The 57671-nt window shown below is 46.4% G+C and carries 52 protein-coding genes, 1 tRNA gene and 1 other RNA gene (2 of these 54 cut by a window edge); 25 read left to right on the top strand and 29 right to left on the bottom strand.

All coding sequences use genetic code 11. From position 1 onward, the window contains the following. From nagA to F0265_RS09705, 5 genes are all read left to right on the top strand, one after another. Nucleotides 1-156 carry the 3' portion of an N-acetylglucosamine-6-phosphate deacetylase gene (gene nagA / locus F0265_RS09685; RefSeq protein WP_171748687.1) on the top strand. It extends 981 nt beyond the left edge of the window, so the window shows 156 of its 1137 coding nt (coding positions 982-1137); its start codon lies off the left edge, out of view; it ends in the stop codon at nucleotides 154-156. Between the two features lie 2 nt (nucleotides 157-158). After that, entirely contained in the window at nucleotides 159-1373 is a 1215-nt protein-coding gene (locus F0265_RS09690; protein WP_006959596.1) for an ROK family protein, read from the top strand. An 80-nt stretch (nucleotides 1374-1453) separates the two neighbouring features. Continuing rightward, on the top strand, nucleotides 1454-3040 hold the full coding sequence (locus tag F0265_RS09695) for a cation:proton antiporter family protein (protein WP_171748688.1): 1587 nt from the start codon (nucleotides 1454-1456) through the stop codon (nucleotides 3038-3040). Between the two features lie 228 nt (nucleotides 3041-3268). Then, on the top strand, nucleotides 3269-4933 hold the full coding sequence (gene asnB / locus F0265_RS09700; RefSeq protein ID WP_043007154.1) for an asparagine synthase B: 1665 nt from the start codon (nucleotides 3269-3271) through the stop codon (nucleotides 4931-4933). A gap of 352 nt (nucleotides 4934-5285) precedes the next feature. Further along, nucleotides 5286-6677, top strand: a complete 1392-nt coding sequence (locus F0265_RS09705) for a peptide MFS transporter (protein WP_171748689.1) — start codon at nucleotides 5286-5288, stop codon at nucleotides 6675-6677. Between the two features lie 84 nt (nucleotides 6678-6761). Here F0265_RS09705 and F0265_RS09710 read toward each other — a convergent pair whose 3' ends face one another. Next, complete coding sequence (locus F0265_RS09710) at nucleotides 6762-9413, bottom strand: beta-N-acetylhexosaminidase (RefSeq protein ID WP_171748690.1); 2652 nt, start codon at nucleotides 9411-9413, stop codon at nucleotides 6762-6764. Between the two features lie 402 nt (nucleotides 9414-9815). Here F0265_RS09710 and F0265_RS09715 point away from each other — a divergent pair, with 402 nt between their 5' ends. After that, the gene (locus F0265_RS09715; RefSeq protein WP_171748691.1) at nucleotides 9816-10685 is read left to right on the top strand and encodes a TraB/GumN family protein; all 870 of its coding nucleotides are present in this window, start codon (nucleotides 9816-9818) and stop codon (nucleotides 10683-10685) included. A gap of 289 nt (nucleotides 10686-10974) precedes the next feature. Here the strand turns inward: F0265_RS09715 and F0265_RS09720 are convergent. Beyond that, nucleotides 10975-11051 (bottom strand) — tRNA-Pro (locus F0265_RS09720). Nucleotides 11052-11313: 262 nt separating this feature from the next. On the opposite strand from F0265_RS09720, the gene F0265_RS09725 reads away from it, so the two are divergent. From F0265_RS09725 to rluF, 3 genes are all read left to right on the top strand, one after another. Then, the gene (locus tag F0265_RS09725) at nucleotides 11314-11454 is read left to right on the top strand and encodes a DUF3149 domain-containing protein (protein WP_006959603.1); all 141 of its coding nucleotides are present in this window, start codon (nucleotides 11314-11316) and stop codon (nucleotides 11452-11454) included. Nucleotides 11455-11610: 156 nt separating this feature from the next. Continuing rightward, complete coding sequence (smrA, locus tag F0265_RS09730; RefSeq protein WP_006959604.1) at nucleotides 11611-12192, top strand: DNA endonuclease SmrA; 582 nt, start codon at nucleotides 11611-11613, stop codon at nucleotides 12190-12192. Between the two features lie 128 nt (nucleotides 12193-12320). Further along, entirely contained in the window at nucleotides 12321-13355 is a 1035-nt protein-coding gene (gene rluF, locus F0265_RS09735; protein WP_171748692.1) for a 23S rRNA pseudouridine(2604) synthase RluF, read from the top strand. Between the two features lie 71 nt (nucleotides 13356-13426). Here rluF and upp read toward each other — a convergent pair whose 3' ends face one another. Further along, nucleotides 13427-14053: a uracil phosphoribosyltransferase gene (gene upp / locus F0265_RS09740; RefSeq protein WP_019275559.1), complete on the bottom strand. Its 627-nt coding sequence runs from the start codon at nucleotides 14051-14053 to the stop codon at nucleotides 13427-13429. Between the two features lie 178 nt (nucleotides 14054-14231). Here upp and purM point away from each other — a divergent pair, with 178 nt between their 5' ends. From purM to F0265_RS09765, 5 genes are all read left to right on the top strand, one after another. Next, a complete protein-coding gene (gene purM / locus F0265_RS09745; RefSeq protein WP_171748693.1) occupies nucleotides 14232-15272 on the top strand; it encodes a phosphoribosylformylglycinamidine cyclo-ligase in 1041 nt (346 codons plus the stop codon). A gap of 3 nt (nucleotides 15273-15275) precedes the next feature. Then, nucleotides 15276-15917: a phosphoribosylglycinamide formyltransferase gene (gene purN / locus F0265_RS09750; protein WP_045974601.1), complete on the top strand. Its 642-nt coding sequence runs from the start codon at nucleotides 15276-15278 to the stop codon at nucleotides 15915-15917. A gap of 116 nt (nucleotides 15918-16033) precedes the next feature. Then, nucleotides 16034-16684 (top strand): tellurite resistance TerB family protein, encoded by a 651-nt coding sequence (locus F0265_RS09755; protein ID WP_171748694.1) that lies wholly within the window; start codon nucleotides 16034-16036, stop codon nucleotides 16682-16684. Nucleotides 16685-16810: 126 nt separating this feature from the next. Then, nucleotides 16811-17017 (top strand): YaeP family protein, encoded by a 207-nt coding sequence (locus F0265_RS09760; RefSeq protein ID WP_082313554.1) that lies wholly within the window; start codon nucleotides 16811-16813, stop codon nucleotides 17015-17017. Then, nucleotides 17017-17208, top strand: a complete 192-nt coding sequence (locus F0265_RS09765; RefSeq protein WP_171748695.1) for a DUF4250 domain-containing protein — start codon at nucleotides 17017-17019, stop codon at nucleotides 17206-17208. Before F0265_RS09760 ends, F0265_RS09765 begins: the two co-directional genes overlap by 1 nt. Before the next feature lie 57 nt (nucleotides 17209-17265). On the opposite strand, the gene F0265_RS09770 is transcribed toward F0265_RS09765, so the two are convergent. Together F0265_RS09770 and purL are read right to left on the bottom strand one after the other, a co-directional pair. Continuing rightward, entirely contained in the window at nucleotides 17266-17616 is a 351-nt protein-coding gene (locus F0265_RS09770) for a DUF3622 domain-containing protein (protein WP_019275555.1), read from the bottom strand. 167 nt (nucleotides 17617-17783) lie between these two features. Next, nucleotides 17784-21695, bottom strand: coding sequence for a phosphoribosylformylglycinamidine synthase (gene purL, locus F0265_RS09775; protein WP_171748696.1), 3912 nt, complete (start codon nucleotides 21693-21695; stop codon nucleotides 17784-17786). A 314-nt stretch (nucleotides 21696-22009) separates the two neighbouring features. On the opposite strand from purL, the gene mltF reads away from it, so the two are divergent. Together mltF and F0265_RS24680 are read left to right on the top strand one after the other, a co-directional pair. After that, a complete protein-coding gene (gene mltF, locus F0265_RS09780; RefSeq protein WP_045986216.1) occupies nucleotides 22010-23536 on the top strand; it encodes a membrane-bound lytic murein transglycosylase MltF in 1527 nt (508 codons plus the stop codon). 212 nt (nucleotides 23537-23748) lie between these two features. After that, entirely contained in the window at nucleotides 23749-23883 is a 135-nt protein-coding gene (locus tag F0265_RS24680) for a hypothetical protein (RefSeq protein WP_006959616.1), read from the top strand. 42 nt (nucleotides 23884-23925) lie between these two features. Here the strand turns inward: F0265_RS24680 and tadA are convergent, their stop codons facing one another. The 6 genes from tadA to F0265_RS09810 all read right to left on the bottom strand — a co-directional run bounded on the left by tadA (nucleotide 23926) and on the right by F0265_RS09810 (nucleotide 29325). After that, complete coding sequence (gene tadA, locus F0265_RS09785; RefSeq protein ID WP_171748697.1) at nucleotides 23926-24435, bottom strand: tRNA adenosine(34) deaminase TadA; 510 nt, start codon at nucleotides 24433-24435, stop codon at nucleotides 23926-23928. A gap of 218 nt (nucleotides 24436-24653) precedes the next feature. Then, a complete protein-coding gene (locus F0265_RS09790; RefSeq protein ID WP_171748698.1) occupies nucleotides 24654-26213 on the bottom strand; it encodes an AbgT family transporter in 1560 nt (519 codons plus the stop codon). A gap of 276 nt (nucleotides 26214-26489) precedes the next feature. Beyond that, entirely contained in the window at nucleotides 26490-26921 is a 432-nt protein-coding gene (locus tag F0265_RS09795; protein ID WP_171748699.1) for a typIV pilin, read from the bottom strand. Continuing rightward, nucleotides 26911-28203, bottom strand: coding sequence for a hypothetical protein (locus F0265_RS09800; RefSeq protein ID WP_171748700.1), 1293 nt, complete (start codon nucleotides 28201-28203; stop codon nucleotides 26911-26913). Before F0265_RS09800 ends, F0265_RS09795 begins: the two co-directional genes overlap by 11 nt. Before the next feature lies 1 nt (nucleotide 28204). Next, entirely contained in the window at nucleotides 28205-28750 is a 546-nt protein-coding gene (locus tag F0265_RS09805; RefSeq protein ID WP_253809387.1) for a pilus assembly protein PilW, read from the bottom strand. Between the two features lie 83 nt (nucleotides 28751-28833). After that, entirely contained in the window at nucleotides 28834-29325 is a 492-nt protein-coding gene (locus tag F0265_RS09810; protein WP_171748702.1) for a GspH/FimT family pseudopilin, read from the bottom strand. Nucleotides 29326-29417: 92 nt separating this feature from the next. On the opposite strand from F0265_RS09810, the gene F0265_RS09815 reads away from it, so the two are divergent. Continuing rightward, a complete protein-coding gene (locus F0265_RS09815) occupies nucleotides 29418-29855 on the top strand; it encodes a type IV pilin protein (protein ID WP_171748703.1) in 438 nt (145 codons plus the stop codon). 40 nt (nucleotides 29856-29895) lie between these two features. Here F0265_RS09815 and dnaJ read toward each other — a convergent pair whose 3' ends face one another. From dnaJ to grpE, 4 genes are all read right to left on the bottom strand, one after another. Then, nucleotides 29896-31041 carry a molecular chaperone DnaJ gene (gene dnaJ / locus F0265_RS09820; protein ID WP_095664653.1) on the bottom strand — a complete coding sequence of 382 codons (1146 nt, stop codon included), beginning with the start codon at nucleotides 31039-31041 and terminating at the stop codon, nucleotides 29896-29898. A 179-nt stretch (nucleotides 31042-31220) separates the two neighbouring features. After that, a complete protein-coding gene (dnaK, locus tag F0265_RS09825; protein ID WP_171748704.1) occupies nucleotides 31221-33134 on the bottom strand; it encodes a molecular chaperone DnaK in 1914 nt (637 codons plus the stop codon). A 357-nt stretch (nucleotides 33135-33491) separates the two neighbouring features. Beyond that, nucleotides 33492-34769, bottom strand: a complete 1278-nt coding sequence (locus F0265_RS09830) for a dicarboxylate/amino acid:cation symporter (RefSeq protein ID WP_099609651.1) — start codon at nucleotides 34767-34769, stop codon at nucleotides 33492-33494. 287 nt (nucleotides 34770-35056) lie between these two features. Continuing rightward, nucleotides 35057-35662 carry a nucleotide exchange factor GrpE gene (gene grpE / locus F0265_RS09835; RefSeq protein ID WP_019274186.1) on the bottom strand — a complete coding sequence of 202 codons (606 nt, stop codon included), beginning with the start codon at nucleotides 35660-35662 and terminating at the stop codon, nucleotides 35057-35059. 144 nt (nucleotides 35663-35806) lie between these two features. Between grpE and nadK the strand changes: the two genes are divergently transcribed. From nadK to bamE, 3 genes are all read left to right on the top strand, one after another. After that, nucleotides 35807-36691 carry an NAD(+) kinase gene (nadK, locus tag F0265_RS09840; RefSeq protein ID WP_019274185.1) on the top strand — a complete coding sequence of 295 codons (885 nt, stop codon included), beginning with the start codon at nucleotides 35807-35809 and terminating at the stop codon, nucleotides 36689-36691. Nucleotides 36692-36898: 207 nt separating this feature from the next. Continuing rightward, a complete protein-coding gene (recN, locus tag F0265_RS09845) occupies nucleotides 36899-38563 on the top strand; it encodes a DNA repair protein RecN (RefSeq protein WP_171748705.1) in 1665 nt (554 codons plus the stop codon). A gap of 189 nt (nucleotides 38564-38752) precedes the next feature. Continuing rightward, the gene (bamE, locus tag F0265_RS09850; protein ID WP_006959629.1) at nucleotides 38753-39112 is read left to right on the top strand and encodes an outer membrane protein assembly factor BamE; all 360 of its coding nucleotides are present in this window, start codon (nucleotides 38753-38755) and stop codon (nucleotides 39110-39112) included. A gap of 154 nt (nucleotides 39113-39266) precedes the next feature. Here bamE and F0265_RS09855 read toward each other — a convergent pair whose 3' ends face one another. Next, nucleotides 39267-39620 carry an RnfH family protein gene (locus tag F0265_RS09855; RefSeq protein WP_006959630.1) on the bottom strand — a complete coding sequence of 118 codons (354 nt, stop codon included), beginning with the start codon at nucleotides 39618-39620 and terminating at the stop codon, nucleotides 39267-39269. Further along, nucleotides 39610-40053 carry an SRPBCC family protein gene (locus F0265_RS09860; RefSeq protein WP_006959631.1) on the bottom strand — a complete coding sequence of 148 codons (444 nt, stop codon included), beginning with the start codon at nucleotides 40051-40053 and terminating at the stop codon, nucleotides 39610-39612. The genes F0265_RS09855 and F0265_RS09860 overlap by 11 nt, the downstream gene beginning before the upstream one ends. Nucleotides 40054-40171: 118 nt before the next feature. On the opposite strand from F0265_RS09860, the gene smpB reads away from it, so the two are divergent. Further along, entirely contained in the window at nucleotides 40172-40657 is a 486-nt protein-coding gene (gene smpB, locus F0265_RS09865) for an SsrA-binding protein SmpB (RefSeq protein WP_006959632.1), read from the top strand. 67 nt (nucleotides 40658-40724) lie between these two features. After that, nucleotides 40725-41091, top strand: a transfer-messenger RNA (tmRNA) gene (gene ssrA / locus F0265_RS09870). A gap of 55 nt (nucleotides 41092-41146) precedes the next feature. On the opposite strand, the gene F0265_RS09875 is transcribed toward ssrA, so the two are convergent. Together F0265_RS09875 and F0265_RS24685 are read right to left on the bottom strand one after the other, a co-directional pair. Then, entirely contained in the window at nucleotides 41147-41956 is an 810-nt protein-coding gene (locus F0265_RS09875; RefSeq protein WP_171748706.1) for a M15 family metallopeptidase, read from the bottom strand. Nucleotides 41957-42189: 233 nt separating this feature from the next. Further along, nucleotides 42190-43500 carry a PAS domain-containing methyl-accepting chemotaxis protein gene (locus tag F0265_RS24685; RefSeq protein ID WP_171748707.1) on the bottom strand — a complete coding sequence of 437 codons (1311 nt, stop codon included), beginning with the start codon at nucleotides 43498-43500 and terminating at the stop codon, nucleotides 42190-42192. 222 nt (nucleotides 43501-43722) lie between these two features. On the opposite strand from F0265_RS24685, the gene F0265_RS09885 reads away from it, so the two are divergent. Further along, nucleotides 43723-45363, top strand: a complete 1641-nt coding sequence (locus F0265_RS09885; protein WP_171748777.1) for a mechanosensitive ion channel family protein — start codon at nucleotides 43723-43725, stop codon at nucleotides 45361-45363. A 66-nt stretch (nucleotides 45364-45429) separates the two neighbouring features. On the opposite strand, the gene F0265_RS09890 is transcribed toward F0265_RS09885, so the two are convergent. Next, on the bottom strand, nucleotides 45430-46911 hold the full coding sequence (locus F0265_RS09890; protein ID WP_171748708.1) for a BCCT family transporter: 1482 nt from the start codon (nucleotides 46909-46911) through the stop codon (nucleotides 45430-45432). 253 nt (nucleotides 46912-47164) lie between these two features. Between F0265_RS09890 and F0265_RS09895 the strand changes: the two genes are divergently transcribed. After that, entirely contained in the window at nucleotides 47165-47896 is a 732-nt protein-coding gene (locus F0265_RS09895; RefSeq protein WP_253809389.1) for a hypothetical protein, read from the top strand. Nucleotides 47897-47923: 27 nt separating this feature from the next. On the opposite strand, the gene F0265_RS09900 is transcribed toward F0265_RS09895, so the two are convergent. Both F0265_RS09900 and F0265_RS09905 read right to left on the bottom strand, forming a co-directional pair. Beyond that, nucleotides 47924-48271 (bottom strand): ATPase, encoded by a 348-nt coding sequence (locus F0265_RS09900; RefSeq protein WP_038156476.1) that lies wholly within the window; start codon nucleotides 48269-48271, stop codon nucleotides 47924-47926. A 9-nt stretch (nucleotides 48272-48280) separates the two neighbouring features. Further along, complete coding sequence (locus tag F0265_RS09905; RefSeq protein WP_171748709.1) at nucleotides 48281-50647, bottom strand: S8 family serine peptidase; 2367 nt, start codon at nucleotides 50645-50647, stop codon at nucleotides 48281-48283. A gap of 677 nt (nucleotides 50648-51324) precedes the next feature. Here F0265_RS09905 and F0265_RS09910 point away from each other — a divergent pair. After that, nucleotides 51325-52089 carry a 1-acylglycerol-3-phosphate O-acyltransferase gene (locus F0265_RS09910; protein ID WP_171748710.1) on the top strand — a complete coding sequence of 255 codons (765 nt, stop codon included), beginning with the start codon at nucleotides 51325-51327 and terminating at the stop codon, nucleotides 52087-52089. On the opposite strand, the gene F0265_RS09915 is transcribed toward F0265_RS09910, so the two are convergent. From F0265_RS09915 to phnK, 7 genes are all read right to left on the bottom strand, one after another. Then, nucleotides 52086-53057 carry a chemotaxis protein gene (locus tag F0265_RS09915; RefSeq protein WP_171748711.1) on the bottom strand — a complete coding sequence of 324 codons (972 nt, stop codon included), beginning with the start codon at nucleotides 53055-53057 and terminating at the stop codon, nucleotides 52086-52088. The genes F0265_RS09910 and F0265_RS09915 overlap by 4 nt on opposite strands. 497 nt (nucleotides 53058-53554) lie before the next feature. After that, nucleotides 53555-54193: a DapH/DapD/GlmU-related protein gene (locus F0265_RS09920; protein ID WP_171748712.1), complete on the bottom strand. Its 639-nt coding sequence runs from the start codon at nucleotides 54191-54193 to the stop codon at nucleotides 53555-53557. Further along, nucleotides 54190-54957: a phosphonate metabolism protein PhnP gene (phnP, locus tag F0265_RS09925; protein ID WP_171748713.1), complete on the bottom strand. Its 768-nt coding sequence runs from the start codon at nucleotides 54955-54957 to the stop codon at nucleotides 54190-54192. The genes F0265_RS09920 and phnP overlap by 4 nt, the downstream gene beginning before the upstream one ends. Further along, nucleotides 54954-55580: a ribose 1,5-bisphosphokinase gene (phnN, locus tag F0265_RS09930; protein ID WP_171748779.1), complete on the bottom strand. Its 627-nt coding sequence runs from the start codon at nucleotides 55578-55580 to the stop codon at nucleotides 54954-54956. Before phnN ends, phnP begins: the two co-directional genes overlap by 4 nt. A 21-nt stretch (nucleotides 55581-55601) precedes the next feature. Further along, complete coding sequence (gene phnM, locus F0265_RS09935; protein ID WP_171748714.1) at nucleotides 55602-56735, bottom strand: alpha-D-ribose 1-methylphosphonate 5-triphosphate diphosphatase; 1134 nt, start codon at nucleotides 56733-56735, stop codon at nucleotides 55602-55604. 15 nt (nucleotides 56736-56750) lie between these two features. Next, on the bottom strand, nucleotides 56751-57476 hold the full coding sequence (gene phnL, locus F0265_RS09940) for a phosphonate C-P lyase system protein PhnL (protein ID WP_171748715.1): 726 nt from the start codon (nucleotides 57474-57476) through the stop codon (nucleotides 56751-56753). 11 nt (nucleotides 57477-57487) lie between these two features. Continuing rightward, nucleotides 57488-57671: the end of a phosphonate C-P lyase system protein PhnK gene (phnK, locus tag F0265_RS09945; RefSeq protein WP_171748716.1), read on the bottom strand. Its footprint extends 644 nt past the window's final position; 184 of the gene's 828 nt are visible here — the last part of the coding sequence; the start codon falls outside the window, past its right edge; it ends in the stop codon at nucleotides 57488-57490.

Below are 57671 nucleotides of genomic sequence, written 5' to 3' on the forward strand. Positions count from 1 at the left end.
GCACTTCGTATGGCAACCTTATACCCCGCTAAAGCAATCGGGGTCGAAGAACAGCTAGGCCGAGTTAAACAAGGCATGGTTGCAAATTTGGCCATATTTGATCGTGACTTCAAGGTTCAGGCGACGGTTGTTAATGGACAATACGAGCAAAGTTAAGAATGAATGGCGGACAAATAGGTAACGTAGACTTAGTAAAACAGCTAAACAGCGCAGCAGTTTACCGGCTGATTGATCAGCAAGGGCCAATATCGCGAATCCAAGTTGCTGACGTCAGTCAGTTGGCACCTGCGAGCGTTACAAAAATTACCCGCCAACTACTCGAGCGCGGCCTTATCAAGGAGGTCGCTCAACAAGCCTCTACCGGCGGACGCCGAGCAATCTCACTAACCACAGAAGTCGAACCCTTTCATTCTGTCGCAGTGCGTCTAGGTCGCGATTATATTCAGTTCAGTTTGTATAACCTTGGTGGCAAAGAACTTGTATCCGAATATCAAGAGTTCTTCTACACCACTCAAGAAGACTTAGTCGACGGTCTGACTTCTCACCTAAAAAGTTTTATTCAATCTAACCAAACCGTGATCAATCAGTTGATTGCGATTGGTGTTGCCTTGCCTGGCCTAGTCAACCCTGAAACTGGGGTTGTCGAATATATGCCGAATATCAGCATCGATAACCTTGCGTTAGCAGAGCTGATCGAAAACACCTTCCATGTTCAATGTTTCGTCGGTAACGATGTGCGCGGAATGGCACTGGCTGAGCATTACTTTGGTGCCAGCAAAGATTGCCAAGACTCAATCCTGGTCAGTGTTCACCGCGGTACTGGCGCAGGTATCATCGTTAATGGTCAGGTTTTCCTTGGCTTCAATCGCAATGTCGGGGAAATTGGTCATATTCAAATAGACCCTCTTGGTGAGCAATGTCAGTGCGGAAACTTTGGATGCCTAGAAACAGTGGCCGCTAACCCGGCGATCGTTGATCGAGTGAATAAGTTGATCAAGCAGGGTTATGAATCAAGTTTGACCGAGCTCGAAACCATCACCATCCAAGACGTTTGTGACCATGCCAATATGGGTGATGAGTTATCTAAGCAAAGCTTAGTTCGTGTTGGCAATCAGCTCGGTAAGGCGATTGCTATCACGATCAACTTGTTCAATCCGCAGAAAATTGTTATCGCAGGGGACATCACTCGCTGCGAAGAGATTATCTTTCCAGCGATTCGTCGCAACGTGGAAAACCAATCACTGACCACCTTCCACAGCGGCCTGCCTATTGTGGCTTCAGAAATTGACAAGCAGCCGACCATTGGCGCGTTTGCAATGATAAAACGTGCGATGCTTAACGGCGTTTTGTTACAAAAATTGCTCGAAGATTGATCTAGTAAGCAATCAGTTGAGTTACAATAACGGGTTACAATATGTAGCCCGTTTTTTATTAGGACAAGAATAAGAATCATATGGAACTCATCTTAATCTCTGCCGCATTTCTGGCCGGATTCATAACGCTCAAATGCAACTTGCCGCCTTTGGTTGGCTTCTTGCTAGCTGGTTTTGGCTTGCATGCTGTCGGCTTCGAGAGTAACGACACTATAGTGACATTGGCTGATCTTGGCGTCACTTTGCTGTTGTTCACTATTGGATTAAAGCTCGATATCAAAACCCTGTTGTCTAAAGAAATTTGGGCAGGTGCAACGCTACATAACCTCTTATCTACCCTATTATTTAGCGCCGCCCTATTCTGTTTTAAGTTTCTCGGTGTCAGCTCCCTAGCCAGCATGTCAATTGAGCAATTATTGTTGCTTGGTTTCGCTCTCTCTTTCTCCAGTACTGTATTTGCCGTTAAGTCACTGCAAGAAAAAGGCGAAATGAACTCAACCTACGGTACGATGGCCATTGGCATTCTGGTCATGCAGGACATCTTCGCAGTAGTCTTCCTGACAGCATCAACTGGCAAGCTACCTGAGTGGTATGCCATTACTCTCTTTGCTCTGCCTTTATTGCGCCCTGCCTTTTATAAGATGCTCGACTGGGTTGGCCACGGTGAAATGTTGGTCCTATTCGGTATTTTCTTTGCACTTGTCGTAGGAGCTGGTTTATTCGAGCTTGTAGGCATGAAACCTGATTTGGGCGCTCTGATTCTGGGTATGCTTCTCGCTGGGCACCATAAGGCCTCTGAGCTGTCCAAATCGCTATTTAACTTGAAAGAACTGTTCCTAGTCTGTTTCTTCCTTAATATCGGACTCGCAGAACAGCCAACCATGTCAGGTTTTGCTTTAGCAATCTTGTTCCTGCTATTACTGCCTTTGAAAGGCATCCTGTACTTTGTGGTACTCAACGCGTTTAAATTCCGCGTCAGGACCTCACTTTTGACCACCTTGAGCCTATTTAACTTTAGTGAATTTGGCCTGATCGTAGGTGGACTGGCCTTTAAAATGGGCTGGATGGGAGGCGACATACTGGTCGCTTTAGCACTGGCAGTCTCGATTTCCTTTGTTCTGGCATCACCACTTAATCGTAAAGGTCACGAGTTATACCGCCGCTCTGGCCGTTGGTTAAAAGAGCATGCAGCAGAAAAGCTCCACACACGAGATCAGCTTATCAATCCGGGGAATGCGCAAGTGCTTATTCTCGGCATGGGACGCATTGGCACAGGTGCCTACGATGAGCTGCGTGCGCGCTACGGCAAAATTAGCTTAGGCATCGAGGTGAGAGACGATGCAGCACTCCAGCATCAAGCGGAGGGCCGTAACGTCATTGCAGGTGATGCGACCGACCCAGACTTTTGGGAGCGTATTCTCGATACCGCCAACGTAAAATTAGTGCTTCTCGCTATGCCTCATCACCAAGGGAACCAAATTGCACTAGAGCAGTTACAGAAAAAAGAGTTTAAAGGACAGATTGCTGCTATTGCTGCCTATCCTGACCAGCTCGAAAGCCTGAATGAGGGAGGCGTTGACGCTGCGTTCAACATCTACAGTGAAGCGGGCAGCGGTTTTGCTCGACATGTGTGTGAACAGCTTAAACCAACCTTCAATACCCCCTAATTTCTGTTTTATAAAGGCAGCGCTCACGCTGCCTTTTTCTTTACTGACACCTAAAATCGTTCAAAAAACAAACCAAACATAGATTTCATTCACCAGACCAAGGTCAATATTAGATAAAATTTAACAACAACCTTGTTAGTTAAACTTTTTCATCAGTGACTGTTGATTTTTTTAATCAAAATGGCAAATTGAAGTCAGCAGATTAAATAAGGTTTATAAGGAAGTTGTATGTGTTCTATCTTCGGTATTCTAGACATCAAAAGTGACGCTCAAGCTCTTCGCCCTGTAGCGCTGGAAATGTCTAAGAAACTTCGTCATCGTGGCCCTGACTGGTCAGGTATCTACTCTTCAGAAAAAGCAATTCTAGCTCACGAACGTTTAGCCATTGTCGGCTTGAACAGTGGTGCACAGCCGCTGTACAGCGCCGATAAGAAACACATCCTTGCTGTAAACGGTGAAATCTACAACCACAAAGAAATCCGTGCTCGCTATGAAGGTAAGTACGATTTTCAAACCGACTCTGACTGTGAAGTCATTCTAGCACTTTACCAAGAGATGGGCGCCGACCTTCTTGAAGAACTCAACGGAATTTTCGCATTCGTTCTGTACGATGAGGAAAAAGACACGTATCTCGTTGGTCGCGACCACATTGGTATCATTCCTCTTTACCAAGGTTACGATGAGCACGGTAACTACTATGTTGCTTCTGAAATGAAAGCACTGGTGCCAGTATGTAAAACCGTCAGCGAGTTCCCTCCTGGTTGTTACTACGGCAGTGGTGATGCAGAGCCTCAACGCTACTACATCCGTGACTGGAATGAGTACGCTGCAGTCCAAGGTAACTCCACCAGCAAAGAAGAACTGACTGAAGCACTTGAAGCTGCAGTTAAGCGCCAGCTCATGACTGACGTACCTTATGGTGTGCTACTTTCAGGCGGTCTAGATTCATCGATCACTTCTGCGGTTGCTAAGCGCTTTGCTGCAATGCGTATTGAAGACGATGAAAAATCAGAAGCATGGTGGCCGCAACTCCACTCGTTTGCGGTAGGCCTTGAAGGCGCTCCAGATCTAAAAGCAGCCCGTGAAGTCGCAGACAAGATCGGTACGGTTCACCATGAGATGACTTACACGATTCAAGAAGGTCTCGATGCCATCCGTGACGTTATTTACCATATTGAAACCTATGATGTAACAACCATCCGTGCTTCTACGCCTATGTTCCTAATGGGTCGTAAGATCAAAGCAATGGGCATCAAGATGGTGCTTTCTGGTGAAGGTGCCGATGAAATTTTCGGTGGTTACCTCTACTTCCACAAGGCGCCAAACGCGAAAGAGTTCCACGAAGAGACGGTGCGTAAGCTGCTTGCTCTCAACATGTTCGACTGTGCACGTGCGAACAAATCACTTGCGGCATGGGGCGTTGAAGGTCGAGTGCCTTTCCTAGATAAAGAATTTATCGATGTGGCAATGCGCCTGAACCCAGAAGACAAGATGTGTGGTAACGGTAAGATGGAGAAACACATCCTGCGCGAGTGTTTCGAACACTACCTACCAGATTCAATCGCATGGCGTCAGAAAGAGCAGTTCTCTGATGGTGTCGGATACAGCTGGATCGATACACTCAAAGAAGTGGCTGAAGCAAAAGTCTCTGACCAGCAAATGGAAACGGCTGCCTACCGCTTCCCGTACAACACGCCGACCACAAAAGAAGGCTACGTGTACCGTGAAATCTTTGAAGAGCTATTCCCACTTCCATCAGCGGCAGAATGTGTCCCTGGTGGCCCATCAGTAGCTTGTTCTTCAGCGAAGGCGATTGAATGGGACGAGTCATTCAAGAACATGGCTGACCCATCAGGTCGTGCTGTACAAAGTGTTCATAACGACTCATATTAATCAAGATAAATTCAAGAGAGGCTCATTGAGCCTCTTTTTTATTGCACTACAAACGTATTCAATCACTGAAGCACAACCCGTTTGCTCACTTCCCAATCGCCTTCTCTCAGCACCACCTACTTCTGTTTGCTTTCTAATATGACAGCGTATTGTAAAAATAATAACCTCGATTTTGGAAACTAAGTTTGTAGCACGTCATTTTTTAAACAATCCAAAAAATACCTCTTTTATATCAGCAACTTAGGGGTAAATCATAAATAAAGCTCATAATCCAAGCCATTGCAGATATATCCACTAAGGAGTATACGTAACAACAAATAAAATTCTTTAATAACAATCATTAGTAATACTTATGACAAACCAACATCAACAATTTTTTGGCCACCCTCGTGGCCTATTCCTTTTGTTCGGTACCGAGCTTTGGGAGCGCTTTTCCTACTATGCAATGCGTGCAATCCTTGTTCTTTACCTTACAGATGCAACACTTGACGGTGGTTTAGGCTGGTCGACTAAAGATGCTTTGGATCTCTACGGCATCTATACTGGACTCGTTTACATCACTCCACTTATTGGCGGATGGCTAGCCGATAACTACCTCGGACAACGCCGCTCTATTCTTATTGGTGGCGCTTTAATGGCTGTCGGCCAGTTCACCTTAGCGATGCCAGCAGATATGTTGGGGCTAGGCACTGTACACACCTTTTACCTCGGCCTTGCGCTTTTAATTGCAGGTAATGGCCTATTTAAGCCAAACATCTCAACGATGGTGGGTGACCTGTACCAGGAAGGCGACAATCGTCGCGATGGTGCATTTACCATTTTCTACATGGGCATCAACTTAGGTGCGCTACTAGCGGGCGTCATTGCAGGTTCTGTTACCGATGAATTTGGTTGGAAATCTGGCTTTATTGTCGCGGGCATCGGTATGCTCATTAGCCTGGTTATGCAGATGACTCTTGCTCAGTCATGGCTTGGAGACATTGGCCGTGAACCTGCGGCTAAGCGAGATTTGGCAATCAAAAAGTCCTCTAAAAAAGAGCCACTGACGAAAGAAGAATTTGACCGCATCAAAGTTATTTTGGTGATGAGCCTGTTCACTATTGTCTTCTGGGCTGGTTTTGAGCAGGCGGGTGGCCTGATGAACATCTACACCCAGCAGTACACAGATCGTATGATTGGCGGCTTTGAAGTGCCTGCGGCTTGGTTCCAATCCCTCAACCCATTCTTCATCATTACACTTGCTCCTTTGCTTGCGGTGCTTTGGGTTAAGCTGGGTAAACGTGAACCTAACTCACCTGTCAAATTTGCCCTCGCTATGTTCTTCCTCGCACTTGGCTTCCTATGTATGGTCGGTGCCGTGATGGAGCAAGGTGGCGACACCACTGTCAAAACCTCCATGCTATGGCTAGTTGGCGCTTTCTTCTTCCATACCCTCGGTGAGCTTTGCTTGTCTCCAATCGGTTTGTCATTAGTGACTAAGTTAGCCCCACTCCGTCTGGCCTCTCTGATGATGGGCGCGTGGTTCGGCTGTAATGCGATTGCTAACTATGTTGCTGGCTATGTTGGCTCACATGTTGGCGAACTTGGCGCATTCGCTATCTTTAGTGGCATCGCGGTAACCGCGATCATATCTGGTATCATTTTGCTCTTGTTCTCAAACACACTGGTTCGATGGATGCACGGCGCAGAATCGCCAATCAGCAATGCTGAGCAAATCGAAGAGCAGCAAACTCAAGTCGCTTAATCGCAGCTTCAGATAAAAAAACGCCCGCCAATCAGTGGCCGGGCGTTTTTGTTTGCTTTTCCCTCTATCGGAAAGGGAGAGAAATCATTTCACGCTAGTCACGCGGCTTGTCTTCTCGCCTGTCGCAGATACAGAGCGGATAAACACTTCACCTTTCACATTTGGACGAGCATTGTCTGCGTAAGTTAGCCAGTTCTTGCCGTCAAGAGAGTATTGAAGCTTCACGCCAGGGAACTGAACGTTCATTGAAAGCGTTCCATCTTCTACTTTCGCACCTGGTACAGGTAGGCGATAGTCGATACCTGATTTTTCTAGCTTAGCCAGTTCACGTTGACCAAGTATGTTCGCAAAGCGGTTGTAGTCTTGGTTTAGCGCTGCTTTGTCTACTAGGTTTGTCTCTAGAGAATACTCTGCACCAACTTTGTAGTCGTTTTCCCAATCTGCACGGTGCCACGCACGCTCAGCCACTGCTAGTACGCGAGGGAATACCATGTACTCGTGTTGCTCATCGTTACGTACCGTCTCAGACCAAAGCTGTGCTGATAGACCGTAGAAAGGTTTCGCTTCGATTTCACCTTTACCAGTGAAGCCGTTGCCATCGCGGTCTACAGAGGTTTCTGCGTTCTGAGGCATGTTCTCTGGCGCAAAACTAAACATCTTACGAGTGTCTGTTGCACGTGTTGCCCAGTAGTAACCACGCTCTTTCGGATCCACTTCGTATGGCATATCCATGTAAACGTAGTCTGGGTTAGACACGATCACCTCGTAACCTTTCTTAGACCACTCGTACACTGATGATGTGCCACCCCAGTAAAGAACGTCCCAGAAGTTAACACGAGTGTTTTCTGTAGCGAACGCTTTCTCACCTTCACTGTACTTGAGGCCATCTTGCCAAGCTTGGAAGTTTGGAATGCCCTTCTCAGCCACAATCTTAGACACTTCTTCTGCAAAGTGGCTTGGTAGATGAGCAAAGTCACTTACCGAACCGTCTGTAATTAGCGTCTGACATTGTGGAGACTGTGCGAATGGCTTGTCTTGCTTAGATAGGTCAATCGTGCCTTTCCAGCTGACTTTGTCTTCAGCGTTCACATCTTGGAAACCAGCACCTAGCTTGATGTTCTTCGCTTCGTCACCACCAAAGTGCCATGTGGTTAGCGGCGCACCAGCCTCGGCGTGCATTGCTGCCACTTCTGAAATTACTTTATCAACAAAGCGAGTTGAAGATTCCATACATGGGTTGATGAAGCTTTGCTTGTTATAGAACTGAACCGTGGTTACGTTCGATGTATCTTGAGGATCCATCAATCGGTATTCGTTCGCTTGTGCTTCTTTACCTTCTTCCATTAGGCGGTCGTAACGTGCTTCCATTGATACCACTGCTGCACGAGCGTGCGCTGGCATATCAATTTCAGGAATCACTTCGATGTTACGCGCTTTCGCGTACTTCAAGATGTCCACGTAGTCTGCTTTGCTGAAGAAGCCAGAACCAAAGTTGTCTGTCGTTGCACCTGAGCCAAGCTGAGGCAGTAAACAGCTTTTCTCTTCCAAATCGAAACAACGGTTAGCACCCACTTCAGTCAGCTCAGGCAGACCCGGGATTTCTATACGCCAGCCTTCATCATCTGTTAGGTGAAGGTGTAGTTTGTTCATCTTGTACGCTGCCATTTGGTCAAGCGTTGCAAGGATTGCGTCTTTAGAGTGGAAGTTACGAGCCACGTCCACCATCACGCCACGGTAATCAAAACGCGGTGCATCTTTAATAGACAGTTGTGGTAGAGAATCAGCATTTTGGCTATCTACCAGGCCAAAGATAGATTGTACTGCGTAGAAAGCACCTGCTTGGTCAAACGCTTTAATCGCAATACCGTCGCCTTTGATGCTCATTTCGTAAGCACCAGATTTTGCTAATTCACCGGTGAAGTCTGCAGGAACAACAGTGATGCTTACAGGAAGGGAGCCTTGAACATCCACACCTACCACTTCTGCACGATCTTGAATTGCTGCGTATTGAGTCGCATCGAATGCGTCTTTAGGCAGCGCAATACCCGCCGCGATATCTACCGTACCTTCACCTGCTTCAACAGACATTGGCGTTGGTAGTAACGTGGTTGATACGTCTTGTTTTGCTAGGTCTTCGTTCTTCTCGAAACGAGACACAGCGTTAGCAAATACGTTGTTGTCTTCTGGCGTACGTTTTAGGTGCTTACCTTCAAGGCCAGTCACAAAAGAGGCAACGTCTTCTGTGTTAAGAGAAGCAATCATCTTAGGCTCTGCATTTGGTGCAGCGACGAAAGCGCCTGGCATAAAGTCAGTTTCAAATAACTGCCAGTATTCAGCAACAAGAGGAAGCACAACCTCTTCACCCACAGCAAAACCATCAAACTTATCGGTCGGTTCTAGTTTGTGTAGGTCACCCGTTACGCGAGAGATTTTAAATTGCTCGTTTTCAACATCCAAAATCAGACGAATGCTGTGGAAGTAAATAGCCCAGTCTTTAGAGTCAACCGCTTCGCCTTGGTTAACCAGCGTCATGTTTACCTTGTTACAAGACGCCCACTCAGCCCCCATTTCTTGACATGTAAGGCCTTCATTAGCACCGTGGTTAGTGATTACTTCATATTGAATATCAAGATTACTAGCGAGCGAATTAACGACACTTTGCTCATTAGATTGAAACGCAGAGCAACCTGCTAGTGATGCGACAACCGATACCGCGATCAGACTCTGTTTAAACATCCTACTTACCCCAACACGTAAATTGAGCCGAAAAAGTCAGCTCGAAAACTAAGAATAGAAACAACATATCGCGATTTATTTTTAGTCGTAAAATTAAACCATAGCGAAAGTGATCGTGTTCAAAACTCAAGATTTATAAAAACAAAATGATATTTAAAAACAAAAACTTAAAATCAACGTTAAAATCAACATAAATCATTTGACGGTATTACTGAGAATTGGATCGCACCTATTCATAGCCGAAGCAAATGAATTAAGACTTAGATCACACGACAGCGTTCGTCCGATTACGCTAAGCTAGGATGTAAAATAGAAAAGTGTGATTTTAGGCGCAGTTTGCTCTCGTTAAACCACGTCAAAACCTAACCATTTCAACAAATTTTCCGTAAGGCGACAGACCCTATGTATATATTTTGTCTACTGTTTCTGACTCTGGCCATCTCAACCTCCTCTGTAGCAGAACCTCTCTACTGGCAGGCTCAGAAGGGGAAACTCAACTATTTAATTCTGGGTTCAGTGCATGTCGGAGATGAAAGCATGTACCCACTGCCTCAAACAATCACTGAGCGGCTTAAGTCCAGTGACGGGTTAATCATGGAAACAGACATACGCAAAACACAGGGGGTCAGCTACCCGCCCGTAACGTTATTGACCAAAGATGTCCTGAGCCCAACACAGCAGAGCGAGCTTAAAGGGATAGCTAATCTACTTAACATGGACCAACAACAGTTGATGCTGTCCCCGCCATGGGCAACCGCGCTCGCATTGCAGATGAAACAAATCGAGTACCTCGGCTACCAGGCTGCTTATGGCATCGATACTCATTTGATGTACAAAGCTACTGTCCAAGACATTCCCGTTATTAGTTTGGAATCGCTTCAGTTTCAGATTGATTTACTCACAGGGCAAAAAGAAGCGGGTAAAGAGCTATTGGTTAGCGCTATTGAAGAGTTTGACCACTCAGAAGATGCCACTCACTGTCTGATAGAAAGTTGGAAAGCGGGTGATTTGGATAAATTAAATGAATTCGCCAGCCTGACAGAAATGTCGCCAGAGTTTGAACAGAGTTTTATGACCCAGAGAAACATCAACTGGGCGAAACAACTGTCAGAACCAAGCTGGTCACCTAAACGCAAGGGCTCTTACGTGATGGTTGTCGGTGCATTACATCTGATTGGTGAGCAAAGTGTTTTGAACTTACTCAAAGATAGTGGTTTTAAGATCTCACAGCTTTCGCAGAGTAAGGCCGCAAACTGCGAGTTTGAGTATTAGTCGTTGCAGCAATAAGTCTGCTGTTGAAACGAGAAAGCCCGCTCAAATAGCGGGATTTCTTACTATATGGTCGTGAAGAACCAGGTTCTAATATCAGACGAACCCCACTTGGGTTGTAATCCTATTACCTATGCTCTAAAACGACGAAAGCCTGCTTTAGAAGCAGGCTTTCTTAATGTGGTCGGTGAAGAGGGATTCGATCGGACTGACGCTCCAGCCCTCGGCTCTCTGGTTGCAAATCTTATAAACGAAAAAAGCTCTGCATTTCTGCAGAGCTTTTCTCTATATATGGTCGGTGAAGAGGGATTCGAACCCCCGACCCTCTGGTCCCAAACCAGATGCGCTACCAAGCTGCGCTATTCACCGAGATGTTTCTTCGAGCTGATTGCCCGTCAACGAAGGCGTATATTACGGATTCTGATCGTTAACGCAAGCCATTTTACTAAGTTTTTTTACATTTAGGCTTGTTTGACTAAAACACCACCAACGGGTGATAAAATGTGAGCACAAACACAGCACAAGAAACAAATACGCAACCAAAACCATACAATTGATCCAGATCAGTGCCGGTATTGTAACCGTCTATTAATTTAGTCCATGTCATCACTATTTTGGATTTGGAGGAAACATGGACTTTTGGCTGAATCTCCTGTTTGGTAATGCAGTTGGACTATCTTCGATGCTAGTCATCTTTGGGGCTTTAGGTCTTATGCTCTTTTATGGCGGTTACTTCATTTACAAGGTAATGAACGACAAATCTCCTCACTAGATCGCTTAGCCCTATTTTCGAATAGAGTATCGCTATGCACCGAAGTAGATTCTCTGTCTACTTCGGTTTTTTATTTTCAGTGGCCTAAATCTCTGCACCATTATTGGCTGCCATAGGTATAATAAGGTTACTGATTCCCTACTCTGAGATGCTGTTATGTCTCACGATGATGATTTCGCTTTGTTCCAAGAAATGATGGGTGACGTAACACCAATCAAACAAGATACAACCGAACATAAAAAACACCATAAGGTCACTGAAGCACAGCTTGCTAAACGCGAAGCCGCTATCTGGTTAACCGAAGATGACCCAGAATATTTGTCAGTAGACCATGCTCCCATGCTTAAGCCCGAAGATCTCATCGAGTTTAAGCGAGATGGTGTTCAGGAAGGCGTCTACCGAAAATTACGCTTGGGCAAGTACCCCATCCAAGCTCGTCTTGATTTGCACCGCCGCACCTTGAAAGAAGCTCGGGATGAAGTGGTTAAATTCCTCAAACAGTGCATAAAAATGGATATCAGAACGGTCGTCATCGTTCACGGCCGTGGTGAGAAATCTAATCCACCAGCCCTAATGAAAAGCTATGTAGCACAATGGTTAGAGCAAATTCGCGACGTACAATGCGTTCATAGTGCACAGCGCTTTCATGGTGGCAGCGGCGCCGTTTATGTCATGCTGCGCAAAAGTTCAGATAAGAAACTCGAAAACCGAGAACGTCATCAAAAGCGTCTTGGTTAACCAAGATATCTTCTAAATAATATTAAACTTACTCAGATGGCATAACAGTGCTAGAATGTTCAGGCAGCCTAACGGGCTGCTTTTTCATTTTTAGATTAATGCCGTTGTGAAACGTTAGAGAGAACAACATGTCACAAGATGCCAAACGCTTAAACAAATTCATTAGTGAGACAGGCTTTTGCTCACGCCGCGAAGCCGACCGCCTGATTGAACAGGGTCGTGTCACGATTAATGGCAAAGTCCCTGAAATGGGCACTAAAGTTTTACCGGGCGACGATGTTTGCGTTGATGATAAGCCGATCAGCGCTGCAACAGACAAGCCTGTTTATATCGCTTTGAATAAGCCGACTGGCATCACCTGTACCACTGAACGTGATATCCCAGGCAACATTGTCGATTTTATCGGCCACAAGAAGCGTATCTTCCCTATCGGCCGCCTAGACAAACCTTCTGATGGCTTGATCTTTCTGACCAGTGACGGTGATATCGTCAATAAGATCCTCCGTGCCGGCAACAATCACGAAAAAGAGTATGTTGTTCGTGTCGATAAACCGATTACCGAACAGTTCATCAAAAAAATGAGCTCGGGTGTGGATATCCTCGATACCACAACGCTTCCGTGTAAAGTCAGTAAAGAAACTAAGTTTTCTTTCCGCATTGTTCTCACTCAAGGCCTGAACCGACAAATCCGTCGTATGTGTGAAGCTCTGGGTTACGAAGTCTTCAAGCTTCGTCGTGTTCGCATTATGAACATCACCCTTGATGGAATCCCGAACGGTCAATGGCGCTATCTAAGCGACGACGAGATCGGAGAAATTCTCGCTATGTGTGAGTCATCAAGTGGAACGGAAGACGCTTCAAAAGTGGATGCACACGGTCGTAACATTCGCAAAGCGACTGACGCCAAGCTATTTGACAGTCGTGAAGAAAATCAGGAGTCGAAAGCTCGCCGTAATCAAAAGCAGCGCACCTTCAAAGGCAAAAATGCCGAAGAATTTCGCCATGCCCCTAATTCGAAAAAAGGGCGTGGAGGAAAATCCGATTCCAAACCTAAGCCGAGCACCAACAAAGGCAAAAGCGTCTATAAGCCAAAGTCGGATAAACCCGCTCAGCGACCATCGAACAAGCCCCGTACAGGCGGTACATTAAGTTTGAAGAAATAATCGTTTAGCGCAACATGATCGTAAAAAAGGGAGCCAATGGCTCCCTTTTCAATTCGCTGTCAATCTTCGATTTATACTGTACCGAAGATCTTATCGCCTGCATCACCAAGACCAGGAACGATGTAGCCTTTGTCGTTTAGCTTCTCATCGATAGCCGCAGTGAACAGCTCAACATCTGGGTGTGCTTTTTCTAGCGCTTCAATACCTTCTGGAGCAGCAACAAGCACAAGAACCTTGATAGACTTACAGCCTTTCTCTTTCAGCAAGTCGATAGTAGCGATCATTGAGCCACCAGTCGCTAGCATTGGGTCAACAACCAGAGCAATACGCTCATCCATGTTTGAAGCAAGCTTGTTAAAGTATGGTACTGGCTCTAGTGTTTCTTCATCGCGGTAGATACCAACAACACTGATACGTGCACTTGGCATGTGCTCAAGCACACCATCCATCATACCAAGACCTGCACGCAGGATTGGCACAACCGTTACTTTCTTGCCTTTAATCTGGTCTACTTCTACTGGACCATTCCAACCTTCAATGGTTACTTTCTCAGTTTCAAAGTCTGCAGTTGCTTCGTAAGTCAGTAGGCTACCAACTTCAGTTGCTAGCTCACGAAAGCGCTTAGTGCTGATCTCACCTTCTCTCATTAGACCAAGTTTGTGTTTAACAAGAGGGTGTTTTACTTCAACAACTTTCATTTCCATCTCCGGATACATAGGTGATTTTTAAACAAACCTTCAGATTATAAACGATTTCGTTCTCAATTTCTTGCGATAGAACAAAAGAAAAAACCAGCGCAAACGTTTGCTATATTGGTTTGTCCACTGTTAGAATAGCGCCGATTTCATATCCAACTTTCAAACTGAGGACTTCCTTGTGAGTGCTGATAACACTTCTCTTAGCTATAAAGACGCTGGCGTAGATATCGATGCAGGTAACGCACTAGTAGACCGCATCAAAGGTGCCGTTAAACGTACTCGTCGCCCAGAAGTAATGGGTGGTATTGGTGGTTTTGGTGCTTTGTGCGAACTACCAACAAAATATAAGCAGCCGGTACTTGTCTCAGGTACTGATGGTGTTGGTACAAAACTACGCCTTGCGCTGGATATGAACAAACACGACACCATCGGCGTCGATCTTGTCGCTATGTGCGTTAATGACTTGATTGTTCAAGGTGCTGAGCCGCTATTCTTCCTAGATTATTACGCAACTGGCAAGCTGGATGTAGACACTGCTGCCGACGTCGTTACTGGCATTGCAGATGGCTGTATTCAAGCTGGCTGTGCTCTAATTGGCGGTGAAACCGCTGAAATGCCGGGCATGTACGAAGGAGAAGATTATGACGTCGCGGGATTCTGTGTCGGCGTAGTTGAAAAAGAAGACGTTATCGATGGCAGCAAAGTCTCGGCAGGTGATGCGCTTATCGCGGTAGGCTCAAGTGGTCCTCACTCAAACGGCTATTCACTTATTCGTAAGATTCTTGAAGTATCAGGCGCGGATAAAAACGAAGAGTTAGCGGGTCGTACTATTGGCGAGCACTTACTAGAGCCAACAAGAATTTACATTAAATCTGCGCTTAAAATGATTGAAGCGCATGATATCCATGCCATTTCTCACATCACTGGCGGTGGTTTCTGGGAAAACATTCCTCGCGTCCTGCCTGAAGGCACCAAAGCCGTTATCGATGGCAATAGCTGGGAATGGCCGGTGATCTTCAACTGGCTGCAAGAAAAAGGCAATGTGACCACTCATGAAATGTACCGCACATTCAACTGTGGTGTTGGTCTAGTGATTGCGCTGCCAAAAGAACAAGCAAATGCTGCAGTGGCATTGCTTGAAGCAGAAGGCGAGAAAGCATGGGTTATTGGTGAAATCGCCGATGCAAGTGCAGATGAAGAACAAGTAGAGATCAAATAAATTATGAAGAGTATTGTTGTTTTAGTTTCAGGAAATGGTTCGAACTTACAGGCGATTATTGATGCTTGTGAAACCAAGATCAGTACTGGCCGAGTGACCGCTGTTTTTTCAAACAAAGCAACAGCTTATGGCTTAGAGCGTGCTAAGAAAGCAGGCGCAGCCGCACACTCTTTGGATCCGAAATCATTCGATACCCGCGACGCGTTTGATCATGAATTGATGAAGCAGATTGACGAATACAAGCCAGATGTCATTGTACTCGCGGGCTACATGCGCATCTTAAGTGGCGAATTTGTTCGCCACTACAGAGGCCGAATGATCAATATCCACCCTTCTCTACTACCGAAATACCCAGGCCTGAACACTTATCAGCGCGCCATTCATGCCGGAGACGAAGAACACGGCACCAGTGTTCACTTCGTTACAGAACAATTGGATGGCGGACCGGTAATCCTACAGGCTAAAGTGCCTATCTTTGATGAAGATACAGTTGAGACATTAACCGAACGTGTTCAGACTCAAGAGCATAAGATTTATCCTCTGGTCGTACAGTGGCTGGTTGAAGAACGCCTGATCATGAAAGATGAGAAAGAAGCCTATCTCGATGGCAAGTTGTTGGGTATTCATGGATACGCCCAAGAATAACATTTCGAAAAACGATATGTGAAAAGGCGAGCTGAATGCTCGCCTTTTTGTTATCACGTATTAATCTTCTATTCATCTCACCTGAATTAGTCTGAACAAAACTAAGGAGGTCCGGAATGGATTTGAAAGGTTTATTAAATCAAGCGTTAAACTCAGACCTTGTTCGTCAGGGTCAACAAAAAGTGCAGCAACAGTCCGGTTCGAGCACGCTCAAGTCCCTTGGAGCAGGCGCTGTGAGTGGTGGCTTAGTCAACCTACTCATGGGGTCTAAAAAAAGTAAAAAGCTTGGCAAAAAAGTCGGCAAAAATGCACTCAAAATTGGCGGCGCGGCGGCTTTAGGGGCACTGGCTTATACCGTTTACAATAACTGGCAGGGCAAACAAAATACCACTTCAGTACAAGAAGATTTTAATGCCAACGATACTATTCATAACGAGCTCATCATCAAAGCTATGATTGCCGCTGCAAAAGCTGATGGTCATGTCGATGCAGAAGAAATGCAGCGCATAGAATCCACACTGAAAGAAGCAGGTGCGGATGCAGGGTTACAAACCATGCTACACAATGAGCTTAACAAACCTCTCGATCCAAGCGAAATCGCTCGGCTTGCTCAGTCACCACAACAAGCTTCAGAGATTTATCTCGCGTCTCTAATTGTCGTCGATGAACAGAATTTCATGGAAAAAGCCTATTTGCAGGAGTTAGCCAAGCAGTTACAACTGGCGCCAGAAGTGACTTTCCAGCTTGAACAGCAACTGCAAAACTAAGCCAAAGCGAATAAAGTTCCAGCAGCTCCGCCTAGAGTTTGAGCCAGAACAAGCAGCTGCTTTGAGTTTCATTCCCAGCCTGTGTATATTTGAGAGCAGTTCTCATTTAATTATTAGGTTAACAACATGAAAGTTTATGATTGCTGCGACTTGGTCCGCGAGCTCTACGCGCAAATCGGCAGTGGTGACCAAGCCTATGTGCCTAAAGCGATTGCTTGCTCACTACGGGCGTTAAACGATATTGCGGCGGATACTAGCCTACCGCAACATGCAAGAGATAAGGCGGCGTTTGCAGCGGCTAATCTGCTGATTTCAGATTTCGAGGATAAATAATGAACTTGGCGAACTTTGAGACGATGGATCCAATAATGCTGATGAGCTTCGTCAACATGAAACTACGAGATGACTTTGGTGGTGATTTAGATAAGCTGGCTACGTATTTTGATATTGATAAGTCAGCACTGGAGACTAAACTCGCTTCCGCAGGTTTTGATTTCCTCCCAGAAGCAGGACAATTTCGTTAATCCAAGCGTTATCGGATACAAAAACCGCCTAAGCAGGCGGTTTTTTATTAGAAGTAATTACTCTTCGTCGAAAAAGTCATCTTCATCATCTAATTCAGCTTGTGCTGCGGCTGCGCGCTTTGCTTCTTCGTAACGTGCTTTCTTTTCAGCGGCTTCTTGCGCTAGACGCTCTTCACGCTCAACACGAACTTTACGTGCTTCGCCTTTACGTTCGTTACGTGCCGCTTGGTTTTGAATAAAACCTGCTAGCTCTTTCTCCGCCCATTCTTGCGCTAGGGCTTCTGTTTCAAAACCAGCCTCTCGCTTAGACACAGATGTTTTACGTGAAGTTACCTGGCGAGTAATTTCTGCACACCAGCCGTTACGCTTTTCAGTCACACGAATGGCAAATTTCTTGTTGTTCGACATATTCATTTCCTAAGGGATTCTAATGAAGTATTGAGGGATTTAGCCATCCCTTGGCAAGCGCGGTATTAGAGCGCAAAAAAGAGCCCTTGGCTATAGATTTTTCAACAAATAAAAAAGCGCAGACCTTACGATCTGCGCGTTTACTTTGTAGTGACGATTAAAGTCGATTAACCGATGTTCTTACGGGCGTTTTGGAACATGCGCATCCAAGCGCCATTCTCGCCCCAACCCTCTGGAGACCAAGAGTTCGCGACTGTACGGAATACACGCTCAGGGTGTGGCATCATGATAGTTACGCGGCCATCTTGAGTCGTTAGACCTGTGATTGCGTTTGGCGAACCATTCGGGTTGTTCGGGTATTGCTGCGTTGGGTTACCGTGGTTGTCCACATAACGAACGGCTACCGTACCTGATGCTTCAATCGACGCTAGGTGGTCAGCATCACGTACTTCTACGCGGCCTTCACCGTGAGACACTGCGATTGGCATACGAGAACCGGCCATACCGTCGAAGAACACAGAATCAGATTTCTGAACTTCAACTAGGCTGAAACGAGCTTCAAAACGTTCAGACTCGTTACGAACGAAGCGCGGCCATAGATCTGCACCTGGGATTAGCTCTTTCAGGTTCGATAGCATCTGACAGCCGTTACATACACCTAGAGAGAAGGTATCTTCACGCTGGAAGAAACCTTCAAACTGGTTGCGAGCTTGCTCATTGAACAGGATAGACTTAGCCCAACCTTCACCCGCACCAAGTACGTCACCGTAAGAGAAGCCACCACAAGCAACTAGGCCCTGGTACTCTTCTAGAACAGCTTGACCGGTTAGGATATCGCTCATGTGGATATCTGTTGCTTCAAAACCTGCACGGTCAAACGCTGCTGCCATTTCAACGTGAGAGTTAACGCCCTGCTCACGCAGAATTGCCATCTTAGGCTTAGCACCTGTATTTATCATAGAACCGGCAATGTAAGGTGCTGCGATGTCTTCGTTCACATCGAAGCTTAGCTTAACGTTCAGACCTGGGTCAGAGTTGTCTTTCTTCGCTTCATGCTCTTGGTCAGCACATGCAGGGTTATCACGTAGACCTTGCATCTTGTGTGTTGTCTCAGCCCAGATAGTACGCAGTTCAGTACGGTTGCGCTCAAGAACAACTGTCTCACCAGAAGTAATCACTAGCTCGTCAGACGCTTGAACACTGCCGATAACGTGTGAACATGCTTCAAGGCCGTTTGCTGCAAGAGTAGATAGTACAGAATCTAGATCGTCGTTCTTAACCTGAAGTACCGCACCTAGCTCTTCGTTAAATAGTGCTGCTAGCGCGTCGTCACCTAGGTCAGCGATGTTCGCTTTAAGGCCACAGTGACCCGCAAATGCCATCTCAGCTAGAGTAACGAATAGACCACCGTCGCCCTTATCATGGTAAGCCACTACTTGATCATTCTCTACTAGAGTTTGAACGCCTTCGTAGAAACCTTTTAGCTGTGCTGCGTTGTCTACGTCTGCTGGCTTATCACCAAGCTGCTTGTAAACCTGCGCTAGTGCTGTTGCGCCTAGGCGGTTCTGACCGTTACCTAGGTCGATAAGAACCAGCGACGTGTTGCCTTTATCTGTGCGTAATTGCGGAGTGATTGTCTTACGTACATCTTCAACACGAGCAAACGCAGTGATGATTAGAGATAGCGGAGAGGTTACTTCTTTCTGCTCGCCGTTCTCTTCCCACTTGGTCTTCATCGACATTGAGTCTTTACCCACAGGGATAGTCAGGCCAAGTGCTGGACACAACTCTTCACCCACCGCTTTCACTGCTTCGTAAAGACCTGCATCTTCACCTGGGTGACCCGCAGGAGACATCCAGTTTGCAGACAGTTTAATGTGTTTGATATCACCGATGTTTGTCGCTGCGATATTCGTGATTGCTTCACCCACCGCTAGACGAGCTGAAGCGCCAAAGTCTAGTAAAGCAACTGGAGTGCGCTCCCCCATCGACATCGCTTCACCGTGGTAAGTATCATAGCTTGCTGCGGTTACTGCGCAGTTTGCTACTGGCACCTGCCATGGGCCAACCATTTGGTCACGTGCTACAAGGCCCGTTACCGTGCGGTCACCGATAGTGATAAGGAATGTTTTCTCTGCAACCGTTGGAAGACGTAGAACGCGCTCTGCCGCTTCGTTTAGCTCGATGCCGTCACGGTTCACTGCTGGGTTGTTCGCTTTCAGTGTTTTCGCGTCACGATGCATCTTAGGCGTCTTACCTAGAAGCACATCCATTGGCATGTCGATTGGCGTGTTGTCGAAGTGTGAATCTTCCAGTTTCAGTTCACGCTCTTCCGTTGCCACACCAACCACTGCGTATGGTGCGCGCTCACGCTTACAGATCGCATCGAATACGTCCATATTCTCAGGCGCAACTGCCATTACGTAACGCTCTTGGGATTCGTTACACCAGATTTCAAGTGGGCTCATACCCGGTTCGTCGTTTGGTACGTCACGCAGTTGGAAGATACCGCCACGATCGCCATCGTCTACAAGCTCAGGAAGTGCGTTAGAGATACCGCCCGCGCCCACATCGTGGATGAAAGCGATCGGGTTCTCATCGCCAAGCTGCCAACAACGGTCGATAACTTCCTGACAGCGACGCTCCATCTCTGGGTTTTCACGCTGTACAGAAGCAAAATCTAAGTCTTCTGCTGATTGACCAGATGCCATTGAAGATGCAGCACCGCCACCAAGGCCGATGTTCATTGCAGGACCACCCAGTACGATTAGGCTTGCACCTACTGGGATCTCTTTCTTCTGCACGTGCTCATCACGGATGTTACCCATACCACCAGCAATCATAATTGGCTTGTGGTAACCACGAACCTCTTCGCCTGCGTGAGAGTTTACTTTCTCTTCGTAAGTACGGAAGTAACCCAATAGGTTTGGACGACCAAATTCGTTGTTGAACGCCGCGCCACCTAGTGGGCCTTCTAGCATGATGTCTAGTGCGTTAACGATACGACCTGGCTTACCGAAATCTGCTTCCCATGGCTGTTCAAAACCTGGAATACGTAGGTTAGATGTCGTAAAACCAACTAGGCCAGCTTTTGGCTTACCACCGATACCTGTCGCGCCTTCGTCACGGATTTCACCACCAGAACCTGTAGAAGCGCCCGGCCAAGGAGAGATAGCAGTTGGGTGGTTGTGCGTTTCCACCTTCATTAGGATGTGCGCTTTCTCTTGGCTGTAACCGTATTGGCGAGTTTCTGGGTTCGGGAAGAAACGGCCTACATCAGAACCTACCATTACTGCTGCGTTATCTTTGTATGCAGACAGTACGTTTTCAGGCGTGGTTTCGAATGTGTTCTTGATCATCTTGAACAGAGACTTCTCTTGCTTAACGCCGTCGATAGTCCAGTCTGCGTTGAAGATCTTGTGACGACAGTGCTCTGAGTTCGCCTGTGCAAACATCATTAGCTCGATGTCAGTTGGGTTACGATCTAGCTTGTTTACGAACGCGTCGTAGAGGTATTCGATTTCGTCATCGGCAAGCGCAAGACCTAGGGTAACGTTTGCGTTTTCAAGCGCAGCGCGGCCGCCATTAAGTAGGTCAACATCAGCAACTGGTGCCGGTTCAGCCACTTGGAACAGTGCAGCGGCAGAGTCAAAGTCAGTGAAAACCACTTCCATCATGCGATCGTGAAGGATCGCCTTTAGCTCAACGAGTTGAAGCTCAGAAAGTTCTGCTGATGTTTCGATGTAGTAAGCCGTACCACGCTCTAGACGAACCACTTTATCTAGACCACAGTTATTAGCAATGTCAGTCGATTTTGAAGACCAAGGCGAGATCGTGCCAGGGCGAGGAGTAGCAAGCAGAAGAAGACCTGCAGGCTCGTGCTCTTCAATTGTAGGACCGTAAGTTAGGAGCTTTTCCAACTTCTCAACTTCTTGAGAATCAAGATCTGCTGATAATTCAGCAAAGTGAGCAAACTCAGCGTAAATACCTGTTACAGGTAAGCTTAATTCACGACAAAGCTCTAGAAGCTTGTTAACACGAAACTCAGAAAGAGCTGGGGAGCCACGCAAAATTCTCATGTGCTTAGGTCTCTTATGCAATTGATTAAGGTGATATTGGAATAAATTCAGTGGGTTAGACTGTTTTACTTCGAAGCTATTCCCTAAGGATTAAAAACCTATGCCGATTTCACCTCTCCTTTGCGGGCGCATTATAAAGGAATTATTTTTGTGATGTAACACCAAAAGCAACCGTTTGCGTCATTTTTTTCGTCAAATTTGAATTACAGCAAAAATCCCAATTTTAAATCTTTAACCCGAAGTCACTCTGATTATCTTGCCTTGTTATGACACTTTGATATAAATGCCCTACTGGAAGTATGAGAATGATGTGAATGAAGAAGCATTACTTGAACCATTGGACATCAATCAGCGCCTTGCTGTTTTCTGTATTGATGTTATCCGGCTGTCAGATTGAGTCAGAGCCCAAAAGTGATTTGGACCAGATACGTGAGCGTGGTGTGTTACGTGTCGGCACTCTGAATAACCAGCTGTCTTACTATATCGGTCCTGATGGCCCAGCAGGTTTGGATTACGAACTGGCCCGCGAATTCGCCAATGAGCTTGGTGTGCAGTTGGAAATGAAACCAGCCTATCGTATCTCGTCGTTATATCCCGCGCTGGCCAAAGGTGAAATCGACATTATCGCTGCAGGTTTGACGCAGTCCCCGGAACGTATGGAACGATTCCGCCCCGGCCCCGCTTACTACTACGTCAGCCAACAGGTTGTGTATAAAAAAGGTAAGAGGCGACCACGTAACCTAGAGCAACTCCTTAACATCCAGCCCGTACCAACGGATGATGGTGAAGAGCTGCCGATCCTCAAGATCATCAGTGACTCACACGTCAAACAGACCCTGAGCGCCATCAAACAAGAAGAGCACCCTGATTTTGCCTTTGAAGTAGATCCGGACGCTGAAGTAAGTGACCTGCTCAAACAAGTCTCTGATGGAGAGCTGATGTTCACGGTTGCTGACTCAGTTGAAGTCTCTTTATCACAACGTATCTATCCCGATATAGCGCTCGCATTTGAGCTGACAGAAGACCAACCTATCTCTTGGTTTGTCCGACGCTCTGAAGATGAAAGCCTTTATGCGCTTATGATCGAATTCTTCGGCTACACCAAACAATCTGGTCACCTAGCCTCTTTAGAAGAAAAATACATCGGTCATATTGGCAGCTTCGATTACGTTGATACCCGCGCTTTTATTCGTGCGCTCGACTCTAAGCTTCCACAATGGTCACCTCTGTTTAAAGAATATTCGGATGAATTTGACTGGCGACTTGTGGCGGCACTAGCGTATCAGGAATCACACTGGAACCCACTTGCCAAATCTCCGACAGGAGTACGAGGCATGATGATGTTGACACTGCCAACCGCTAAAAGTGTTGGCGTCACCAATCGTCTCGATCCTAAGCAGTCAGTGCGTGGTGGAGTTGATTACCTGCGACGAATGGTATCTCGCATTCCCGACTCCATTGATGAGCATGAAAAAATTTGGTTTGCCCTAGCGTCCTATAACGTTGGCTACGGCCACATGATGGATGCCCGAAGGCTCACGAAAAAGCAAGGCGGTAATCCAGATGCATGGGCTGATGTGAAAGATCGCCTGCCGTTGCTGCGCCAGAAAAAGTACTACAGCCAAACCCGCTATGGCTATGCACGCGGTGATGAAGCGAGAAACTACGTCGAGAATATTCGCCGCTATTACCAGAGTATCATCGGCCATGTCGAACAGCAGACCACGGACAACAGCGATGTCAATATTGATGATCTCGCCGTGATTGAAGTACCAGACAGCGCTATCTCAGCAGCTCCAGCGGTATCTTCAGCTGCGCCAGTTGAAGAAATACAAGAATAGAAACAAACCGTTAAAGTGCCCAATCATTGATTAATGATTGGGCACTTGAATTTTACTTGCCTGACCCAAACATAGTATCGTGAGCCAGCCTTTTCAGTAGCATTATTTAAATGGTAACAATTGGCTGGTAAAAGACGAGTTACATAACGTAATCAATGCCTTCGATACAAAAGGCAATCATACAGTTCTAACCCACAACAGGAGGTTGTTTTATGCGTAGACGTAAAATGCAGTCAAAACGCCTTAATAAAACCGTTGCGGCAAACCGCCGTAAAAGAATGCTCAGCAATAACAAGAAGAAAGTCATTGCCCGTCATCGAGCTTTTATGCAGCTAATTTGTGCATAACCCAGTTGGCAAACACCTTGAATCAGGTGTTTGCTGAAAACCCTACCCTTCTGAACGCTTCATCTGTTTTTGCGCTTTTTTCTCTTTACGGCGACGTTTAAAGAACGCCTGAAGCTGGCCTCGACACTCTTCTTCCATCAGCCCTTGTTCAATATCGGCATAGTGATACGCCGCCTGATGTTCAAACAAGTTGAGTACTGTTCCTGCCGCTCCCGCTTTTAGATCAGGGGCACCATAAACAATGCGTTTCACTCGGCTGTGGAGTAACGCCCCCGCGCACATAGGGCATGGCTCTAGCGTGACGTATAACGTTGTATCCAACAGTCGGTAATTTTCCAGCACTTGGCCTGCTTTGCGCAATACCTGCATTTCAGCATGAGCCGTCGCATCATGATGACCAATTGACTGATTCCAACCTTCAGCTACGATCTCACCATCTTTCACTAATACAGCACCAACAGGAACTTCTCCCTCAGCTTCGGCCTGAGCAGCCAGCTCCATAGCACGGCGCATGAAAAACTCGTCTTGAGGGGTAAATTGAGATTCTGACAAAGAAAACTCCGGTTGTATGAGTAAACGACTAGAGGTAGCAAATTCTACCCGCATGAACGCGGAAGTGAAAGCAGGACGCAGAGCACCTCACACAAACTGACCTTCCCAGCACTAAAAAAGAAAGCGCCAGTCTTTCGACCAGCGCTTCTAAAACCCTAATACCTAAATAGTTGGTGTTGCGCAGTTAACAACTGCTACAGCGCCAAATATGACGGTATTTACATTGTGTATGTGTATGGCGCTTGGATACCTAGAGGAATGCCTAACATCCAGTAAGCCACTAGGAAGATGGACCAGCCGATTAGCATTGCAATTGAGAATGGCATCATTAGTGACGCTAGCGTACCGATACCAGTCGACTTCACGTAACGCTGACAGTAAACCACAACCAGTGGGAAGAACACCATCAGAGGTGAAATGATGTTCGATACCGAGTCACCTACACGGTAAGCAGCTTGAGATAGCTCAGGAGAAATCCCCACCGCCATTAGCATAGGTACCAGAATCGGACCAATCAGTGCCCATTTCGCTGAAGCAGAACCGATCAGAAGGTTCACTGACGCTGTTAGCAGAATCATACCAATGATGGTCGCTTCACCTGATAAGTTCATTGCTTTCAAACCTTCTGCACCGTATAGCGCAAGCATAGTACCGATGTTTGATTGCGCGAATGCAGATAGGAACTGCGCACAGAAGAACGACATTACGATGTATGCACCCATGGTCGACATGGTGTCCGCCATCGCTTTGATGATGTCGTTACTGGTCTTGAACGTACCAGAAACTCGACCGTACACGTAACCTGGGATAATGAACAAGATGAAGATCAACGGAACGATAGACTTCATGATTGGCGCAGAGAACGCGGTAATCTCGCCTTCCGGTGAACGCAGTGCAGAATTTTCAGGAAGAATCGCCGCCACAAGAAGGGCAATACCCGCCATCATCGCCCAACCCGCGTAACGGAACGCTTTCGACTCAAGCTCAGTGAACGAGCCAAGATCCGGTGCTTTTTCTGCGTCTTCGTCGATTGGAGTGCTCTTTAGGCGTGGTTCAATGATTTTCTCTGTCACGTACCAACCGATAGCCACGATGATCACCGAAGAAATACCGGTAAAGAAGATGTTCGCTAATGGGTTAACCACGTACTCAGGATCGAGAACTTGCGCCGCAGTTTGCGTGAAGCCAGCTAATAGCGGGTCGATACCTGAAGGGATAAAGTTTGCTGAGAAACCACCTGATACACCTGCAAACGCTGCCGCAATACCCGCAAGAGGGTGACGGCCTGCCGCGTGGAAGATGATACCACCAAGAGGGATAACCAGAACGTAGCCTGCATCGGCCGCAGTGTGCGATACGATAGCGACAAGAATGAGCATTGGCGTCAGAAGCTTCGCTGGCGTGAAGTTCAGCATCTTCTTAAGACCGGTTGTGATGAAGCCCGAAGAATCAGCCACACCTACACCCAACATCGCGACAAGAACAATACCCAGAGGTGCAAAACCAGTAAAGGTGGTCACCATGTTGGCTAAGAAGCTTGCTAAGGATTCGCCAGTTAAAAGGTTGTTGATTGCAAGTGCTTCGCCCGAACGAGGGTTAACCAAATCAAAACTGACATTTGAGAGCAATGCCGATGCTGCCCATGTAATGATCAGTGCCCAAAAGAACAGAATGGCCGGATCCGGGATTTTATTACCGACTCGTTCGATAAAATTAAGAAAGCGATCCATGCCATTTGGCTTAGACGATGGCGCTTTGTTTACTGCTTGGTTACTCATGGTAACTCCATATGTGATGTTGTTGCCTTAGGCCTGTAATAATTGTAGTAACGACCTATTTTTCAACTACACATTTTATTAAATCACCCTTTCAAAAGCACAAGATTCCAGAAGTTTTTCCATATTTGGAGACATATTTTGCAAAATTGCCATCACCACGCAACAAAGTACAAACATTAGCCACCCATAGAATGAAACAGATTTGAAACCATTTTGAAAAATATAGAGAACACTTTTAAGTAAAATATCAATAATTCATTTTGAATATAAAATAGCCTACATACTAAATTCATTGAATTTAGAAACTGATGTCATCAGCTCAATGGATTGATGTTTTCCATGACGATCGAGCCAACACACCTCCACGGTAATGTACTTAACTTCAACCCCATTTTGTAACGAGGAGCGAGCCTCGCATCGTGTCTGGAAATACTCAGCGGATGATGGCTGACACTGAGTTTGTGAATAACAGGCTTCTTGTTCTATATCGGTGAATTGATAACTTTCCCCCTTCACCGTTGATCCATGCGCGGTGAACTGCTCAAGCTGAGATTCTGCCAAATAGAGCGCTTCAATAGCCCGTTCAGCCCTATCGGATTTCATTTCAACATAGGTATGTAATTTGACTAAACCAACAGCACTGCCGCTGACAAGCAAGAGAGCCAATAGCACCTCAAACAAGCTGACACCTTTCTGGTTAGAAATCATGCCAACTACCATTGCTCCATTTGACCTTATGAAAATGTCGAGCAGCCGAGGCCGTGACATCTTTATTGAACTGCATGTATAGATCATTGTTGATCAAGGCATAGCTATCAGGAGCATCCAACACTAAACCACCCAACGGATAAACTTTACCACTCTGAAAATAACTCACTTTTTGTTGCTCTACTGTGTTCAGCAAAGCATGCTCGTTCAAAGATGCAATCAATGCCGAAAGCAATGGATTATTGTCTGATAGTCCCCAATCAACAAAACCAGCAGACGGGCTCTCAGAAACAAAGTGATAAATCATGGCCTTCAATGCTTGGTTTCCTGAAATAGAAGCTATGCCATTGTGGAGCACCAGTATCAAGCCTCCATTCAAATGAGTATCAATGGCAAGGTTTATGGATTGCAGGTCATCTGGGTTAAGTTCACAGCTGCCGTATACCCAAATAAGCTCATGATATGCTTTGATAAGATTTGTAATCTGCTGGCCGCAATTTTCTATGTACTGCGCACTGGGTAACTCACTCGGTAAACGTGGCATGACACTTTTAAGCTCTTCTGGTACATAACCGAACAAGCTAGTGTCTGACATAACCTCAAACCAATGGCTACGTGGCACATTAAAAACTTCCTGAAATACATCAAGTTGCTCCACATGCTCGAAGTCTTTGTGAGTTAAAGAGAGCTGCCAACTGAAATCGGTGTAGTGAGTTTGGTTACATTGGTGTGAGTCGGCTCCATGACTCTCAGGAAAATAACGCGAGATATCGGTTGCTTGATACGGATGCGTGGTGTCGTAGCTATGCGCATAGAAAATATTCTGATAGCGAGCCGAGGTGCACGCCCAGCGGAACTCGCTAACGCGTTGATTCACGCGCGGCGCTATGTTGAGCCCACCATTGACCAATAAGTGAGAGATTGCGGTGATTGGGCTTTTGATTTGAAGTTCGGGCAGAAGAAACGCTTTGCTTAAGGTTAAGAAGCCACTGGTTGCACGAACAATATGTGGTGTTCCAGTTTCGATATCAAGCGCATCTAAACTCAGTTGCTGCTGACAGTCACTCAGCTCTTCTGGTATGGCTTGTTTTCCAACAACAGAGGAAATCGCACACTCCAACCCACCTTCTGCACGCCAATGTGCACGGCGACTTTCCACTTCATTTTGACTGCGTTTAATTTGGTAGAATAAGGCTTTATAACTGCCCATGACAATCATGAGCACGCCAGCTAGCAAAAGGCTGGTGATTAAAAGAGTTGCTGCGCCTCGTTGAAATACCATGTCACCAGTTCCTCTGTTTAATGGAAAAGGTGAGCGTCTTCGATACCTCTGGGGCAAAGCGTAAATGGGTACTGAGTTCAACATTGAGTAGTGAAGAAGTATGGGTAGCACCGGTTAAAGGCACGGAATCCAGTGCAAATTCGGTCACAGCAATACGATTGCTATCGAACACTGTGTTACAGGTATTACCAAAATGTGTGGTGAAGTTTTCTGCTTCTAAAGCCGACATAGCTCTTGGTAGCTTCTTCTCACACACTCTCAAAACCTCTTTTGACTCGCTCTGCCGCAGGTAAACTACATTCGTATATGCTGTTTCAGCTCTTAAGCGGCCTGACAGGTAGGCATACGCGAGTAGTGTATATTGCTCACTATGTTTGACATAGTAAGTCTCTGCTGCGCCAGATAAGCGAACGCTTTCACCCAGCACGCCACCATAACCCGCTCGATACAAATCTAATTTCATCATTTGCAGAACACTGTTCGTGCTTTGCAGCAACATTAGCTCTTTAGCGCGGGCAGCGGAGAGGCGTTGGCTGTGGAGAAGCATACTCACGGCTATGGAGATGACCATGAGAGAAATCGAAGTAGAAACAAGAAGCTCAATTAGGCTAGACCCCGATTGTCCTCTCCTTAACATGGCTGATAACCAAGAGTAATGCCCGAAGGCGCACACACTCGTACAATGGCTGAGCGAAAGTGAGTTCTGAGCTCGAGAACCGTTTCCGAAGATAACTTAGGGTAAAATGTAAACCGCCCGCTTTTGGGTCGTCCATGTGTGGCATCAAAACTAATTTGATTTGAGCTGTAAGTCGTCGCCAGTTCGATGCCGGAAAACGGCTCGCCAGATAAGAGCATTAAAACTAAACCATTGTCCTCATCTTCACTATCCGTCAAATTCAACGCCCAAGAATCACCTGACCTCTTGAGATGTATCCATAGAGGCTGCCGGCGCAAGATCGCTTGAGACTTTGCCATTAAGACAAAGCCATTCAATTCTTTAGCGAGCCTCATCATCTTAGTGGTATCAGACACTGAACTAAAATTAGGAACCGCCCATACCAGTAACAAACTCATCACAGACAGAGTGACAACGGACTCGAGTAACGTAAAGCCACGAGGCATTTCCCAAATCCCTATGTAACTGCTAACCATACTTGGCTTGATGTTAGCAGCGCATAACAATAGTTCAGGATTGAATACTAGGAGAGCTCGAAGTGATTGGCGTAAATAGCTGCAAACGGAGTAAGAAAAGTTTAATTGGGATGACGTTACTCGAATTACTGATCGTTGTTACCCTGATTGGTATCCTGGCGATGTTCGCCTATCCAAGCTATTTGGAGCAGGTACGGAAGTCCCACCGCATCACCGCTATCACCGACCTCGCCCGCATCCAACTCGAATTAGAATCAAGCTATAACGGCCAATATGATTGGCATAAGGTAATATCGAGTGGGGAATGTACAGTATGTATTTCCGACCAAAATCGCTTTGTGTTTAGCGCGACCAGTAACGCCAGTGCGGCTTACATTATCAAAGCGACTGCGCAAGCAAACAGTCAGCAGAACTTAGACTCTTGCTTACAAGAACACGGTGTTGATTACCTCAGCCTTGATGCTACTAATAAAGCGTTTCCTCTTAGCTGCTGGCAATAAAAAAGCCTGCTTAACGCAGGCTTTGTTTAGAATTTGTTTTTTAGCTAGTCAGGTCATCGAAGAACTTCTTCACGCCATTGAAAAAGCCTTCAGCTTTTGGCTTGTGCTTTGTTGCTGCTTCACCACCGCAAGACTCTTCAAACTCTTTCAACAGATCTTTCTGACGAGTACTCAGATTTACCGGAGTTTCTACAACCAGCTTAACGATAAGGTCGCCAACACCACCACCGCGAACACCCTTCACGCCTTTACCACGCATGCGGAACATACGACCCGTTTGAGTTTCGGTTGGTACTTTCAGGTTCACGCGACCATCCAGTGTTGGTACTTCAACTTCACCACCCAGTGCCGCCATTGCAAAGCTGACAGGCACTTCACAGTAAAGGTTGTTGCCATCACGCTCGAAGATGTGGTGCTCTTTGACGTGGACTTGTACATACAAATCACCCGCTGGAGCGCCCATTTCTCCCGCTTCACCTTCACCAGAAAGACGAATACGATCGCCAGTATCAACACCAGCAGGAATCTTAACGTTAAGCGTTTTCGTCTTCTGTTTACGGCCTTGACCATGACATGAGTTACAAGGGTCTTTGATGATCTTGCCTTTACCATGACAGGTAGGACAGGTTTGCTGAACAGCAAAGAAGCCTTGGCGCATCTGAACCTGACCGTGACCGTGACAGGTGCCACACGTTTCAGGAGACGAGCCTTTCTTCGCACCGCTACCATCACAAATATCACAGTTCACAAGCGTTGGAACTTCGATTTCTTTTGAAACACCACGGACGGCTTCTTCTAACGACAGTTCCATGTTGTAGCGCAGGTCTGCACCGCGTTGCGCGCGCTGCTGACCACCACCACGTCGGCCACCGCCAAAGATATCACCAAACACGTCACCAAAAATGTCACCGAAATCAGCACCAGCACCGCCGCCAAAGCCACCACCGCCCATGCCGCCTTGTTCGAAGGCTGCGTGACCGTATTGGTCGTAGGCTGCTTTTTTCTGAGGATCCAGTAGGATTTCGTACGCTTCTTTTACTTCTTTAAACTTCTCTGCAGCAGACTCATCACCCTGGTTGCGGTCTGGGTGGAATTTCATTGCAAGGCGCTTGTACGCCTTTTTAATATCACGTTCTGATGCATCTCGGCTTACGCCTAATACTTCGTAAAAATCACGTTTTGACATGTTCTTCGTCACCAATTTATTACTGCAAACGACCGATTGTCGCTTGGTGTTTGTATCGTTCTAGATAAAGGCTTTGTGCAAAAGTGCTTATCTGGAAAGACAGCGTATTTACAAACAGGCGGGCGTGTGAGTTACCTCAAACGCCCGCATATTACTTTAAGTTAAGTCAGAGTCGAGAATTATTTTTTCTCGTCTTTAACTTCTTCAAACTCAGCGTCAACAACGTCTTCTTCTTGCTTAGGCTGTTCACCAGCTTCTGCTCCTGCTTGTTGAGCTTGAGCTTGCTGCTGAGCGATTTCCATTAGCTTTTGAGCCGCTGCCATTAGCGCTTGAACTTTCGCGTCGATAGCTTCTTTATCTTCGCCACCTTTCACTTCTTCAAGTTCAGTAATTGCAGCTTCGATCTTCTCTTTCTCTTCAGCTGGAAGTGCGTCACCTGCTTCTTCCACTTGCTTACGAGTACCGTGAATCATTTGGTCAGCTTGGTTACGTGCAGTAGCTAGCTCTTCGAACTTCTTGTCCGCTTCTTTGTTAGCTTCTGCTTCTTGTACCATTTTCTCGATATCTTCGTCGCTTAGACCGCCAGAAGCTTGGATAGTGATCTTCTGCTCTTTACCAGTCGACTTATCTTTCGCAGATACGTGTAGGATACCATCCGCATCTAAGTCGAAAGTTACTTCGATTTGAGGCATACCACGTGGTGCTGGCTGAATACCTTCTAGGTTGAATTGACCTAGAGACTTGTTGTACATCGCCTGCTTACGCTCACCTTGAAGAACGTGAATCGTTACCGCATTCTGGTTGTCTTCTGCTGTAGAGAAAACTTGGTTCGCTTTCGTTGGGATAGTGGTGTTCTTCTCAACTAGCTTAGTCATTACGCCGCCCATAGTCTCGATACCTAGAGACAGAGGAGTAACGTCTAGTAGAAGTACGTCTTTCACATCACCAGCAAGTACACCACCTTGAACTGCAGCACCCATTGCTACTGCTTCGTCAGGGTTCACGTCTTTACGAGCTTCTTTACCGAAGAACTCAGCCACTTTCTCTTGAACCATAGGCATACGAGTCTGACCACCTACTAGGATAACGTCAGTGATGTCGCCTACAGATAGGTCTGCGTCAGCTAGAGCAACTTTTAGAGGCTCAAGAGAACGTTGTACTAGGTCTTCAACTAGAGATTCTAGCTTCGCACGAGTCACTTTAACGTTCATGTGCTTAGGACCAGTCGCATCTGCAGTCACGTAAGGTAGGTTTACGTCTGTTTGAGAAGTAGAAGAAAGCTCAATTTTCGCTTTTTCTGCTGCTTCTTTAACACGCTGCATTGCTAGAGGATCGTTCTTAAGATCGATACCTTGCTCTTTCTTGAACTCTTCAACTAGGTAGTTGATCATGCGGTTATCGAAGTCTTCACCACCTAAGTGAGTGTCACCGTTAGTTGCTAGTACTTCGAACGTTTTTTCGCCTTCAACTTCATCAATCTCGATGATAGAGATATCGAATGTACCACCACCAAGGTCGTATACAGCGATAGTGCGGTCACCACCTTGCTTGTCTAGACCGTATGCTAGAGCAGCAGCTGTTGGTTCGTTGATGATACGTTTAACTTCTAGACCTGCGATACGGCCAGCATCTTTAGTTGCTTGACGCTGAGCATCGTTAAAGTAAGCAGGTACTGTGATAACTGCACCAGTTACTTCCTCACCAAGGAAATCTTCTGCAGTTTTCTTCATTTTCTTTAGGATTTCAGCAGAAACCTGAGGAGCCGCCATTTTCTGGCCTTGTGCTTCAACCCAAGCATCACCGTTGTCTGCCTTAACAATTTTGTAAGGCATGATTTCGATGTCACGCTGTACTTCTTCGTCCTCGAAACGACGACCAATAAGACGCTTAATTGCAAATAGCGTGTTTGTTGGGTTAGTAACTGCTTGACGTTTTGCAGGTTGACCTACTAGCGTTTCACCGTCTGTGTAACCAATTACCGATGCAGTGGTGCGCTCACCCTCTGCGTTTTCAATTACACGTGGTTTGTCACCGTCTAGAACAGCAACACAAGAGTTAGTAGTACCTAAGTCAATACCAATGATTTTACCCATCAGGCTATCTCCGAATAAATTCTATTTTCGTTTTGCTATATCCCCTATGTGGGGATGGAGAATAGGGTTTCAACCCTTACTCACAAACTAAAATAATTTTGTTTGCTTCACTTATGCCCAATAGATAAGGGCTGTAAATGGCTTTTCAAGGGAAGAAGTGAAAAAAAGTGAAAAAAGATTTGAGGATAAGCGAATAGACCGGATTTCAAAGTCATGCATTCACTAAATGGGACCCCGAAACTTACATCTTCATTCCCTAGAATGATAATGCTCGAAACCCGATTCATGTCACTACGGCATGCTAGGAACAAAAAGCGAGGCACTTGGCCTCGCTTTCAAATTCCGACACTTTAAAGATTAAGCATTCGCTTGTGCAGGTTGTGCTTCAACTTCAGCTTCGTCTTTACCGATTTCACCCTCTGTTTTAGCAACAATAGTGTTTACAGCTGTGTCGCCCACTACGTTAGAAGATGTACAGAACATATCGTTGATACGGTCAACTGCGGCGATGATTGCAAGACCTTCAGGTGGTAAACCTAGTTGGTGAAGAAGAACACCAACCATAACTACACCACCACCAGGAACACCACCAGCACCAATAGATAGAAGCAGGATAGTTAGACCTAGAGTGAAGACGTCAGCAGTGTTGATTGGCTGACCAAATGCGTTCGCAACAAAGATAGTTGCCAGTGCGATGTAGATCGATACACCAGACATGTTCATTGTTGCACCAAGTGGTACACCGAAACCTGCCACTGATTTAGAAACTTGAAGTTTCTCAGTCAGAGTGCGCATAGTTACTGGAATAGTCGCGTTAGAGCTAGCTGTAGATAGAGAGAACAGGATCTGTTCACGAGTTGCACGCAGGAACGTCTTTGGTGAAGTACCTGTCGCGATACCTACTGCCATTGGGTAGAAGATGAAGATCCAGAACACTAGCATTGCGACAACAAGTGCTACGTAGCCGGCTACAGACATTAGCGTGTTCGCGTCTAGCGTTGCACCTAATTGAATCATTAGAGCGAATACACCGTATGGCGCTAGGCTCATAACTAGACCAACTAGCTTCATCATGATTTCGTTAGCCATCTTGAACGTACGGATCGCAGGGCCACCGCGTGAGTCAAGTGCTTGAATAGCAAGACCAGTTAGGATTGCCATGAAGATGATTTGCAGCATGTCGCCGTTAGCAAATGCCTGAACAGGGTTGCTCGGTACGATGTTAACGACCAGTGAGAAAATGTCAGGTGTTTCAGTCGTCGTCAGCTTAACCGTTTCTGAAATTGTACCCGCTAGATTCGCGTCTGCACCCGGTTGGAAAATAAGACCAACAGTCAGTGCCGCAGTAATCGCGATGATGGTGTTAAAGATGTATAGGGCAAAAGTTTTACCACCAAGACGACCAAACGCAGTGATGTCTTTTAGGTCCACAATACCGCACACGATAGAAACGTATACTAGTGGAACAACAAGAAGTTTGATCAGGGATACGAACATACCACCAGCACCTTCTGCGGCACCCAGTAGGTAAGTGTCAAAGATAGCAATTCCGCTAAACAGGTACTGAATCGCAGTACCAATCAGTAGGCCAGCGAACAAGCCTACAAATATCTTGCTTGAAAGCGATTTATCCATCATTCATCTCCAGAATGTTGTGTTTGTATTTTATGATTTTATAGTTTATTCCGCCGAGTTTTACGGCAGAGTTCGCACATAATACACACAAAAGTTACAAAATAAAGTATTTGTTTACGATAATGTTACATATTTCTAATCGGAAATTAATTTTCGTATAAACTTTAACCCAAGAATAATTCACTAGATCAATGTGTTAATTTGGCCATTCTGAGAGCTCTGACGAGATCAAAAAAAGAGAGGCTAAAGCCTCTCTTTTTTAAGTTTAATCAGTTTGGATTAAGCAGTTATTTTGCTACCATCACCATGGCAGGACGAATAACACGACCATTCAGCTCGTAGCCTTTCTGCATAACAAACATCACAGTGTTTGACTCATGATCTGGGCTTTCTTGAATAGACATCGCCTGATGCATTTCAGGGTTGAACGCTTCACCTTCTGGGTTAATTTCCTTCAGGCCAAATTTCGCAACAGCATCAACAAACGTTTTATGCGTCAGCTCTACACCTTCAACAATTGGCTTCACCGCTTCGTTGTCTGTATCCGCAGCCTGGATCGCTCGCTCTAGGTTGTCGATAACAGGTAGTAGCTCTTCCGCAAACTTGTTCAATGCGTATTTACGAGCTTTGTCAATTTCCGTCTCGGTACGACGGCGCATGTTTTCAACTTCCGCCTTAGCACGCAGAACAGAATCTTGCTGCTCTTTGACTTTAGCTTCACTTGAAAGAAGTGCTGCTTCAAGCTGAGCAATCTTAGACTCTTGTTCGTCTTGTTCAGTTGCTTCGTTCCATTCGATATCAGCGTCAGTACCTACAACTTCTGCTTCAACTTCTTGCGCAGTGTCTTGCTGCTGTAGCTCTTCTTCTTTGATCTTGTTTTCTTCGTTGCTCATGATATCTCCAGAATTCAATTCCATCTGTATCTAAACCGTCACGTTTATCGCGTTTAGATACATAAAAATTCGCATAAATAGCTAACTTGCCATTATTATGGGGATGAAGATTGTCGAATCAAGCCTATTTAGTGCGGAAAACCTATGAAAAAGCCTTTTGAAGTGATCGCCATCATTGGTAAACCCCGAGATCAGCAAGCCATTCAGACTCATAGAGAGCTTTATATCTGGCTTCAATCGGAAGGGTATCAGGTTTTTATTGACGACAGACTGGCTGAAATTCTAGACGACGTACCAAGTGAACATTTTGCGAGCCTGATTCAGTTAGGCAAAGCCGCCGATCTCGCCATTGTCGTTGGCGGGGATGGCAATATGCTTGGTGCCGCAAGAGTCCTGTCTCGATTTAATATTTCGGTTATCGGTGTCAACCGAGGCAATCTTGGCTTTCTCACCGATCTCAATCCAGAAGATTTTCAGTCGGCGCTGAAGAAAGTCCTCGCAGGTGAGTTCATCGAAGAAGAGCGCTTTTTACTGGAAGCGGAAGTCCATCGCCACGGTCAGATAAAAAGCCACAACGCTGCATTGAATGAAGCGGTGCTACACCCAGGCCAAGTTGCCCATATGATCGAGTTTGAGGTGTATATAGATGAAAGTTTTGCCTTTTCACTACGAGCGGATGGGCTGATCGTTTCAACTCCAACAGGCTCAACAGCCTATTCATTGTCCGGTGGCGGCCCGATTCTGTCACCGAGCCTTAATGCAATTTCGCTCGTTCCTATGTTCCCCCATACATTATCGAGCCGCCCGTTGGTTGTTGATAGTAAGCGTCGTATCAAATTGGTTGTTTCACCGGATAACCGTGGCACCCAAGAAGTGGGTTGTGATGGACAAGTTTCTTTACCTGTCTCACCGGGTGACGAAATCCACATCTACCAGAGCCCTAATGTTCTTAAGCTCATTCATCCTAAAGACTACAGCTACTATCATGTATTGCGGAACAAACTAGGCTGGTCGAGCAAATTGTTCTAATTGAGAAAAGTTTTAAGGGTTGACGAAAAGCGTCAGCCCTTTTTGTTTAAAGCCTTCGTAACGCAACGGCTCCCACTCAACAATCACACCAGCAAAGCACACTCCTGATCCCGCTCACAAAAATTTTCATCACCACCTTTACTGTATAAAGAAACAGTATATACTGTTTTCTTATACAGTATTGTTCATTTAAACAGGTACAACAAAATGCTGGCTCATCTAAGTGTTAATAATTTCGCTATTGTTAAATCTCTACAGCTGGAGCTATCTCACGGCATGACCACCATCACCGGAGAAACTGGTGCGGGTAAATCTATTGCAATTGACGCTTTAGGTCTTTGCTTAGGTGGTCGGGCGGAAGCCGGCATGGTACGTCAGGGGGAAGAGAAAACCGAAGTCAGTGCGGCCTTTTCCCTTGAGAACAACATTCACGCAACGCGTTGGCTAGAAGATAACGATCTGCTGGAAGGTAGTGACTGTATCTTGCGTCGCATCATCAATAAAGAAGGCCGTTCAAGAGCCTTTATTAATGGCAGCCCGGTACCACTTTCTCAACTAAAAACTCTTGGGCAATTACTGATCAATATCCATGGTCAGCATGCGCACCATCAACTAATGAAAAGTGACTACCAGATGGCCATGCTGGACCAATATGCAGGCCATACAAACCTTTTAAAAGGTACTCGTAACGCCTACCAAAATTGGCGCCAGACCGATAACAACCTTAAGCAGTTAAAAGAAAATAGTGCAGCTAACCTTGCACAAAAACAACTGCTTGAATACCAAATCAAAGAGCTTAACGAGCTCTCTCTTGGCGAGGATGAATATGAAGAACTCGAACAGGAACACAAAAGATTGTCTAACAGCGGAGAACTCGCCGCCACCTGCCAACAAGCCATCGAGCTTATTTACGAAGGTGAAGAAGTTAATGCGCTTGGTATTCTCCAATCAGCCAGTAGCTCCCTGATCCAGCTTGCTGAATTGGATGAAGCGCTTGCAGAACTGCCAAACATGCTCTCAGAAGCCATCATCCAAATCGAAGAAGCCAATAGTGAATTGCGTGGCTATCTCGACAACATAGATGTTGATCCTGCTCGTATGGCGTTTGTTGAAGATCGATTCTCAAAAGTCATGTCGATGGCGCGTAAACATCATGTACTTCCAGATGAGCTATATCAGCATCACCAAGATTTGTTGTCACAAATCGAGGCTTTAGATTGCTCCGATGAAAAGCTGGAAGAATTAGAGCGAGCAGTTGAAGCCAAGTATCAGACTTTCCTGACCTCAGCGGAAAAGCTTCACAAATCTCGCTGTCGCTACGCTAAAGAGCTCAACAAGCTTATCACTGCTAGCATGCACGAGCTCAGCATGGAAAAAGCACAATTCTGTATTGAAGTGGATAAGCAGTGTACTCACCCTTCTCCACTCGGAATGGATAATGTCTGTTTTGTGGTCTCAACCAACCCAGGTCAGCCTATGCAGCCTATCGCAAAAGTAGCGTCTGGTGGTGAGCTGTCACGAATCTCTCTAGCGATTCAAGTCATTACAGCACAGAAAGTCGATACCCCAAGTTTGATCTTCGATGAAGTCGACGTGGGCATCAGTGGGCCAACTGCCGCTGTCGTCGGGAAAATGCTGCGTAAGCTTGGTGAATCAACTCAAGTTCTGTGTGTCACTCACCTGCCTCAGGTTGCGGGATGCGGCCATCAACAGCTCTTTGTGGCTAAACAAACTAAAGCCGGAAAAACAGAAACTCAGATGCATACGCTGGATAACGAGCAGCGCGTATCCGAGTTGGCCCGATTGCTTGGCGGCAGTGAAATTACAGAGTCAACCTTGGCGAATGCAAAAGAGTTACTGATTGCGGCTTGATAGAGTCTACGGCTGATTCTCAACTTAGCGCCAAAGTTCCTACTTAGGGGAATTTTGGTACGAGTTTGCAACTAAATTCAAAAATCGTGGTCTGAAACAGTTCAAAACAAGATGAGCTTTTTACATTAGCGCTCAGCTTGTTTATTATCAGCCCAATTTGAGAAATATCCGTTACAAGAATTTATCCGTATGCAATTGAAAAAGTGGCTAATCGCTGTACCACTCTCTATGACACTGTTGACTGGCTGCTCTTTGGTAGAAAAGCTGGTATATCGAATTGACATCAACCAAGGTAACTATGTTGAACAACAAGCCGTCGATCAACTGAAGTTTGGTATGACCAAAGAGCAGGTACGCTTCGTGATGGGCTCACCAATGCTAATTGAAAACGGTTATCCTGATACTTGGTACTACATTTACCACCATACCGAAGGGCACAAAGATTCGGTGCAGAAGGACTTGATCGTCAATTTCAACGATAAAGGCCAATTGGTCGATGTGACTGGAGACTTCCCACCTAGCTCTGATTTCTTTGAAGGAATCAATTAAGGAAGCGAGAAGCGAGAAGCGAGAAGCGAGAAGCGAGAAGCGAGAAGCGAGAAGCGAGAAAGTTTTAAGGGTTGGCGCATAGCGTCAACCCTTTTGTTTTAGCATTAAGTAAATCAACCAGAAGAAAGGTGATTATCTTAAAAGCTAATTACGCTCAATCTTCCTTCCTAAGTGGATTCTTTTTACCGCCAGTGACTGGGTCTGCTGCCCCTGATTCTTTGGCTTGCTCAGCGCGTTTACGGCGAATTTCTTTCGGGTCTGCAAGCAGTGGGCGATAAATTTCAATACGGTCTTTATCACGAATCGTAGCGTTGAGCTTCACGTTGCGGCTGAACACTCCCACTTTGTTCTTGGTCAGATCAATTTCTGGGTATTGCTCTAAAACACCAGATTCTTTAATGATCTCCTCAACCGTCATCGACTTATTGACCACTAAGGTATATACCCGTTGCTCTAATGGGAGAGCGTAAACCACTTCAACGTGGATCATATCAGACTCAATACTCATAGCACGGATAAACCTGTTTAGCGCGTTGAGTAAACGCATTCACCATATTGCTGGTAAGCTCGTTAAAAATCTTACCAAAAGCCATTTCGATCATTTTGCTGGAAAATTCAAACTCTAACTTAAGCTCAACTTTGCAGGCTTTATCGTCTAAGGCAGTAAAAAACCAACCCCCTTTCAATGTCTTAAAAGGGCCGTCAACCAAATTCATTAAGATCGCTTCACCACTGACGAGCTCATTTGAAGTGGTAAACGTTTTACTGATGCCCGCTTTCGAAACGTCAACGGAAGCAACCATGGCAGAACCACTGGATTCAATCACTCGGGAGCCTGAACAACCGGGTAAAAATTCAGGATAACTGGCTACATCATTTACCAGCTTAAACATCTGTTCAGCACTGAACGATACCAGCGCAGAACGGCTGACTTGCTTCATATAGACTCCTCATAGCGCACACCTAAACAGCAGGCATGTACCAATTTTACTTTTATTTGCACTCAGCGCAAATAAAGGGATTTCCTAACTAAGTTCCTGACCGTATAATGCAGCCATTATGGCAAAGAAAAAATCGAAACAAAAAGCGGGTAGCAATACCATCGCTGTCAATAAGAAAGCTCGCCACGAATATTTCATTGATGATGAAATCGAAGCTGGCATGGAGCTTCAAGGCTGGGAAGTTAAAGCACTTCGTGAAGGCAAAGCAAACATCGCAGAAAGTTACGTATTTATGCGAGATGGTGAAGCCTTTGTGAGTGGTATGACTATTACTCCTCTTAACCAAGCATCGACACACGTTGTGGCGAACCCTACACGTGTTCGTAAACTACTGATGAGCCGTCGTGAGCTTGATAACCTTTTTGGTCGAATTAACCGTGAAGGTATGACGCTTGCTGCACTCTCGCTCTACTGGTCTCGCTCTTGGGTGAAGATGAAAATCGGTGTAGCAAAAGGTAAGAAGCTGCACGATAAACGTACTGATCTGAAAGAAAAAGATTGGGCGAGAGAAAAAGCTCGCGTAATGAAGAGTTCGCTGCGCTAATATTGAGCACTTAAACGCACAAGTCTAGACAGGTTACGCTTTTCTGGTACTATGCGAAGAACACTTTGGGGCTGATTTAGGATTCGACAGGAATTTTGCAGTCTGAGGTGCATGCCGTGGGGCGGTTGGCCACGTAAAAAGCCGCAAAAAAATAGTCGCAAACGACGAAAACTACGCACTAGCAGCTTAATAACCTGCTCAGAGCTCTCTCGCCCTAGCTTCCGCACGTAAGACGGGGACCAACGAGAGATCAAACCCAAACGCGCTAGCCCGGATTCTCCCGCCTGAGAGATGAACGGCGAAATTTAATTCAGGATAGTCACTTACTGGCGTGTCGGTTCGCAGGTACTTGGTGAATTTAAAGATCGACTAAGCATGTAGTACCAATGATGAATGGTTTTTGGACGCGGGTTCAACTCCCGCCAGCTCCACCAAACGTTTGGAAAGGCCCAGCTCTTACGAGTTGGGCCTTTTTGTATTCAGTCGAGCTTAAAATGTCTGTGCTGTTTTGTACGCACACATCGCTCGCGCTTTCTCACTGCCCTCTGCTTCATTTTGCTGGAAACAGTGGCGATATGACGCAACGTATTGGTTGAATGCTTCCATTGCAGCGGGTTTAGGTTGAGTTAATAACTTCTCAATGAATTGACGTGAGCCGACTTCGAAGTGCTGGGTGTCTATCGGTGTATTCCAATCACCACCCCAAATAAGAAATCCGTGGTGTGCGAAAAGCTCCGTGACGTCTTCGGCCATGCCTTGGCGTTCGATCTCATTTCGAGCTCGAAAACGAGTTCGGTTGATATAGTTGTCTACAGATTGAATCGGTTTGACGGTAATTTTTCCATCTGGTCCAAACTCTAGAAACGGGTTTTGTACTGGGTTGATATCAATGGCGACACCGTAAGCATGTTTCGACCAACTGGACCCACCTGTGATGGGGCGAGCATTGAAAGCACTGCTGTTGTTCGCGGCCATCGAAGCATTATCATCACCTTTGAATTCACGCATCAAACGAGCGGAATGAAGAGGAAATTGACGTTTATGCAGTTCTGCAAAAATCTGGTCAACGGAAGGCGCGACAACATCGAACACGATCATGCTGCCTTGCTTCGTTTGACCATCAAAAGTGACGAAGTCGAAATCCACTTTAGAAAGCCTATCACAGCCTACCGGAGCACCTGCACTCAATACTCCCTGCTTCTTCATCATGCCACATTGCCACTCCGAAACAGGGGCGATTTTAGCGTACCCCGTCGAACTCAATAAGACAGCGAGCAAGCCCAGCCAATGTTTTTTCATTTCACTTATCTCAACGTATTGGTAGCCAGAAGATGGGCATATTCTAGCGAAATGACTGATTAGGCGAGACATTTAAAGCACTGACTTTACGTCAAATTGTGACTCTGACTCCGAGAAGCTTTCAAGTACGCGTTTAAGAATGAAAGCAACATTTAGATTCCGTATGCAAACGGATAGAAAAACTCAATAGAAAGCCAACAACTTTCTATTGAGTTTTTGCGATATGGATTTAATCAACTTTCGTTGCCTTTGAAACTATTCACCGCGGAGGCGACACTTTCGGCCCCGGTATGTATTTCGTCCATCGTCTCTGAGACGGTTTGAATCTTGCCACTGGCTTCCTGAGCAACATGATTGACGTCATTCATCGCTTGAGTGACTTCTTTGGTCAGCGACATATTTTTGTTGACCACCTGAGTGATTTCTTCCGTAGACTCCGATGTCCTTGAAGCTAACTGACGCACTTCGTCGGCTACCACGGCAAAGCCTCGGCCTTGGTCACCAGCACGTGCTGCTTCAATAGCAGCGTTCAGTGCTAACAAGTTAGTTTGCTCGGCAATACTGCCTATGGTTTTTACAATTTCAGACACATCATCCGAGAGCGACGCTAGTTCTTCGACCTGACTGATCGATACTGTCAGGTTATCCATCATTCTTTGTGAAATCCCGACCGTATCTTGCAACACCTGATTACCTTCCTGAGCCACTTGCGATGTTTGCAACGCGGTTGAATAAGCGATGTTTGCCGCTTCTGAGATCGCCATTTCGCGAGTCACATCATTGGTAATGTCTGAGGCAAATTTCACCACCTTGTACACTTCTCCTTTCTCGTTACGCACCGGGCTGTAAGATGCCTGAATCCATAACTCTTCTCCGTAGCTGGTCTTGCGCAAGAATCGACCGGAGAAAGCACGACCTTGGGCCAGTTCGCGCCAAAAGTTTGGATTTTCCTGATAAAAATCATCGAAGCAGAACATACGGTGATGTTGGCCCTGAACCTGTTCAATGGCGTACCCCAAGCCGGAGAGGAAATTCTTGTTCGCATCGAGAATGGTGCCGTCGGGCTGAAATTCAATCACGGCAAAGTTTTGATGTAACGCTGTAATGAGATCTTTATCCGCCTGAGCTTTCTTCACTTTTTCAGTGACGTCACTGGCAATTTTCATCACGCTTTTCACAGTACCGTCATCATCGAAAACGGGAAAGTAGGTCGCTTCAATAATGACCAAATCCCCCATTTTACTGTAGCGTTCAAAAGTGCCGGATTTCACTTCACCTCGCGCTAAAGATTGCCAGAACTGCGAGTAATCAGCACTTTGGGTATAACTCTTATCACAAAATATTCGATGATGCTTACCCATTAGCTCTTCAAGTTGGTAACCCATCGCTTGTAAGAACAATGGACTGGCATTTTGGATGTGCCCCTGAGTATCGAATTCAATCGTAACTAACGACTTGCTCATGGAAGCAACAATGAGATGATTGTGATGCTGGAGACTAAGCTCTTGTTCAGATTCTTCGTTGTTTTTGTCAAATGGCCACATAACTTGCACGCTCTTCATACTCAATGAATTGCTTTAAGTATGGTTGCTGGTTTGAATTATGCACACACCTCTAAAGGGGTAGCAGTAGCCGCTATTCTCAAGGACTTAGAGCGCAGTTTTTCATGAAAGTTGAGTGAGAACATCGGTTTAACTATGCAACAAACCACCCATTAATTAGATTAATGGGTGCCAATAGACCAATAACTAAGGTGTGCATCAGTGATGATTCCTGTACTCAGAGTTTTATGTGTTTTTAGCCTGTTTTTCTCTTGTTTTTATACATTTGCAGCAGAAAGATTCCCATTGGCACCACCGGACACCAGTAGCCCACAAGCAACTTACCTCAGCTTCACACGCTTAGTCGAACAGGCGAACCAAACACTGCTAGAGCTCCCCTCTCTCCCCGCAGCAGAGAAAGAGGCGGCCAGACAATCAGTGTACGCCCTGTTCAATAAAGCGATGCAATGCTTTGACCTGTCTGACGTGCCTAAATCGAGCCAGCAGCGAGTCGCACTTGAGTCCGTCATGTTGATGAAAGAAATTCTCGATCGTCTACCTGAATTTGACGCTGCATCGATTCCTGATCAAAAAAAGCTGAGCTACTGGCGATTGCCACATACTCAGTTGGTCATTGAAAAACAAACCGATGGCAAATACCTGTTTTCCGCTCAAACCGTCGATAAACTCTACTCTAGCTATCAGCTCGTCAAGCATCTACCTAACCGTAACGGCACCGTGGAAGATTTTTACCAGTATTACTCACTGAGTGCCGGGAAGCTGATTCCTCCCGCTTGGTTTGGTTATATTGAAGCCCTCCCCGATGTGTTTATGGAAGAATTTTCCGATCAAGCAATTTGGCAATGGCTCGCACTAGCAATGGTAAGCATCGCGTTGTTTGCTTATGGTTATGCGGTTTATCGCTTTATTGGCAACACCATAATGACGCCGATTTTTATGGCTTTGGGGATTGGTGGCTTTCTGTACCTGATCAGTCATGAAATCAATATGACGGGCAAGCTGATGTCGACGTTAAACGTCTCTGGTGAGCTGTTGATCTGGCTGTTAGTGACTCAGTCCGCTTACCTGATTGGCTATAAGGCCTGCACGGTTTTGCCTAATCGAGGTGAGCAGGCGTCTAACCTGCGCCAAAGCGTGACACAAATTGTCGGCACGTTAATCGGATCCGCTCTGGCAGTGTCCATCTTTGGCTATGGTTTAAGCCGCATTGGTGTGCCGGTCTACGGCATCGTCACCGGATTGAGCCTTGGTGGTATGGCCATCGCTCTGGCGATTCGCCCGACGATGGAAAACCTGATCGGTGGCGTAATCCTGTTTATGGACAAATCATTGTCCGTTGGCGATTACTGCCAAATTGGCCAAGTCTCTGGTGTTGTTGAGCGTATCGGCGTTCGTTCGACACGAATTCGGGCCAAAGATCGCACCCAAATCACCATTGCCAATGGCGACTTGGTCAAGATGGAAATCATCAACTTCACACGTCGTGATCGCTACCCGTTTACCACTCAGATAGGTCTGCGTTACGAGACGACTATGCCGCAGGTTGAGCAAATTGCGTATGAGATAAAAACAGCGCTTCTCGCCCACCCCGACGTTCTCGAATCCCCGTTACGAGTCCATTTCTCAGCCTTTGGTGAATACAGCCTAAACATTGATGTGCTGGCTCATATTGATACCAAAGACAGAAATGAGTTCTTGCAGTTGCAGCAAGATTTGCTGATGCGTATCGAACAAATTGTAAAAGCCAATCACGCAGAGTTTGCTCTGCCAGCCCAAACAACCTACCTGCACATGGCAGCAAACACAGCAGAACAAGGCCGCTCCGAATCAGAAGCGCTCACTTAAAATGATTGAAATGGAGCAATGGCTAAACCCATAGGGATTGCTCCATTTCACTTTACGGCAATCGGATCATATTTGTGGCTGGGAGCCTGAATCACTTTGCTCACTTCGTGTAGCAAACTTGCTTGGTAGCCACTTTTCAATCAACACGGCAATGGCCTGACACACCATGACTAAGGTAAATGGGATTGCTCCAGCAATCGCAACCTGTTTATTCAGGTCGACATCGTTAATGGTGACCAGTGCTAGGCCCATCACAACAACAATGACAGACCAACTGACTTTACTGCTGGTGCGCTCATCTCCCGTCAGCATGCCTGCGGCATAAATAGCTGAATCCGAACTGGAAATAACAAACGTCAGCAACAGCACTAACGCCGTAATAGAAAGAACACCACTTAATGGTAAGTGTTCAAAGAAACTAAACAGACCTTTCGTATAATCCTGCTGCACAGCTGTAACCACCTCATTGAGATAGCTGCTTTCAAACACCGCTCCGGCAAAACTTGAGAACCACACAATCGACGCCAAAGTGGGTACCATGACCGTACAAAACAAAAACTGGCGAACGGTTCTACCACGGCTGATACGCGCAATAAAAGGCCCTACGAATGGCGCCCAGGCAATCCACCAAATTAAGTAGATCACCGTCCACCCTTGGCTCCACTTCTCTCCACCTTCGATGGCTGACAGCGAAACCTGTGGCAGAATCGCGATGTAAGCTTCCAGCGAACTGGCAAGACGGCCAATCACACCCGCAATATCAACATTCACAAGCACAAAACCTAGCAACGCGACCATCAGCCAAATATTGAAGCTACTCAGCCGCTTGATCCCGCGTTCAAGCCCAAGAACACTGGAAAAAGTAAACAGCACGCCAATGACTATGGTCAGCCCAATACGCAGGTTAGTCAGGTCAGCCGTCGTGCCCGTCAAACTTCTCACACCCTGCTCGACCAGCGCCATGGTGTTGGCCAGCACTCCGGCGATACCAAACAAAATCGCCAGCACAGCGATCAAATCAACAACACCTAGCCAACCCGTGCGGCGACGAGAAAACGAGGTACTCACACGCATTGGCCGCTGTTTAACGTAAGCTAGCCACCCCATCAATAGCCCTGCTAACGCATAGAGACTCCATGCGTGTACCCCCCAGTGAAAATACGTCAGGGCGAGCGCTGTATCTTGCGCATCATTGACCACCTCTACAGGTGGCATGTTGGCAAAGTGGAAGATAGGCTCTGCAACGCCCCAGAAAATCAGCCCCGACCCCATGCCTGTCGTAAAGAGCATGACGAGCCAAGAGATGAAGCTAAACTCTGGTTGTTGGTTGCCCAGTTTCACCTTTCCTAAAGGCGACAGACACAATACCGCGCAGGTAACAAATGCCAACGTGGAGAGTAAGATCACTTCATCATCAAGTTGAGCAATAACTAGGTTGGTCAGCTCTGCAATTTTGTACACACTAAACTGAGGAAACAGGGTTACGATAGCAGCCGTAGCAATAGCAAACCCCATAATCACGCGAGATTGAAGGTGATTTGAATTCATAATTTGATAAGCCTTTAGAGGCGAAGATAGGTATAGAACTACTGTGCCGCCACGCCTGTTTACTGTCTATTAACAATCGTTTCTCCTCATCAGGAATGCGCAACCAATCACAGACAGAAAAATTTGTTTATCCCCCCCAAGTTACTTGAGATTAATGCCGATTAGACGAACTGTTGTCTTGCTGATAATCAACACACTCGTTAACACTTTTCTCGACGTCGATGCTCATATCGCTGTTTATAATCGCTAATCATTGTCATTAGTAGAAGTCATCACCTTGATACCGGGAAAATCATATTTCAAATCGCTCAAGAAACGCTGGAAGCAACAGGCCAAAGATAAAGTCAAAGCCATGCTGCTAGGATGCGTACCGGGACAAAAAAATCCAAAACAACAATTAGGCGCTTCCCGTCCGGCTGGTAGCTGCCAATTGAAACACACCCTCTGCCACAACCTTGAACAATATGAAGGTAAAGTGCCTCACATGTACCTCGATACCCAAGGACACGTGACAACCGGGATTGGGCACTTGATTGCCAATGCGCATCAGGCTGCGGAATTGGAGTTTCTCCATCTATCTTCGGGGAAACGAGCCACAAAATCAGAGATCATTAAAGAGTTCACACGGATAAGGAAGCTTCCCTATGGGCAAAAGTACGGTGCAGGTTTTTACAAAAAGCACACTGGCTTGGTTCTGAGTGACCAAGCCATGCTCATCATGATGGAGCAGCACATCGAAAACTTTGAGAACGAACTGTGGGCTATTTATGGCAAGGCAAACTTTGAGCGTTTACCAGACAACGTCAAGCTGGCGCTGTTTGATATGATCTTTAACTTAGGCATGCCCAAGCTTAAAAATACATTTGTAAAATTTAATCAGCATATTCACACGGGCAACTTCCGTAAAGCGGCGCAAGAGTGTCGCCGCCGAGGTATCTCAGACCATCGAAATCAATATGTGAGATCCCTACTGGAAAGCGCATAAAAAAGCGCCCCATTTGGGGCGCGCTACTTATTGTGAGTAAAGACGTCGAATAGGCTCAGGCTCAACATAATCAATCAGCTCATCATTGCTCAGCTTATCGATTTGATCCTGAGTGGCCGACACCACCAGCACATGCTGATTATCCAGTGCGTCGACGACTTCAATGCCATTAGAATGAAGAAGCTCTCTAGCTTGCTGCTCTTTGCCTTCATGATACTTCACAAAGAACCGCGGTTGCTCTGCCGCTGCCTGTGCAGGTCTCTTATCCACTGGGGGAAACGCCGGATTTCCTGCCATTGCACTGGCGGAGAAAGTCGCGGCCAGTAGGCTGAGAGCGCCAACACATGGCAATGACGTTAATATCTGCTTCTTCATACTCACTCCTTATTGAAATGATAGTGTCCAGCTATTGATGCTGCCCGTGTCTTGGTTAGCACTGTCTACTGCGTTCAATTTCCAGATTCCTTTAGATTCAAAGCCACTAAAGTCAGCTTGGTAAGTTTCCTTGATGTTGTTCGCCGAACTGCCAGTGTTGTCATGCAGTGTCACCTGATGCCCCGTCGGCGACGTTAACGTAACACGTAAATCACCGATGTATGTGTGACTGATGTCCAGTTCAACGGATACCGAACCCGCGTCGCCAGAGCGTGATACGTCTAATGAACTAGTCGCACCTGCGCTGTTGTTATCTGGAATCGCAATGGTATCTGAGTTAGTAAAGCTTGATGGCGTTTGGTTCCCAGAATCTGCACCGTTATGCGTTGCAACCAGAGAGGCTCCGCTGTACGCAGAGTAGCCGTACACCAATACTTCATAAGTGCCCGCAGAACTTACGTTCAGTGAACAGCTTTCACCATTACCTTGTTCCCATGAACGGCAGTCATAGGTACTGGTGCTAGGCGTACCATTAAAACGCACGTACATATCCGCATCACCTGTACCACCACTTAGGTTAAAGGTCGCTTGAGTTGCATCAGAAGGAACGTCGAAGGTGTAAATTGTGCTTGATTTGCTTCCTGCAGATAGTGAAGTTTTCGCTACACCATTCTCAAGTACTTTACTTAGATCGACTGGGCCATTACAGCCAGAGTCCAAGTAAGTCTTCGCCGCATCCGCATTCACCAAACCATAACCTGTACGGTTGTCACGGCCTTCAGAATCGATATCTGTTGCCGATGCTGTCAGCGCTTTACGTACTTGTTGTGCCGTACACGTTGGGTGGTAGCTCCAGACTAAACCAGCAACACCCGTTACGTGTGGCGTCGCCATAGATGTACCATTGTAGTACTCGTAGTCTTCGCCCATAGTGGTTTTAACTGTGACAGTTTGACCAAGCTGATTCGCCAGCTCTAGACCGAATTCACGGTCAACTGTGACAGAAACCATACGATAGTCGTCGTTGTCATCCAGTACGAATGGGTTCTGTAAACCTGATAATTCTTGGTTACTGTATACGATCGCTGCTTTAGCACCTGCGTTGTAACATGCCTTCACTGGATTGATTTCTGGACGAACGCCCGTCGCCTGATTATCGATACGCTCAGTCAGACAAATCTTGTCTGACATGTCGCCACAGTTGTAGCTGCCTGACGAGATATCACAAGCCGCAAGAGGCGCGGTAAAAGTGCCTGCAATTGGAGCTGACTTGTATGGGTTATCAAAGTCAGCCGGGACTTTTAGGATCTTACGGTTATGTGGAACGACGCCACGGTCGAAGTTGCTCACTCCGTTAACCGTAATATCTGAAAGCACACCTTCACCGACAGTTACGGTTGACAGTACCGCCACACCTGGCGCTGCAATCTCTACCTGATCGGTTGCTTGAGAGAAAGCCGCATGCTGGTTTTTGTTGTCCACTGCCGCCACTGACATCACAGAATCATAAGAAGCTGGGTAGCTGTGCGCTGTGTTACCTGAGTTACCTGCCGCAGCAATCAGCAGAACGCCATCATCGTATATAGACTGAAGTGCGTTGCGCTCTGTTCGGCTCGATTGACTACCACCGAGGCTCATGTTGACCACGTCTGCGCCGTTATCTGCACAGGTCTGGATCGCCTTCACTAAGCTTGAAGAGTAGCCCCAACCCGCTTCATTAAACACCTTAACGATATGCAGATTCACGTTCTGGTTTGGCATCACGCCTTTAACGCCTTCGTTGTTAGCAATCGCAGCGATGGTACCTGCAACGTGAGTACCGTGAGCGTTATTGTTACCCGGAGAGCTCCATGAGCCTGTACCACTGTCGTTGGTACCTTGGACACGGTTACCACTCAGGTCGTTATGACTGATGTCGTAACCTGAATCAATAATACACACAGTACGGTTACCCGCATTGGAGTCACTCAACAATTGAGCGTTAACGGCACTGAAGCCCCAAGGCGTGGTCTCGCTCAGTAGGTAGCGTGGAGGATCGACCTCAACATATTCAACCTGGCTATTCTCTCGCAGTGCCGACAGCTCGCTGTCATCCACTTCCACACTGTAAAGTGCTTGGTTACCCAATTTCTCTACTTTGCGAGCTTTCACTTCATCTAACACCGCTTCACGCGCTTTCGATGGAGCCACTGCTGAACGAGCCATTGAGAATGGTGCAGGTGCATCTTCTTTGAACTTGACTATATATTTAGTCGGGAGATCGGCCTCATTAAAGCCCATTGGTGACGCTGCAAAAGCAGACGTAGCACCAGCCATAGCCACTGTCATTGACGATAGGACGAATATCCCTTTGGTTTTATTTATCATGTTGTGCATTTGCTCTGATCCTTTTTGAGCTATTATTATTCACTTTATTCTCATGAACAGTCATTCTTCATAACTACTCAAGAGAGCACTAGCTATAAAGTATGCTTATAAAACATCCAATATTTTATAAAATAAAACATTCACAAACAGGCAAGAAATCAATTAAACAACAGGGCTAGTTAACATTGAATGGTTAATAAAAAACCTTAAAAAGCAATTAGTTAATAACACAAAATGCATTTGTAGTTATTTTATTTGAGTTTTTATTCCAAAAAGGGGAAAGATGATATTATTAACAATTAAGCATCGTAGAAGTCCTGACTCGACAACAAATCAGAAAGTGACAATTTAGTCACTAAAATGAATAAAGGACAATTCCTGCTACAGGGAGAAGTTGAGCTTTCCTGTTGCTAACACAATGGTTGCCCCCCCAGTGGACACTGCTTTAAAAAACCCCATTTGATAACTTCCCTCTGCTGATCACCTCTTATATTGGATTAGAGACGTGCTACCATAATCCCCTCAATATAAAACCACTCACATATAACTATTGAGATCTCGATGAGGTTCACCCCATCTGAACTCAATTTCTGTTGCAATTTAGTTAAATAGATTGAAAACTCTAGCTTAAACCGAATGGCTTCCATCGGTTCCATGATGTACTCGTATTAAAGAGGGAAAGTGTTTTGCTTGGTATTATTCGCCTGATTTTGGCTGCGATTTTTGTTGTCTTCACTACTCTGTTTGCTTTGATTTATTGCTTGTTCAGCCCAAGAAACCCAAAGCATGTCTATTTTTTCTGTCGCTGGTTTAACCAACTGCAAAAGATCATCGGTGTTCGATTGATACAGCGAGGCTTAGAACACGCACCAACACCGGCGAACAGTGTGTATATTTCTAATCACCAAAGCGTCTATGACTTTGTCACAGCGCCCGGAATGCTAAGACCACGAACCGTTTCTTTGGGTAAAAAGGACTTACTCTGGATTCCTTTCTTCGGTCAGCTTTACTGGATCACTGGCAATATATTGATTAACCGAGAAAACAAGTCACAAGCACGCGATACCATCAAACAAGTCGCAGAGGCCATTCATCAACGTGATTTGTCGGTTTGGGTGTACCCTGAAGGCACACGCAGCAAAGGTCGAGGGCTGCTACCGTTTAAGACTGGCGCATTCCGCATGGCGATTGAAGCGGGTGTTCCTATTACCCCAATGTGTACAAGCACTACTCACAACAAGATAGATTTAAACCGTCGCGACAATGGGGTGGTGATTTCTGAAATGCTCGAACCTATCGATGTCTCTGGGTATAAAATCGAAGACGCACGAAAGCTGGCGGAGCATTGCCACGCATTAATGGCGGCGAAAATAGAAGAGCTGGACAACGAAGTTGCCCAGCTCGAAGCGCAAAAGAGTAAATCGCTTTCAGGAGAGCAGCACAGTCTTTAGAAAATGTATTGGTCCATCATTGCGACCATACGGCCAATCTCTGGCTTGGTGATAGTGTCATTCGCACCTAACGCCAGAGCTTTGGCCCGATTGTCATCACTCATCAAGGACGAGAACATCACAATCGGCAGTTCTTTGTAAGCTTCGGAGTCACGTAAACGCTTGACTAAGTGCATACCGTCCATACGTGGCATTTCAACGTCCGTGACCACAGCATCAACAAGCTCAGACACCGGAATCTCTTCTTTCTTCGCCACTTCGGCTAATTCCATCAGTTTCTCATGCGCCTCACCACCGTCTTTACATGCGATGATGTTATAACCCGCCGAGCTTAATGTGTCCTGAATCAGGCTGCGAATGAAAGCAGAGTCATCCACCACCATGACGGTCTTCGCATTACGCTTAGCCACCATTTTCTGATTAAGATCGACACTTTTATCCACCTTAACATCGTATTTTTCCATACTCAGCTCAGGGTTGATGTCCGCGATGATCTTCTCAAAGTCGAGGATCATAATCAGGTTGCCGTCTTTACGTACCACCGCAACCACGCAATCCTGTTCGCCAGCTTCGAGGAATTGGCTTGGCGATTCAACATCATTCCAGGAAATACGGTGAATACGGCTGATGCTGTCAATCAAAAAGCCGTTGGTCATGCGGTTGAAATCCGTCACGATGACAAACTTCTTCTCTAAATCTTTGTTCGTTGGTACGCCTAACCAGCCAGCAAGGTCGACCAGAGGAGTAAGAATATCTCGGGAAGAGAATACACCGACCATATGGGGCTGAGCATTCGGGTAATCGGTCGTTTCCGGTACCTGTATGACTTCACGCACCTTAGCTACGTTAATGCCATAGTAGCAGGTCTTTTTCGAGCCATCTGGCATCTGTTTGACTAGATGAAATTCAATAATTTCAAGTTCGTTTGTGCCGCTTTCTGTAAGAATTGTACTGCTTGAAACGCTCATAGTTGATTTTACTCATTCCCGGTATTATTCACACTTACGCGGGAGTGTTTCTCGTCCGCGTAACTACCTTTAATCTGCCGCCTCGGAATTTGTGTTTTCGTTAATGATTGAGGCGAAAGTAAAACTATCTCATTTATCAATATAAATGCCAGAAGAATTCATCAATCTCAATGTAAGCTCTTGCGTTGCTCACACAATGATGAGGCATCGGGTATCTCTCCTAGTATAAGCCCCGAGTGGTGAACTTTCCTTAAACCAGACAGAAATGCGCCATTCAGCCTTCAAGTGATGAATAGAGAACACAGAAAAGTACCTAAAATCAGCGCACTTACTCTTGGCTCGTTTCACTATAACGGCAGCAACGCGCAATAGTTGAATCGCATTGCTCTCGGCGAGGGAAGGATGTGAAGTGGAATCTATTTCATACGTAGAAGAAAGCGACGATAGAATGAAAACATCCACGGTTGGGATGTTTTCCCCATTGCTCAAGTTTCCGCTTAGCGCTCAAAGTAGGCGAGAAATTCACCACAGTCTTTTTGAAATAATGACAAAGCTTCTGCTAGTTGATCGTCACTCCAATGCCACCAAGCCAGTTTATCCAACCGTTCGCCGTAGCTATCATCTTCAAAACGAGGGCGAAGCACTCTGGCAGGGTTACCAACGACAATAGAGTACGCAGGCACATCTTTAGTCACAACACTTCCGGCCCCAATAATGGCGCCATTCCCCACTTTGACACCGGGTAAAACTATCGCGCCATGACCAATCCAAACATCGTGGCCGATGATCACTTTCTCTTCTTCTCGCCAAGCAAACACTTCATCATCAAGAGACGCTGGGTTCTCTCCCAGTTGATACTTCCCCGGTCGATAAGTGAAATGATGCAACGTCGGGCGCCACCATGGATGATTACTCGGATTAAGCCGCACCGTAGCGGCGATTGAGGTGAACTTCCCTACCTCAGTAAACATCAAGTTGCTGTCATTCTGGATGTAGCTGTAATCGCCAACGACGACATTATTGAGCACACAGCGATCCGCAATTTCGGTCCAGCGACCCAATTCAACACGATGCAGTCGGCAAGTTTGTGCGACGCTTGGCTGACTATCTAAAGTTGGAGATAAAGGCTGGCTCATAAACAAATTTCCTCGCCATCGTTCAATAATCGCAGTCGTTTACTCAAGGCATCAGGATTTTGTTCTGCCCAATCAATCATTTGGTGACTGAGGTGAATAAGACCGATGTTTTTTGGTTGGCACACCTCATCGATGTGCACCACATGTAAAAAGTCATTGTGATTAAGCTGACTACGACTTATTGGGTCTTCTACTGGGGGGTGATTACAATCTGTGATTAGCCAGTCCACTTCCATCTCTTTCAACCAGACAGATGTGGAGTTTGGTAGGCCAGCGGTGTCCGTCAGGTAAGCCAGACGTCTTCCCTGATACTCAAAGCAATAACCTAAACACATTCTTGAATGCAGCATTGGCAAAGGTGTTATCTTAATCCCTTGCCATTCAAAAGATTGAAACGCTTCCGCCCGCAGGGAAAAATCTAAAATCCCAGGATGCTTGTAGAGGTCATCACAACCTGAGAGATCATCAGGGGAAATGACCCTAATGGGCTCCCCGACTCCCCAACGTAAATCAAACAGACTCTGAACGTGATCCATGTGATAGTGAGTCAGCAAAATAGCGTCGATGCTACCAGCTGGAAAACGCTGCATTAAGTCCGGTGCATTGGCATCGATCAGCAGCGTTTTTCCATTATGGTGCAGATAAGCCGAGGACTTTTCTCGTCTCAGTTGAGGGTTTTCACGCGCGGCAGAGCAAACACAACAATCACAGCCATAAACAGGCACCATAGCGCTATTACCTGTTCCTAGTAGAGTCAGCTTCATACCGCATCTCCCGTCAGTGCTTGTCGCTTCTGCCCTTGCTGCAACAAATGACGAAACTGAGCAACGCTTTCTGCTAGTGAACCACTATTATCAATGCAAAGGGGACACAGCTCACTGTCAGCGATGTATTCCTTGGCTCGCTTGAGGCGAAGCGCTATTTGCTGCTCATCTTCTCGGCCACGCGCACGCAGACGATCTTCAAGAACCTCACTGCTGACATGAACCAAGACCGGAATCAATCGTGAACCAAACCGCTCTTTGGCGGCATTGAGATAGGCGCGCGAACCATTAACAACCACATTTAAGCCTGAATCCATCCAATGATTCACTTCCTGACCAACGCCGTAGCACAAGCCGTGTGCCTGCCAACTCATCGCGAACATATTGCGTGAGTAGCGGACAAAAAACTCATCTTCACTCAAGGCGATATGGTTTTCGCCGCCCGCATCCGCCGCACGGGTGATATAGCGGTGTGCGACGACTAAGTCATCAACGAATTGCTCTCGTAGCGCAGAAATTAATGAGTCCTTACCGGCACCAGACGGACCAATAATGTAATAAAGCTGGCCACTAGAACGCCCTTTGGTTGGTGCCGCAGGTTGCGGCACCTCCTTTTGGTTCAATGTGTAGTGTGTCGACTTCACTCAGAATACCTTTTTGCCTTCACGCCATACTCGTGACACCAGTTGATGGCCATTCACACGATGAGCCAACACCAAATCTGCACGCTTGCCTTCAGCCACGATACCGCGATCATCAAGCCCCAGTGCCTGAGCAGGGTTACGTGTGGCCAACTGCACTGCCTGAGCAACATCCAGAGAATTTCGTTCGTCTTCTACCAGCTTAAAAATCGCATCCAACAGACTGACCGGATAATAGTCAGAAGACAGAATATCCAACACACCCAGTGACGCCAGTTGATGCGCCGCCACATTGCCCGAGTGAGAGCCGCCTCGTACCACATTAGGCGCCCCCATCATCACCTTGAGCCCTAGCTCATGGGATTTCTGAGCCGCTTCCACAGTGGTAGGAAATTCAGCAATCACCATCTCCAACTGCTTCGACTCCAGCACATGTTCTGAGGTCGCATCATCATGACTCGCTGTTGGGATATCTAACGCACGACACTGACGGCAAATTTCATCACGGTTAGGCTTAGACCAGCGCTGAGACAGTTCAATTTGCTCTTTCTCGTAATCCACCAGCTCTTCATCACTCAGGCCATATTTGCCCTGATAGTAGGTGCGATACTTGTCCAGATTGACAAACTGACGCTGTCCGGGAGCATGGTCCATCAGTGAAACCAACTGCACCTCTGGCAAATTGATATAACGTTCGAGCAAACCAACTGTGCTGTCATGAGGTACTTCGCAGCGAAGGTGTAAACGATGCTCGGCACGCGTCAGACCGCGTTTCTGGCTCTCGACCACGGTATTGATAAACTGATCGAGATTCTCCTGACGATGACCATCGCGGTAATCTCCCAACGCAACGGCGTCAAGCACCGTTGTGATCCCTGAGCCAATCAGCTGAGTGTCATGGGCACTCATCGCAGACAATGGTGGCCAATCCACTTTAGGTCTCGGGGTAAAATACTTCTCCAGATTGTCGGTATGCAGCTCGATCAACCCCGGCATCAGGAATCCATTCTCGCCATCCAGTGCGCCCGGAAGTTGGCTTGTGGTATCAGACATATTGGCAATAACACCATCTCGCAGCTCCACTGAGCCACGAACCACTTCATTCTCTAATACCAGATTTACGTTAGTAATAATCATCGTTCGTGACTCCCTCTATGCACACACTGTGGTCAATGGTTTGACGGGCTGGTCTTGTTGCCGTCTGACGTCGTACAGGCGATCAGCGACCTGATCTCGGGTGTGCTCATCGTGGAAGATACCGACAATAGCCGCACCACGTTCTTTGGCTTCTTCAATCAGGCTAACCACCACGGCACTGTTGGTTGTATCCAGCGAAGCCGTCGGCTCATCCAGTAGCAAGATGGGGTAATCCACAATAAAGCCACGCGCAATGTTGACCCTTTGCTGCTCGCCCCCTGAAAAAGTCGCAGGCGCCAAGTGCCACAAATGCTCAGGAACATTAAGGCGCGTCAGCAAGGATTTGGCTTTCTGCTCTGCTTGCTGTGCACAACCACCCATCTCTATCACTGGCTGCATCACAACCTCTAATGCACTGATGCGGGGAATAACACGTAAAAACTGACTGACCCAGCCAATCGTGTGTTTGCGTATATTCAGAACATCACGTGGGGATGCTGTAACCAAATCAATCCACTGCCCTTGATGGTCAACTTCAATCGAACCGTGATCCACCAGATAGTTCGCGTAGAGCGCTCGTAACAAGGTCGACTTGCCGGAGCCAGAGTGACCATGGAGTACCACGCACTCGCCGCCATCAACGGAAAAGCTCGCACCTGTCAGTACCGGAAGCTCAATGCCGCTCTGGTTATGCAGTACAAAGGTCTTGCTGACATTTTTTACCTTAAGTTGGCTGTTCATCGTCTCTGTCCTTAATTCTGCAATACCGAAGAAACCAGTAGTTGAGTGTAGGGGTGCTGCGGATCATCCAGCACTTGATCGGTCAGGCCGCTTTCCACCACTTCACTGCGACGCATCACCATCAAGCGGTGAGCCAGCAATCTTGCCACTGCCAAATCGTGAGTCACAATCACTACTGCCAGTTCCAGTTCCGTC

This window comes from Vibrio sp. RE88, from assembly GCF_013113835.1.
Lineage (GTDB): Bacteria > Pseudomonadota > Gammaproteobacteria > Enterobacterales > Vibrionaceae > Vibrio.

Excerpts from the sequence above, each read along its gene's own strand:
- F0265_RS09755 (WP_171748694.1), top strand. The coding sequence starts at position 16,034 with ATGGATTTGAAAGGTTTATTAAATCAAGCGTTAAACTCAGACCTTGTT.
- F0265_RS09890 (WP_171748708.1), bottom strand. The coding sequence starts at position 46,911 with ATGAATTCAAATCACCTTCAATCTCGCGTGATTATGGGGTTTGCTATT.
- dnaJ (WP_095664653.1), bottom strand. The coding sequence starts at position 31,041 with ATGTCAAAACGTGATTTTTACGAAGTATTAGGCGTAAGCCGAGATGCA.
- F0265_RS09725 (WP_006959603.1), top strand. The coding sequence starts at position 11,314 with ATGGACTTTTGGCTGAATCTCCTGTTTGGTAATGCAGTTGGACTATCT.
- dnaK (WP_171748704.1), bottom strand. The coding sequence starts at position 33,134 with ATGGGTAAAATCATTGGTATTGACTTAGGTACTACTAACTCTTGTGTT.
- phnP (WP_171748713.1), bottom strand. The coding sequence starts at position 54,957 with ATGAAGCTGACTCTACTAGGAACAGGTAATAGCGCTATGGTGCCTGTT.
- F0265_RS09695 (WP_171748688.1), top strand. The coding sequence starts at position 1,454 with ATGGAACTCATCTTAATCTCTGCCGCATTTCTGGCCGGATTCATAACG.
- F0265_RS09770 (WP_019275555.1), bottom strand. The coding sequence starts at position 17,616 with ATGTCGAACAACAAGAAATTTGCCATTCGTGTGACTGAAAAGCGTAAC.
- upp (WP_019275559.1), bottom strand. The coding sequence starts at position 14,053 with ATGAAAGTTGTTGAAGTAAAACACCCTCTTGTTAAACACAAACTTGGT.
- smpB (WP_006959632.1), top strand. The coding sequence starts at position 40,172 with ATGGCAAAGAAAAAATCGAAACAAAAAGCGGGTAGCAATACCATCGCT.
- F0265_RS09800 (WP_171748700.1), bottom strand. The coding sequence starts at position 28,203 with ATGGTATTTCAACGAGGCGCAGCAACTCTTTTAATCACCAGCCTTTTG.
- mltF (WP_045986216.1), top strand. The coding sequence starts at position 22,010 with ATGAAGAAGCATTACTTGAACCATTGGACATCAATCAGCGCCTTGCTG.
- phnL (WP_171748715.1), bottom strand. The coding sequence starts at position 57,476 with ATGAACAGCCAACTTAAGGTAAAAAATGTCAGCAAGACCTTTGTACTG.
- F0265_RS09860 (WP_006959631.1), bottom strand. The coding sequence starts at position 40,053 with ATGAAGCAAGTCAGCCGTTCTGCGCTGGTATCGTTCAGTGCTGAACAG.
- purL (WP_171748696.1), bottom strand. The coding sequence starts at position 21,695 with ATGAGAATTTTGCGTGGCTCCCCAGCTCTTTCTGAGTTTCGTGTTAAC.
- nadK (WP_019274185.1), top strand. The coding sequence starts at position 35,807 with ATGAAAAAGCCTTTTGAAGTGATCGCCATCATTGGTAAACCCCGAGAT.
- F0265_RS09830 (WP_099609651.1), bottom strand. The coding sequence starts at position 34,769 with ATGGATAAATCGCTTTCAAGCAAGATATTTGTAGGCTTGTTCGCTGGC.
- F0265_RS09900 (WP_038156476.1), bottom strand. The coding sequence starts at position 48,271 with ATGAAGAAGCAGATATTAACGTCATTGCCATGTGTTGGCGCTCTCAGC.
- F0265_RS09915 (WP_171748711.1), bottom strand. The coding sequence starts at position 53,057 with ATGAGCGTTTCAAGCAGTACAATTCTTACAGAAAGCGGCACAAACGAA.
- F0265_RS09810 (WP_171748702.1), bottom strand. The coding sequence starts at position 29,325 with ATGCCTCGTGGCTTTACGTTACTCGAGTCCGTTGTCACTCTGTCTGTG.
- F0265_RS09790 (WP_171748698.1), bottom strand. The coding sequence starts at position 26,213 with ATGAGTAACCAAGCAGTAAACAAAGCGCCATCGTCTAAGCCAAATGGC.
- F0265_RS09855 (WP_006959630.1), bottom strand. The coding sequence starts at position 39,620 with ATGAGTATTGAGTCTGATATGATCCACGTTGAAGTGGTTTACGCTCTC.
- F0265_RS09765 (WP_171748695.1), top strand. The coding sequence starts at position 17,017 with ATGAACTTGGCGAACTTTGAGACGATGGATCCAATAATGCTGATGAGC.
- F0265_RS09760 (WP_082313554.1), top strand. The coding sequence starts at position 16,811 with ATGAAAGTTTATGATTGCTGCGACTTGGTCCGCGAGCTCTACGCGCAA.
- recN (WP_171748705.1), top strand. The coding sequence starts at position 36,899 with ATGCTGGCTCATCTAAGTGTTAATAATTTCGCTATTGTTAAATCTCTA.
- F0265_RS09920 (WP_171748712.1), bottom strand. The coding sequence starts at position 54,193 with ATGAGCCAGCCTTTATCTCCAACTTTAGATAGTCAGCCAAGCGTCGCA.
- F0265_RS09705 (WP_171748689.1), top strand. The coding sequence starts at position 5,286 with ATGACAAACCAACATCAACAATTTTTTGGCCACCCTCGTGGCCTATTC.
- smrA (WP_006959604.1), top strand. The coding sequence starts at position 11,611 with ATGTCTCACGATGATGATTTCGCTTTGTTCCAAGAAATGATGGGTGAC.
- F0265_RS09885 (WP_171748777.1), top strand. The coding sequence starts at position 43,723 with ATGATTCCTGTACTCAGAGTTTTATGTGTTTTTAGCCTGTTTTTCTCT.
- grpE (WP_019274186.1), bottom strand. The coding sequence starts at position 35,662 with ATGAGCAACGAAGAAAACAAGATCAAAGAAGAAGAGCTACAGCAGCAA.
- F0265_RS09690 (WP_006959596.1), top strand. The coding sequence starts at position 159 with ATGAATGGCGGACAAATAGGTAACGTAGACTTAGTAAAACAGCTAAAC.
- F0265_RS09875 (WP_171748706.1), bottom strand. The coding sequence starts at position 41,956 with ATGAAAAAACATTGGCTGGGCTTGCTCGCTGTCTTATTGAGTTCGACG.
- asnB (WP_043007154.1), top strand. The coding sequence starts at position 3,269 with ATGTGTTCTATCTTCGGTATTCTAGACATCAAAAGTGACGCTCAAGCT.
- F0265_RS09795 (WP_171748699.1), bottom strand. The coding sequence starts at position 26,921 with ATGATTTCTAACCAGAAAGGTGTCAGCTTGTTTGAGGTGCTATTGGCT.
- phnM (WP_171748714.1), bottom strand. The coding sequence starts at position 56,735 with ATGATTATTACTAACGTAAATCTGGTATTAGAGAATGAAGTGGTTCGT.
- F0265_RS09905 (WP_171748709.1), bottom strand. The coding sequence starts at position 50,647 with ATGCACAACATGATAAATAAAACCAAAGGGATATTCGTCCTATCGTCA.
- purN (WP_045974601.1), top strand. The coding sequence starts at position 15,276 with ATGAAGAGTATTGTTGTTTTAGTTTCAGGAAATGGTTCGAACTTACAG.
- F0265_RS09710 (WP_171748690.1), bottom strand. The coding sequence starts at position 9,413 with ATGTTTAAACAGAGTCTGATCGCGGTATCGGTTGTCGCATCACTAGCA.
- F0265_RS24685 (WP_171748707.1), bottom strand. The coding sequence starts at position 43,500 with ATGTGGCCATTTGACAAAAACAACGAAGAATCTGAACAAGAGCTTAGT.
- F0265_RS24680 (WP_006959616.1), top strand. The coding sequence starts at position 23,749 with ATGCGTAGACGTAAAATGCAGTCAAAACGCCTTAATAAAACCGTTGCG.
- F0265_RS09715 (WP_171748691.1), top strand. The coding sequence starts at position 9,816 with ATGTATATATTTTGTCTACTGTTTCTGACTCTGGCCATCTCAACCTCC.
- rluF (WP_171748692.1), top strand. The coding sequence starts at position 12,321 with ATGTCACAAGATGCCAAACGCTTAAACAAATTCATTAGTGAGACAGGC.
- bamE (WP_006959629.1), top strand. The coding sequence starts at position 38,753 with ATGCAATTGAAAAAGTGGCTAATCGCTGTACCACTCTCTATGACACTG.
- F0265_RS09805 (WP_253809387.1), bottom strand. The coding sequence starts at position 28,750 with ATGCTTCTCCACAGCCAACGCCTCTCCGCTGCCCGCGCTAAAGAGCTA.